This is a genomic window from Bradyrhizobium archetypum (genome assembly GCF_013114835.1).
GTDB classification, from domain to species: Bacteria; Pseudomonadota; Alphaproteobacteria; order Rhizobiales; family Xanthobacteraceae; genus Bradyrhizobium; species Bradyrhizobium archetypum.
In genome coordinates this window covers 56055-110823 of the sequence record NZ_JAAVLW010000008.1, presented here as the reverse complement: position 1 = coordinate 110823, position 54769 = coordinate 56055, and the positions used below count along the sequence as shown (strand labels likewise).

At 62.7% G+C, this 54769-nt stretch carries 56 protein-coding genes and 1 tRNA gene (1 of these 57 running past the window's edge); 33 read left to right on the top strand and 24 right to left on the bottom strand.

What is annotated here, in order from left to right; translation table 11 throughout:
• Positions 1-160: 160 nt before the first annotated feature.
• Positions 161-235 (bottom strand) — tRNA-Gly (locus HCN50_RS25850).
• A 406-nt stretch (positions 236-641) separates the two neighbouring features.
• Here HCN50_RS25850 and trxA point away from each other — a divergent pair.
• A complete protein-coding gene (trxA, locus tag HCN50_RS25845) occupies positions 642-1565 on the top strand; it encodes a thioredoxin (RefSeq protein WP_171712717.1) in 924 nt (307 codons plus the stop codon).
• 75 nt (positions 1566-1640) lie between these two features.
• Entirely contained in the window at positions 1641-2315 is a 675-nt protein-coding gene (locus HCN50_RS25840) for an LON peptidase substrate-binding domain-containing protein (RefSeq protein ID WP_171712716.1), read from the top strand.
• A 107-nt stretch (positions 2316-2422) separates the two neighbouring features.
• Here the strand turns inward: HCN50_RS25840 and HCN50_RS25835 are convergent, their stop codons facing one another.
• Positions 2423-2773: a hypothetical protein gene (locus HCN50_RS25835; protein ID WP_171712715.1), complete on the bottom strand. Its 351-nt coding sequence runs from the start codon at positions 2771-2773 to the stop codon at positions 2423-2425.
• Between the two features lie 82 nt (positions 2774-2855).
• On the opposite strand from HCN50_RS25835, the gene HCN50_RS25830 reads away from it, so the two are divergent.
• Positions 2856-3392 carry a TetR/AcrR family transcriptional regulator gene (locus tag HCN50_RS25830; protein ID WP_171712714.1) on the top strand — a complete coding sequence of 179 codons (537 nt, stop codon included), beginning with the start codon at positions 2856-2858 and terminating at the stop codon, positions 3390-3392.
• A gap of 52 nt (positions 3393-3444) precedes the next feature.
• The gene (locus tag HCN50_RS25825; RefSeq protein ID WP_171712713.1) at positions 3445-3642 is read left to right on the top strand and encodes a Trm112 family protein; all 198 of its coding nucleotides are present in this window, start codon (positions 3445-3447) and stop codon (positions 3640-3642) included.
• Positions 3643-3712: 70 nt separating this feature from the next.
• On the opposite strand, the gene HCN50_RS25820 is transcribed toward HCN50_RS25825, so the two are convergent.
• Positions 3713-4933 carry a ubiquinone biosynthesis hydroxylase gene (locus tag HCN50_RS25820; protein ID WP_171712712.1) on the bottom strand — a complete coding sequence of 407 codons (1221 nt, stop codon included), beginning with the start codon at positions 4931-4933 and terminating at the stop codon, positions 3713-3715.
• Positions 4934-5150: 217 nt separating this feature from the next.
• On the opposite strand from HCN50_RS25820, the gene tesB reads away from it, so the two are divergent.
• Positions 5151-6011: an acyl-CoA thioesterase II gene (gene tesB / locus HCN50_RS25815; protein WP_171712711.1), complete on the top strand. Its 861-nt coding sequence runs from the start codon at positions 5151-5153 to the stop codon at positions 6009-6011.
• A gap of 14 nt (positions 6012-6025) precedes the next feature.
• On the opposite strand, the gene HCN50_RS25810 is transcribed toward tesB, so the two are convergent.
• Positions 6026-6913: a DUF4339 domain-containing protein gene (locus HCN50_RS25810; protein WP_171712710.1), complete on the bottom strand. Its 888-nt coding sequence runs from the start codon at positions 6911-6913 to the stop codon at positions 6026-6028.
• Positions 6914-7172: 259 nt separating this feature from the next.
• On the opposite strand from HCN50_RS25810, the gene HCN50_RS25805 reads away from it, so the two are divergent.
• The 4 genes from HCN50_RS25805 to HCN50_RS25790 all read left to right on the top strand — a co-directional run bounded on the left by HCN50_RS25805 (position 7173) and on the right by HCN50_RS25790 (position 11047).
• Positions 7173-7511 (top strand): P-II family nitrogen regulator, encoded by a 339-nt coding sequence (locus HCN50_RS25805; RefSeq protein ID WP_028348351.1) that lies wholly within the window; start codon positions 7173-7175, stop codon positions 7509-7511.
• Between the two features lie 95 nt (positions 7512-7606).
• Positions 7607-8914 (top strand): ammonium transporter, encoded by a 1308-nt coding sequence (locus HCN50_RS25800; RefSeq protein WP_171712709.1) that lies wholly within the window; start codon positions 7607-7609, stop codon positions 8912-8914.
• A gap of 308 nt (positions 8915-9222) precedes the next feature.
• Positions 9223-9561, top strand: a complete 339-nt coding sequence (locus HCN50_RS25795; protein ID WP_008142813.1) for a P-II family nitrogen regulator — start codon at positions 9223-9225, stop codon at positions 9559-9561.
• Positions 9562-9598: 37 nt separating this feature from the next.
• Entirely contained in the window at positions 9599-11047 is a 1449-nt protein-coding gene (locus HCN50_RS25790) for an ammonium transporter (RefSeq protein WP_171712708.1), read from the top strand.
• Between the two features lie 179 nt (positions 11048-11226).
• Here the strand turns inward: HCN50_RS25790 and HCN50_RS25785 are convergent, their stop codons facing one another.
• Positions 11227-11643 carry a type II toxin-antitoxin system VapC family toxin gene (locus HCN50_RS25785; protein WP_171712707.1) on the bottom strand — a complete coding sequence of 139 codons (417 nt, stop codon included), beginning with the start codon at positions 11641-11643 and terminating at the stop codon, positions 11227-11229.
• Between the two features lie 3 nt (positions 11644-11646).
• Positions 11647-11874, bottom strand: coding sequence for an AbrB/MazE/SpoVT family DNA-binding domain-containing protein (locus HCN50_RS25780; RefSeq protein WP_171712706.1), 228 nt, complete (start codon positions 11872-11874; stop codon positions 11647-11649).
• Between the two features lie 171 nt (positions 11875-12045).
• On the opposite strand from HCN50_RS25780, the gene HCN50_RS25775 reads away from it, so the two are divergent.
• The 4 genes from HCN50_RS25775 (at position 12046) to HCN50_RS25760 (ending at position 17606) form a co-directional block, all read left to right on the top strand.
• Complete coding sequence (locus HCN50_RS25775) at positions 12046-13269, top strand: aminotransferase class I/II-fold pyridoxal phosphate-dependent enzyme (RefSeq protein WP_171712705.1); 1224 nt, start codon at positions 12046-12048, stop codon at positions 13267-13269.
• Positions 13270-13281: 12 nt separating this feature from the next.
• Positions 13282-15732, top strand: coding sequence for a DNA translocase FtsK (locus tag HCN50_RS25770; RefSeq protein WP_171712704.1), 2451 nt, complete (start codon positions 13282-13284; stop codon positions 15730-15732).
• Between the two features lie 125 nt (positions 15733-15857).
• Positions 15858-16664: an outer membrane lipoprotein carrier protein LolA gene (locus HCN50_RS25765; protein ID WP_171712703.1), complete on the top strand. Its 807-nt coding sequence runs from the start codon at positions 15858-15860 to the stop codon at positions 16662-16664.
• Between the two features lie 126 nt (positions 16665-16790).
• Positions 16791-17606, top strand: a complete 816-nt coding sequence (locus HCN50_RS25760) for an exodeoxyribonuclease III (RefSeq protein WP_171712702.1) — start codon at positions 16791-16793, stop codon at positions 17604-17606.
• Positions 17607-17735: 129 nt separating this feature from the next.
• On the opposite strand, the gene HCN50_RS25755 is transcribed toward HCN50_RS25760, so the two are convergent.
• Complete coding sequence (locus HCN50_RS25755; RefSeq protein ID WP_171712701.1) at positions 17736-18176, bottom strand: cyclic nucleotide-binding domain-containing protein; 441 nt, start codon at positions 18174-18176, stop codon at positions 17736-17738.
• A 51-nt stretch (positions 18177-18227) separates the two neighbouring features.
• On the bottom strand, positions 18228-18914 hold the full coding sequence (locus HCN50_RS25750; protein ID WP_028348340.1) for a response regulator transcription factor: 687 nt from the start codon (positions 18912-18914) through the stop codon (positions 18228-18230).
• 256 nt (positions 18915-19170) lie between these two features.
• On the opposite strand from HCN50_RS25750, the gene HCN50_RS25745 reads away from it, so the two are divergent.
• Together HCN50_RS25745 and HCN50_RS25740 are read left to right on the top strand one after the other, a co-directional pair.
• Complete coding sequence (locus tag HCN50_RS25745) at positions 19171-19740, top strand: L,D-transpeptidase family protein (RefSeq protein ID WP_171712700.1); 570 nt, start codon at positions 19171-19173, stop codon at positions 19738-19740.
• A gap of 14 nt (positions 19741-19754) precedes the next feature.
• The gene (locus HCN50_RS25740) at positions 19755-20540 is read left to right on the top strand and encodes a 2-keto-4-pentenoate hydratase (protein WP_171712883.1); all 786 of its coding nucleotides are present in this window, start codon (positions 19755-19757) and stop codon (positions 20538-20540) included.
• A gap of 53 nt (positions 20541-20593) precedes the next feature.
• Here the strand turns inward: HCN50_RS25740 and HCN50_RS25735 are convergent, their stop codons facing one another.
• Positions 20594-21271, bottom strand: a complete 678-nt coding sequence (locus HCN50_RS25735) for a YggS family pyridoxal phosphate-dependent enzyme (RefSeq protein ID WP_171712699.1) — start codon at positions 21269-21271, stop codon at positions 20594-20596.
• Positions 21272-21413: 142 nt separating this feature from the next.
• Here HCN50_RS25735 and HCN50_RS25730 point away from each other — a divergent pair, with 142 nt between their 5' ends.
• The 4 genes from HCN50_RS25730 (at position 21414) to holA (ending at position 27430) form a co-directional block, all read left to right on the top strand.
• Complete coding sequence (locus tag HCN50_RS25730) at positions 21414-23105, top strand: sensor domain-containing diguanylate cyclase (RefSeq protein WP_171712698.1); 1692 nt, start codon at positions 21414-21416, stop codon at positions 23103-23105.
• 128 nt (positions 23106-23233) lie between these two features.
• Positions 23234-25858: a leucine--tRNA ligase gene (gene leuS / locus HCN50_RS25725; RefSeq protein WP_171712697.1), complete on the top strand. Its 2625-nt coding sequence runs from the start codon at positions 23234-23236 to the stop codon at positions 25856-25858.
• Positions 25845-26396, top strand: coding sequence for an LPS assembly lipoprotein LptE (gene lptE / locus HCN50_RS25720; RefSeq protein WP_171712696.1), 552 nt, complete (start codon positions 25845-25847; stop codon positions 26394-26396). Before leuS ends, lptE begins: the two co-directional genes overlap by 14 nt.
• A gap of 5 nt (positions 26397-26401) precedes the next feature.
• Positions 26402-27430: a DNA polymerase III subunit delta gene (holA, locus tag HCN50_RS25715; RefSeq protein WP_171712695.1), complete on the top strand. Its 1029-nt coding sequence runs from the start codon at positions 26402-26404 to the stop codon at positions 27428-27430.
• Positions 27431-27543: 113 nt separating this feature from the next.
• On the opposite strand, the gene HCN50_RS25710 is transcribed toward holA, so the two are convergent.
• The 7 genes from HCN50_RS25710 to hemJ form a co-directional block, all read right to left on the bottom strand.
• Positions 27544-28425: a ParB/RepB/Spo0J family partition protein gene (locus tag HCN50_RS25710; RefSeq protein WP_171712694.1), complete on the bottom strand. Its 882-nt coding sequence runs from the start codon at positions 28423-28425 to the stop codon at positions 27544-27546.
• Between the two features lie 175 nt (positions 28426-28600).
• The gene (locus HCN50_RS25705; protein WP_171712693.1) at positions 28601-29452 is read right to left on the bottom strand and encodes a ParA family protein; all 852 of its coding nucleotides are present in this window, start codon (positions 29450-29452) and stop codon (positions 28601-28603) included.
• Positions 29449-30141, bottom strand: a complete 693-nt coding sequence (gene rsmG, locus HCN50_RS25700; RefSeq protein ID WP_171712692.1) for a 16S rRNA (guanine(527)-N(7))-methyltransferase RsmG — start codon at positions 30139-30141, stop codon at positions 29449-29451. The genes HCN50_RS25705 and rsmG overlap by 4 nt, the downstream gene beginning before the upstream one ends.
• Positions 30142-30241: 100 nt before the next feature.
• Complete coding sequence (gene mnmG / locus HCN50_RS25695; RefSeq protein WP_171712691.1) at positions 30242-32125, bottom strand: tRNA uridine-5-carboxymethylaminomethyl(34) synthesis enzyme MnmG; 1884 nt, start codon at positions 32123-32125, stop codon at positions 30242-30244.
• Positions 32126-32245: 120 nt separating this feature from the next.
• Positions 32246-33583, bottom strand: coding sequence for a tRNA uridine-5-carboxymethylaminomethyl(34) synthesis GTPase MnmE (gene mnmE / locus HCN50_RS25690; RefSeq protein ID WP_171712690.1), 1338 nt, complete (start codon positions 33581-33583; stop codon positions 32246-32248).
• A gap of 321 nt (positions 33584-33904) precedes the next feature.
• Positions 33905-35170 carry a transcription termination factor Rho gene (gene rho / locus HCN50_RS25685; protein WP_171712689.1) on the bottom strand — a complete coding sequence of 422 codons (1266 nt, stop codon included), beginning with the start codon at positions 35168-35170 and terminating at the stop codon, positions 33905-33907.
• Between the two features lie 254 nt (positions 35171-35424).
• Positions 35425-35847: a protoporphyrinogen oxidase HemJ gene (hemJ, locus tag HCN50_RS25680; RefSeq protein WP_171712688.1), complete on the bottom strand. Its 423-nt coding sequence runs from the start codon at positions 35845-35847 to the stop codon at positions 35425-35427.
• 442 nt (positions 35848-36289) lie between these two features.
• Here hemJ and HCN50_RS25675 point away from each other — a divergent pair, with 442 nt between their 5' ends.
• The 4 genes from HCN50_RS25675 to dnaQ are packed head-to-tail and all read left to right on the top strand — an operon-like array spanning position 36290 to position 39099.
• Positions 36290-37129, top strand: coding sequence for a pyruvate, water dikinase regulatory protein (locus tag HCN50_RS25675; RefSeq protein ID WP_171712687.1), 840 nt, complete (start codon positions 36290-36292; stop codon positions 37127-37129).
• 10 nt (positions 37130-37139) lie between these two features.
• Positions 37140-37748 carry a Maf family protein gene (locus HCN50_RS25670; RefSeq protein ID WP_171712686.1) on the top strand — a complete coding sequence of 203 codons (609 nt, stop codon included), beginning with the start codon at positions 37140-37142 and terminating at the stop codon, positions 37746-37748.
• Between the two features lie 18 nt (positions 37749-37766).
• Positions 37767-38366 (top strand): dephospho-CoA kinase, encoded by a 600-nt coding sequence (gene coaE, locus HCN50_RS25665; RefSeq protein WP_171712685.1) that lies wholly within the window; start codon positions 37767-37769, stop codon positions 38364-38366.
• A 31-nt stretch (positions 38367-38397) separates the two neighbouring features.
• A complete protein-coding gene (dnaQ, locus tag HCN50_RS25660; RefSeq protein ID WP_171712684.1) occupies positions 38398-39099 on the top strand; it encodes a DNA polymerase III subunit epsilon in 702 nt (233 codons plus the stop codon).
• 17 nt (positions 39100-39116) lie between these two features.
• On the opposite strand, the gene secB is transcribed toward dnaQ, so the two are convergent.
• Positions 39117-39605: a protein-export chaperone SecB gene (gene secB / locus HCN50_RS25655; protein ID WP_171712882.1), complete on the bottom strand. Its 489-nt coding sequence runs from the start codon at positions 39603-39605 to the stop codon at positions 39117-39119.
• Between the two features lie 448 nt (positions 39606-40053).
• Here secB and HCN50_RS25650 point away from each other — a divergent pair, with 448 nt between their 5' ends.
• Genes HCN50_RS25650 through HCN50_RS25640 form a run of 3 tightly spaced genes read left to right on the top strand, consistent with a single transcriptional unit; the run spans position 40054 to position 42918 of the window.
• Complete coding sequence (locus tag HCN50_RS25650) at positions 40054-40752, top strand: Tim44/TimA family putative adaptor protein (RefSeq protein ID WP_171712683.1); 699 nt, start codon at positions 40054-40056, stop codon at positions 40750-40752.
• Positions 40730-42325 (top strand): murein transglycosylase A, encoded by a 1596-nt coding sequence (gene mltA / locus HCN50_RS25645; protein WP_376700321.1) that lies wholly within the window; start codon positions 40730-40732, stop codon positions 42323-42325. Before HCN50_RS25650 ends, mltA begins: the two co-directional genes overlap by 23 nt.
• Positions 42322-42918: a Smr/MutS family protein gene (locus tag HCN50_RS25640; RefSeq protein ID WP_171712681.1), complete on the top strand. Its 597-nt coding sequence runs from the start codon at positions 42322-42324 to the stop codon at positions 42916-42918. The genes mltA and HCN50_RS25640 overlap by 4 nt, the downstream gene beginning before the upstream one ends.
• A gap of 69 nt (positions 42919-42987) precedes the next feature.
• On the opposite strand, the gene hslU is transcribed toward HCN50_RS25640, so the two are convergent.
• Genes hslU through hslV form a run of 4 tightly spaced genes read right to left on the bottom strand, consistent with a single transcriptional unit; the run spans position 42988 to position 46004 of the window.
• A complete protein-coding gene (gene hslU / locus HCN50_RS25635; RefSeq protein ID WP_171712680.1) occupies positions 42988-44289 on the bottom strand; it encodes an ATP-dependent protease ATPase subunit HslU in 1302 nt (433 codons plus the stop codon).
• Positions 44290-44343: 54 nt separating this feature from the next.
• Complete coding sequence (locus HCN50_RS25630; protein ID WP_171712679.1) at positions 44344-44955, bottom strand: DUF2585 domain-containing protein; 612 nt, start codon at positions 44953-44955, stop codon at positions 44344-44346.
• On the bottom strand, positions 44952-45437 hold the full coding sequence (locus HCN50_RS25625; protein WP_171712678.1) for a GNAT family N-acetyltransferase: 486 nt from the start codon (positions 45435-45437) through the stop codon (positions 44952-44954). Before HCN50_RS25625 ends, HCN50_RS25630 begins: the two co-directional genes overlap by 4 nt.
• A gap of 15 nt (positions 45438-45452) precedes the next feature.
• Entirely contained in the window at positions 45453-46004 is a 552-nt protein-coding gene (gene hslV / locus HCN50_RS25620) for an ATP-dependent protease subunit HslV (protein WP_171712677.1), read from the bottom strand.
• A 191-nt stretch (positions 46005-46195) separates the two neighbouring features.
• Here hslV and hisB point away from each other — a divergent pair, with 191 nt between their 5' ends.
• The 7 genes from hisB to coaA all read left to right on the top strand — a co-directional run bounded on the left by hisB (position 46196) and on the right by coaA (position 50917).
• Positions 46196-46789 carry an imidazoleglycerol-phosphate dehydratase HisB gene (gene hisB / locus HCN50_RS25615; RefSeq protein ID WP_171712676.1) on the top strand — a complete coding sequence of 198 codons (594 nt, stop codon included), beginning with the start codon at positions 46196-46198 and terminating at the stop codon, positions 46787-46789.
• A gap of 32 nt (positions 46790-46821) precedes the next feature.
• Positions 46822-47355, top strand: coding sequence for a DUF2628 domain-containing protein (locus tag HCN50_RS25610; protein ID WP_171712675.1), 534 nt, complete (start codon positions 46822-46824; stop codon positions 47353-47355).
• Positions 47352-48002: an imidazole glycerol phosphate synthase subunit HisH gene (hisH, locus tag HCN50_RS25605; RefSeq protein ID WP_171712674.1), complete on the top strand. Its 651-nt coding sequence runs from the start codon at positions 47352-47354 to the stop codon at positions 48000-48002. The genes HCN50_RS25610 and hisH overlap by 4 nt, the downstream gene beginning before the upstream one ends.
• Entirely contained in the window at positions 47990-48739 is a 750-nt protein-coding gene (gene hisA, locus HCN50_RS25600; RefSeq protein WP_171712673.1) for a 1-(5-phosphoribosyl)-5-[(5-phosphoribosylamino)methylideneamino]imidazole-4-carboxamide isomerase, read from the top strand. Before hisH ends, hisA begins: the two co-directional genes overlap by 13 nt.
• Before the next feature lie 10 nt (positions 48740-48749).
• On the top strand, positions 48750-49526 hold the full coding sequence (hisF, locus tag HCN50_RS25595; RefSeq protein ID WP_171712672.1) for an imidazole glycerol phosphate synthase subunit HisF: 777 nt from the start codon (positions 48750-48752) through the stop codon (positions 49524-49526).
• Positions 49527-49621: 95 nt separating this feature from the next.
• Positions 49622-49945: a phosphoribosyl-ATP diphosphatase gene (locus HCN50_RS25590; protein ID WP_065726142.1), complete on the top strand. Its 324-nt coding sequence runs from the start codon at positions 49622-49624 to the stop codon at positions 49943-49945.
• A 15-nt stretch (positions 49946-49960) separates the two neighbouring features.
• Positions 49961-50917 (top strand): type I pantothenate kinase, encoded by a 957-nt coding sequence (coaA, locus tag HCN50_RS25585; RefSeq protein WP_171712671.1) that lies wholly within the window; start codon positions 49961-49963, stop codon positions 50915-50917.
• A gap of 116 nt (positions 50918-51033) precedes the next feature.
• Here the strand turns inward: coaA and HCN50_RS25580 are convergent, their stop codons facing one another.
• The 3 genes from HCN50_RS25580 to purH all read right to left on the bottom strand — a co-directional run.
• Positions 51034-53268, bottom strand: a complete 2235-nt coding sequence (locus tag HCN50_RS25580; RefSeq protein ID WP_171712670.1) for a PAS domain-containing hybrid sensor histidine kinase/response regulator — start codon at positions 53266-53268, stop codon at positions 51034-51036.
• A gap of 223 nt (positions 53269-53491) precedes the next feature.
• Positions 53492-53959: a hypothetical protein gene (locus HCN50_RS25575; protein ID WP_171712669.1), complete on the bottom strand. Its 468-nt coding sequence runs from the start codon at positions 53957-53959 to the stop codon at positions 53492-53494.
• A 334-nt stretch (positions 53960-54293) separates the two neighbouring features.
• On the bottom strand, positions 54294-54769 hold the 3' portion of the coding sequence (gene purH / locus HCN50_RS25570; RefSeq protein ID WP_171712668.1) for a bifunctional phosphoribosylaminoimidazolecarboxamide formyltransferase/IMP cyclohydrolase. 1117 nt of this gene lie beyond the right edge of the window; only the last 476 of its 1593 coding nucleotides appear in the window; its start codon lies beyond the right edge, outside the window; its stop codon occupies positions 54294-54296.

The following is a 54769-nucleotide window of genomic DNA, read 5'->3' as shown; positions in this document are numbered from 1 at the left end:
ATTGCCCCGCCGGGTGATGAGACGACTCTACAATCTCTGGTCTCGGAGCTTTACACACGCCCCTCGAACGAAAAGAGAGCTGGATCACATCGGGGAATCAAACGACAACAAGGCCGCCAAAATGGCGGCCTATCGTTGGATCTGGTGCTTTGAGAAAATCTGGAGCGGGCGAAGGGGCTCGAACCCTCGACCCCGACCTTGGCAAGGTCGTGCTCTACCACTGAGCTACACCCGCATCCGAGATGGCGGCGATGGCTCGCCGTCAACGGCAGACCTATGCCAAATGCGGACCGTGAATGCAACAGTCCCAACGCAATCTAATGTCGTCCGATCGGTCCAATTTCATTAACAAATGGGCTCGAATCCGCTCGAAACGACGTCTGGACCACGGATCGGTGTTAGAAGGCGTGTTTCGGAACCCGGTTCGGGTACGCCGGCATGCTCCGGAGTGATTCCCAGCTCCAGGGGTGCGACCTGTCATGCCCGCCCCATCGCAGGCGCGCGAGGTCTGGCCGGGCGCCTCGCGACCAATTGAATTTTGTGGCCAAGCCGCCATCTAGCGGACGAGAACTTGGTTCCGGGACGTGCTAGAACGGCCCCTGTTCCCGAAAAGCATTCGCAAGACATCAGGCGAGGATACCGTGACGATAGTTGAGCAGGGCGGCGGCCCGGCACCGCAGGCAGCGTCCGATCTGATCAAGGAAACGACCACCCAGACCTTTGTGAAGGACGTCATCGAGGAATCGAAGCGCCAGCCGGTGCTGATCGACTTCTGGGCGGAATGGTGCGGTCCCTGCCGACAACTTACGCCGGTGCTCGAAAAGGCGGTTCGTGCGGCCAAGGGCAAGGTCAAGCTGGTCAAGATGAACATCGACCAGCATCCGGCGATTCCCGGCCAGATGGGCATTCAGTCGATCCCGGCCGTGATCGCCTTCGTCGACGGCCGGCCGGCCGATGGCTTCATGGGCGCGGTGCCTGAGAGCCAGATCAATGCCTTCATCGACAAGATCACCAAGGGCGTCACCGCGCCGGGCGAGCCCAATATCGCGGAGATCCTCAAAGAGGCCGAGGCCGTGTTGGCGGAAGGCGACCCCGCCGCGGCAGCCCAGATCTATGCCGAAATACTGGGTTTCGACGCTACCAATATCGCGGCGTTGGCGGGGCTTGCGAAATGCTATGTGACGACGGGCGCCCTCGAACAGGCCAAGCAGACGCTGGCGATGGTGCCGGAATCGAAGCGCAATGATGCCGCCGTCAAGGCGGTGCAAGCCTCGATCGATTTGGCCGAGCAGGCCCAAGCGGTCGGTCCAGTGACCGAGCTGGAACAGAAGGTCGCCGCAAATCCGCTCGACCATCAGGCACGATTTGACCTCGCGACAGCCCTCAATGCGCTCGGCAAGCGCAATGAGGCGACCAACCAGCTATTGGAAATCGTCAAGCGCGACCGAAAATGGAACGATGACGGCGCGCGCAAGCAACTGGTACAATTTTTCGAGGCATGGGGCGGCGCCGACGAGGCGACCGTCGAGGGACGAAAGCGGCTGTCGACGATTCTTTTCTCGTGAGGCATCGTCCCCAGGTGTGGACATGGTTTTGTGAAGAGAATACGCACCGAACCAACGAACTGACCGGGACTGCCAATGCCGATCAATGCCGAATACCGCGGACCCGGCGAGCTTCCCGAAATCATTCCGGTGTTTCCGTTGCCGGGCGCGCTGTTGCTGCCGCGCGGCCAGATGCCGCTCAATATTTTCGAGCCGCGCTATCTGGCGATGGTGGACGATGCGCTGCGCGACGGTCATCGACTGATCGGGATGATCCAGCCGGATATTTCCCACACCAGGGATGAGCAGAGGCCCGAACTGTTCCGGGTCGGCTGCGTCGGGCGCATTACGCAGCTCGCCGAATCCGGCGACGGCCGCTACATCCTCGAATTGACCGGTGTCGCCCGCTTCAAGGTGGTGGAGGAAATCGCGGCACTGACGGCGTACCGGCAATGCAAGGTGGACTTCTTTCCCTACGCCGACGATTTCGTCGCACGCAAGGGCGAAGAGGAAGTCGACCGCACGGCCCTGCTCGACGTGCTGACGGATTTTCTCAATGCCAACAACCTGAAAGTGGATTGGGAAGGCATCGAGAGCGCGCCGAACGAGGCGCTGGTCAACGCACTCGCGATGATGTCGCCCTATGGGCCGGCGGAGAAGCAGGCGATGCTGGAAGCGCCGGACCTGAAAACCCGCGCCGAGATCCTGATCGCGGTGACCGAGATGGACCTCGCCAAGAAGAGCACCAGCGGCGACACCGGGCTGCAGTAGCGCGGGATATCGTCGCCGGGCTTGCCTTCGGTGACCTATCCTCTTCCGATGAAGATTGATGAAAGCCCGTATCAAATGCGGGCATGACAGATCAGGCCCTGTCGACCTTAATACCCCGCCACCGCGAGCACGACGACGGCGCCGAGCGCTTTCCAGCCGAAGCCGCGGCCGCGCGACCACCAGGCATTGGCGGCGGCAGCAAAGGCGTAGACCGCGACGATCGTTGCAACGATCCAGTGCCGCGCGCTTTCCGATCCCATCGAAGGCGCGGCAATCAGCAGCACGCCGCCGCCGATCCAGGCCACCGTGCCGGCCTGCCACACGAGGCGGATCAGGGTCCGCAGACTCTCCGGCTGGATCGTCGCCCGGGCAAATACCTTGGTTTCCCCCAGCACGCCGTGAATCAAAGCCACCGCTATTCCGGCGACGCCGGCGCATTGCAGAATGAGATCGCGCATCGAACCAGCCTCCATACAGTACTGTATGTTCATGCGCCGCAGTCTGGTGTCTGTCAATACAGTCATGTATGGTGGAGCGAATATGAGCGATCAACTCTCCGCAAGCGACTGGGTCGACCAGGGCTTGAAGGTGCTGGCGAGCCGCGGCTTCACCGCGCTGAAGGCCGAGCCGCTGGCAAAGGCGCTGCGCGTGTCGCGCGGCAGCTTTTACTGGCATTTTGCCGATATCGCCGCGTTTCACGCGGCGGTCCTTGCGCGCTGGCACGAGGTCGCGGCTGAGCAGATCATCGCCAATGTCGAAGCGGCCTCGAAGGACGAGGACCCGCTCGCGCTGCTGCTGCGCCGCGTGTTCGGCGAGCGGCTGACGCTGGAACGGGCGGTCCGTACCTGGGCGAGCGTCGATCCCATCGCGCGTGGCGCGGTTCAGGCAATCGACCAGCGCCGGCTCAGCTATGTGGAAGGCCTTCTGGCGCAATCCGGACTGTCGGCGGAGATCGCCCGCGCCCGTGCCCAGATTCTGTACTGGGCGTTTCTCGGCTTTGCGCTTTCGGATCAGCCGTTGCCGAAGGCGCGGCAACAGGCCGTGGTCGACGAACTGGTGCGGATGTCTGCGTCATGACAGCGTCCGGCCGACTGTGCTATTGGGACCGCGCCTTAGCCGGAGACCAGCTATGAATACCCAGCCCGAACGCCTCGACAGCACCGTCGATCCGAAGCTGCTCGAAATCCTGGTGTGTCCGGTGACCAAGGGTCCGCTGGAATTCGATACCACACGCCAGGAACTGATTTCGCGCTCCGCCAAACTTGCGTACCCGATCCGCGACGGCATTCCGATCATGCTGCCGGAAGAGGCACGGAAGATCGAGTGAAGCTGGCGAATAGTGAGTAGCGAATGGGCGAATAGCAAAGACTTCTATTCGCTACTCGCTATTCGTCCCTTTACAGCGCCTCGCCCTTCAGCAAACGCGGCACTTCGCCCGACAATCCCGCCGCCTGCCGGATGAACAGACTCTTCAGCGGCGGCGCGCGATCGACGAGGCCAAGCCCGATATCGCGCAGGGTGCGCAGCAAATTCGATTCATTCGAAAACAGGAAGTTCAGTGAATTGGTGGCGAGGCCCATCGCCATGGTATCGAAGCGCCGCCAGCGCTGGTAGCGGTCGAGCACATCGGCCTGCCCGGGATCAATGCCGAGCCGGGCCGCGTCGACCACGACTTCGGCCAGCGCCGCGACATCCTTCAGGCCCATGTTGAGGCCCTGCCCGGCGATCGGATGAATGACATGCGCGGCATCGCCGACCAGCGCCAGCCGCTCGGCGACGAACGAGCGCGCGACGAAATAGCCGAGCGGAAACGCGCGCGGCTTATCGAGCGCCTTGATCTCGCCGAGGTGCAAGCCGAAACGCCTCTCAAGTTCATCGTGGAATTCGGCTTCGCCAAGCGCGGTGACGCGCGCAGCCTCGCTGCGGCTCTCGGTCCAAACGAGCGACGAGCGTTTGCCCGTTAGCGGCAGGATCGCGAACGGCCCCGCAGGGAGAAAATGCTCCTCGGCGCGGCCATGATGATCCCGCTCATGGCCGACGGTGACGACGATGCCGGATTGATCATAGTCCCAGCCATGGGTCGCAATGCCGGCGCGCTCGCGCAGCCGCGAGCGTGCGCCGTCGGCAGCGACCAAGAGACTAGCCTCGATGACATTGCCGTCCGCGAGCTTCACGGTGATGCCATCGGATCGTGAATCGTAGGTCGAAACCGCAGCGGCACGGAGATCGATGCCTTCAGCCTCGGCGCGCTCGACCAGCGCATCGATCAGGCGGCGATTCTCGACCATATGGGCAAAGGGCTCGCCAGGCTCGACGTCGCCGGCAAAGGTCAGAAATACCGGCCGGGTGGCATCTTCCAATTTGGAATCGGTGACGACCATATCGAGGATCGCTTGCGAATCGGGAGCGACCTGGTCCCAGACGCCGATCGCTTCGAACAACCGCCGGCACGCCGCCACGATCGCGGTCGCGCGCGGATCGCGGCTCGGCCGCACGGCCAAGGCTGGGTCTGCCACAATGACGGGAATATCCGCGCCAAGGCCCTGACGAAACGCCAGCGCCAGCGCCAGCCCGGCAAAGGCGCCGCCGCAGATGACAATGCTTCGCTGTGCCGCCATGCGATCCTTACCCGGTTACGCCGTCATGCTAGAGAGACTTGCTACCTGATATTAGCTGGGCGAAACAGGGCCGAGAAACAAGGATGCTTAACCAGATCGTCATTCCCGGGCGTGCGTCAGCGCGAATCCGGAATCCAGGATTTGGCCCGAGATCCCGGGTTCGATGCCCCGCATCGCCCCGGAATGACGGCATCATCGCGAACCGAAAGCGTGCCCCATGTCCAAAGGCCTAGTTGATCTCATTTCCATTCTCGATCTGGAGCCGCTGGAAGTGAACCTGTTCCGCGGCAACAGCCCGAAAACGAGCTGGCAGCGGGTGTTCGGCGGGCAAGTGATCGGGCAGGCGATGGTCGCGGCATGCCGCACCGTTGAAGGCCGACTGCCGCATTCGATTCATTGCTATTTCATCCTGCCCGGCGATCCCCAGATTCCGATCATCTACCAGGTCGAGCGGTTGCGCGACGGCAAGAGCTATTCGACGCGCCGGGTCACCGCGATTCAGCACGGCAACGCCATCTTCTCCATCATGGTGTCGTTTCACGCCGAGGAAGAAGGCGCCTTCGACCATCAGGACAAGATGCCCGACGTGCCGCCGCCGGAAAAGCTCACCGCAGAGGAAGTAGCGAAGCAGCCGATGTTCCGCGAGATGCCGGAATTCATCCGCCGCTATTACGAGTCCGATCGGCCGATCGAACTGCGCCCCGTCGAACTCGGCCGCTATTTCGGCCAGAAGATCGACGACGGACGTATCCATGTCTGGATTCGCACCGCCGCCAAATTACCCGAGGATCCGGCGCTGCACCTGTGCGCGCTGGCCTATGCGTCGGATTTCTCGCTGCTGGACGCCGTAATGGCGCGTTACGGCCGCACGCTGTTCGACAAGCGAATGATGCCGGCGAGCCTCGATCACGCGATGTGGTTTCATCGGCCGTTTCGCGCCGACGAATGGCTGCTCTACGCGCAGGACTCGCCGAGCGCGCAAAACGGCCGCGGATTGACCCGCGGCCTGATCTTCAAGCCCGACGGCACGCTGGTGGCGTCGGTGGCCCAGGAAGGCTCGGTGCGCCAGCGCAAGTGAGGGATGCGGGCGCGTCAGGCGTTCGCCAGCGTGCCGCGCTCGGCCAGCGCGAATTGCGACGCGTACCAGCGCGCGTACCAGGCCAGCATCCACGGGATCGGAATGATAAAGATGCAGGCGATCACAAACACGATGGTTCGCCACAGCACTTCCAGTCCGGACGCAGTGAAAATGACCTCACGATGCGTGCCGTCGATGTTGCGGCAGATCCAGCGCATCCAGGCCGTGACCACCCAGGCCCAGCCGACGATGGTGATGAACGACACGTACAACAGCACTTGCCAGCCGACATAGCCCAGCGCGCTGCCATTGAAGGCGATCGGAAGCGGCTCGCCGTTGGAGCTCAGGTTGGAAGCGATCCAGCGAATGACCATCCAGGACAGCACGGCCTGAGCCGGGATCGAGAGATATTGCAGGTAGTAGAGGTCGGCCGAGCCAACATAGGTAAGAATGCCGATCGCAATGAAGACGTACCAGATGTCGAGAGGCTGGCCGTCAAAGGCGAGGTTCGGCCGGCCCGGCACATAAAGTCGGGAAAAGATCCAGCGATAGAACCAGGTCGCAACCCAGGGCGCCGGAATCACCAGCACCATGCCGATAATGAACACCAGGCTGCGTCCGAGAAGCTCCCAGAGGCCGACATCGATCGACAGCGCACCGCCGCCGTAACCTGCGGCTGCCGCCGAGGGCGCGGCACCGGGCTGCGCGAAGGCAGGCGGGCCGGATCCGCCAGGTATCATCCCGGGGATTTCCCCGGCGCGCTGCCAGCCCGACATCCCCTCGGTCCAGACCAGCGTATCTGCCCCGACCATGCCGCGGGTAATGAGGTCACGAAGCTGCACCTCGGGATAAGGGCCCTGTTGCTGGCCGTTGGCTGCATAAAACCACGATCGATTCGACATTTTATTTCCTTGAGCTTTATTTCATTGACCCGTGGAAAATGGAGTAGCCGGGAGGCGGCTGGGGGTGAGACCGTATTTTGGCGGACGTTGCGGGCGCCTGTACAGTGATCGATGTCATCAGCTCGAAATGTTTTCCCTTCTACCTGCAACTTTTTTGTGCCATTTGCCCAGAAAGATGCCAGATTTGCATTGGCAGGGGACCGGTGGGCGGACAGCTTGCCGAGTGCTCAAAAAATGTCCACGGAAATGAAGGCCTGACATGAAACTCGTCGTCGCGATCATCAAACCTTTCAAGCTTGACGAGGTCCGTCAGGCGCTGACGGCCATCGGCGTCCACGGCATGACGGTGACCGAGGTCAAGGGCTATGGCCGGCAGAAGGGCCACACCGAAATCTATCGCGGCGCCGAATACGTCGTGAACTTCCTGCCCAAGCTCCGAATCGAAATCGCGGTCGCCTCCGACGTCGCGGACAAGGCGGTCGAAGTCATTACCGCGAACGCGCGTACCGGGCAGATCGGCGACGGCAAGATCTTCGTCACGCCGATCGACCACGCCCTGCGAATCCGCACCGGCGAGACCGATAGCGACGCGCTCTAAAGAGATCACTGAATAAATACGGCGCGTCGGCAACGACGCAGGAACGCGCACAGCCAAGAAACGACAACGACACGACAACAGGCCGGGGGAACTCCATGGGGGCACCATCGTATCGTGCAGCGCGGAATGCTGCGCTCATCACACTTGCAGCGAGCTTCCCGCTTGCGACGCCGGCCCTGGCCGAAACGTCCACCATCAACGCCGCCGACACCGCGTGGATGATCGTCGCCACCGCGCTGGTCCTGATGATGACGATACCGGGCCTGGCGCTGTTCTATTCGGGCATGGTGCGCAAGAAGAATGTGCTGGCGACGATGGCGCAGAGCCTCGCTGCCGTCGCGATGATCTCGATTCTCTGGGTGGCGTTCGGCTATTCGCTGGCGTTCGTGGGCGATGGCGCCTGGATCGGCACGCTCGACCGCTGGTTCCTGATCGGAATGACAATGGAGAGCGTCAATCCGGCGGCAAAGACGATTCCGGAAGCGCTGTTCATGCTCTACCAGATGACGTTTGCGATCATTACGGTGGCGCTGGTGGCCGGCGCGGTGGCAGACCGGATGCGGTTCTCGGCCTATCTGCTGTTCTCGGTCGGCTGGTTCATGTTCGTCTATGTGCCGCTCGCGCACTGGGTATGGGGCGGCGGATTCCTCGCCACCATGGGCGTGCTGGATTTCGCCGGCGGCCTCGTCGTGCATCTTTCCGCCGGCGTCGGCGGGCTGGTTGCCGCGACGGTGATGGGCCGGCGCCATGGCTTTGGCAGCGAGAACCTCGCGCCATTCGACCTGTCGCTCGCCGTGATCGGCACCGGATTGTTGTGGGTCGGCTGGTTCGGCTTCAACGGCGGCTCGGCGCTGGCCGCGAATTCGCGCGCGGTGATGGCCATCACCGCGACCCATCTGGCCGCCTGCGCCGGTGCGTTGACCTGGGCCGCGATCGAGTGGGCGACACGACGCAAGCCCTCGGTACTCGGCATGATATCAGGCGCCGTTGCTGGCCTTGGCACCATCACGCCGGCCTCGGGATTCGTAGCGCCGTGGCACGGCGTCTTGATCGGCGTCGTCGCGGGAACGCTCTGCTTCTGGGCCTGCACCTGGCTGAAGCAGCGCTTCAAGTATGACGACTCGCTCGACGTCTTCGGTGTCCACGGCGTTGGTGGATTGACCGGCACATTGCTCGCCGGCGTCTTTGCAGTGAACGCGATCGGCGGCACCGCGGGTCTGATCGAGGGCAATCCGCAGCAGGTCCTGGTCCAGCTCTATGGGATCGCCGCCACGCTGGTCTGGTCCGCCGGCATTACCTTTGTGCTGCTCAAGCTGGTGGGCGTGCTCGCGCCGCTGCGGGTCTCGCTGCAGCAGGAGCTGGAAGGCCTCGATATCTCGCAGCACGGGGAAGCACTGCAATAGGTTGCCCACCCCGCTACCGTTTTCCTGCCCTGCCGCTGAGCAGCATGTATTTCGACCTATCAGGCCTGCTCACGATTCGAGCAGGCCTGACTACGCTTTGGGCGCGACGGAATGGCGCAGGAAAGTGCAATTCCGGCAAAGGACGAAAAGGGCCGGATTCATAATCTGTTAGTGAGCGGTCCCGATCTGGCACGGCATTTGATTCTCAGGGTCCCGGCTGTGCCCGCGTAGTGAACATCTCCGCGTGGTGAACCTCAGTCGAGAACGCCCGGTCCGCTGACCCGGGCCCAAGCGGGGGACCAAGACCCATGAAAATTGTTATGGCGATCATCAAGCCATTCAAACTCGAAGAAGTCCGTGATGCCCTGACTGCCATTGGCGTCCACGGTCTCACGGTGACGGAAGTCAAAGGCTATGGCCGGCAGAAGGGCCACACCGAAATCTATCGTGGCGCCGAATACGCCGTGAGCTTCCTGCCCAAGATCAAGATCGAGGTCGCCGTTGCGTCGGACCAGGTCGACAAGACCATCGACGCCATCACCTCCGCCGCCAAGACCGGTCAGATCGGTGACGGCAAGATCTTCGTCATCAACCTCGACCATGCGGTTCGCATCCGCACCGGCGAAGCAGATGCCGCGGCCCTCTGATTTCGCGCACAAACCTTACCACTCAGGAGTAAAATCAATGACGTTTAAACGTCCCCATAGGGCGGGATTGGCGGCCCTCGCAGTCGGCCTGTTCGCCGCGACCGCTGCCTACGCCGAGCCGACCGTCAACAAGGGCGACAATGCCTGGATGCTGACGTCGACGGTTCTGGTGCTGTTGATGACCATTCCGGGCCTGGCGCTGTTCTACGGCGGCCTGGTCCGTTCCAAGAACATGCTCTCCGTGCTGATGCAGGTTTTCTACACCGTCTGCATCGTCACGCTGCTCTGGGCGCTCTACGGCTACAGCCTCGCCTTTACCGGCGGTTCCGACTTCATCGGCGGCTTCTCCAAGGCGTTCATGATGGGCGTGACCACCGATTCGAAGGCCGCGACCTTCAGCGTCGACGCCAACATCTCGGAACTGGTCTATGTCTGCTTCCAGATGACGTTCGCAGCGATCACCCCTGCCCTCATCGTCGGCGCCTTTGCCGAACGCATGAAGTTCTCGGCGATTGCGCTGTTCATTCCGCTCTGGGTCACGCTGATCTACTTCCCGATCGCGCACATGGTTTGGTACTGGCCCGGCCCGGACGCGATCCAGGATGCCGCCAAGGCGCTTGCCGCCGCGGCTGACGGTGCAGCCAAGACCGCGGCGCAAGCCAAGCTCGACGAGATCAACGCCGATGCCGGCTGGATCTTCAAGAAGGGCGCGATCGACTTCGCCGGCGGCACCGTGGTGCATATCAACGCCGGTATCGCCGGTCTGGTCGGTGCGCTCCTGATCGGCAAGCGCGTCGGCTACGGCAAGGAGCTGATGGCCCCGCACTCCCTCACCATGACCATGATCGGCGCTTCGCTGCTTTGGGTCGGTTGGTTCGGCTTCAACGCCGGATCGAACCTGGAAGCCTCCGGCGGTGCCGCGCTCGCCATGACCAACTCCTTCGTTGCAACCGCAGCGGCGGCGATGGCCTGGATGTTCGCGGAATGGATCGTCAAGGGCCATCCTTCCGTGCTCGGCGCGCTGTCGGGCGCGGTGGCCGGCCTTGTGGCGGTCACCCCGGCAGCCGGTTATGCCGGTCCGATGGGCGCAATCGTGCTCGGTCTCGTGGTCGGCGTCGTCTGCCTGTTCTTCTGCACCGTGGTGAAGAACTCGCTTGGCTATGACGACTCGCTCGACGTGTTCGGCGTCCACTGCGTCGGCGGCATCGTCGGCGCGATTGGCACCGGCATCCTGGTGAATCCGGCCCTCGGTGGTGCGGGAATCATCGACTACACCGCCGTTCCGCCGAAGGTTGCCGATTACGACTTCGCGGCGCAGATGGTCTCCCAGCTCTGGGGTGTCTGCACCACGCTGGTGTGGTCAGGCATCGGTTCGGCGATCATCTACAAGGTGGTCGACGTGGTCGTCGGTCTGCGCGTCAACGTCGAAACCGAGCGTGAAGGCCTCGACGTCACCGAGCACACCGAGCGCGCCTACAACATGTAAATTCTCCCGGATGCGATCCTCGAAGGGACGCATCCACAACTCCGGTTCGGGCACATACCCGGCAATGCCCTGACCGTTGAGGGGCTCCAGCGCAAGCTGGGGCCCCTTTCTTTTTGTGCCGGCCTCGTCGGAAAAGTGTTGCCAAGCTTTGAGCGAATGCCGGCGCGGTAGGTCTCAGGCTACGCGCCTGTCTCGCTGTTCGGTGCGATCAACGTCACGGTCGGAAAATAGGTTCGATAGCGGCGCGTATCGCGTGTCAAAAGCGGAAGCTGTTCGACCGTCGCATGAGCGCCAATAAAAAAATCCGGCAGCACGCTGCCGCGCACGCCGCCCGCGTTACGGTATTGAATGGAGGCCTTACCTGCGAGGAAGAGCGCCATTCTCGGCATCGGCGCGACGTTGATGCCCGCCTGCGACAAGGCTGCTTCAAAATCTTCGATCACCGGAAAGCGGATGGACGTTTCAGCAAAAATGACGTCATTGATCAGCAGCGGGCCTTGACGGGCGGCATCCTCCAGACGCGCAAGCGACCACTCCCACCAGCCCGGTGTTTGTATGAAGATATCCAGCAGAACGTTGGAATCTACCAGCGTCACACGCTAGTCCCCACGCGTGATCGCCATGATCTCATCGGTGGAAAGGCCCGGGCCGACGATACCAACCAGTTTGGCAAAACGGCTGGACTCGCTTGTATCGGCTTTTTCGATCACGATGCTGCCGTCCGCGGCGCATCGGAACTCGACCTTGCTTCCCGGAACGATCCCAAGATGCTCACGAACAGGCTTGGGAATGGTCACTTGGCCCTTGCTCGTAACTGTCGTTGCCATGACCGACCCTCCGGAAGTAATACCAATTCAAAATATGGTAATACCTCGCAAAATGTCCAGAGCGGCCGATGGTTAATCGCGTCTTAACCTCGCCGTATCTATGGTGGTTTGATGGGTTTGTGGGGCTTGCTTAAGCCCCTGACCGCTTTTGAAAGTGCTGGCGTTTCAGATATGGCAATGACCGCCTCTTCCGGCGTGGCGCAGGGCGCCGGCAACGTACCTGCCGGTCAGGCCGAGCGCTCGCCCTTCCTGCGTACGACCGAGCTGCTGGCGCCTTATCAGCCGGCCAAGCCGTTGATTACGCTGTCGTTAGGCGAGCCGCAGCACCCGGTGCCCGATTTCGTCGGGCCGGTCCTGGCGAAACACATTGCCGAATTCGGACGCTATCCGCTGGCCAAGGGGATCGAGCCGTTCCGGCGCGCGGCCGCCAACTGGCTTTCGACCCGGTTCCAGCTCCCCCGCCCGATCGATCCCGAGAGTGAAATCCTGGTGCTGAATGGCAGCCGGGAGGGGCTGTTTTTCGCGGCGATCATGGCTGCCCGTTACGTTGGTCCGCGCAAGGGCAGGCCCGCGATCCTGATGCCGAATCCGTTTTATCCGGCCTATGGCGCGGGCGCTCGCGCCGCCGGTTGCGAACAGATCTACCTGCCGACCACGCTCGCCAACGGATTCCTGCCGGACCTCGACGCGCTCGATGAGGCGACGCTGGCCCGGACCGTTGCGATGTTCATTGCCTCGCCCGCCAATCCGCAAGGCGCGGTCGCCTCGCGCGACTACTTCACGCGGCTGAAGAAACTCGCCGACCAATACGGCTTCATGATCCTGAGCGACGAGTGCTATTCGGAAATCTACACCAGGCAGGCGCCGGGCAGCGCACTGGAATGCGCCGGGCCCGACTTCGCCAAAGTCGTTGCGTTCCAATCGCTGTCCAAGCGCTCGAACCTGCCGGGCATGCGCGTCGGCTTTGCCGCCGGCGACCGAAAGTTTCTCGCGGCCTTTCATGAGCTTCGCAACGTCGCGGCGCCGCAAGTGCCAGTGCCGCTGCAGCACGTCGCCGTCGCCGCCTATAGTGACGAGATCCATGTCGAAGAAAACCGTCGCCTGTATCGCATCAAGTTCGATCTCGCCGACCAGATCCTCGGCAGCCGCTACGGCTATGTGCGGCCCGCCGGCGGCTTTTGTGTCTGGCTCGACGTATCCGAGCGTGGCGGCGACGAGGCGGCGGCGGTGAGACTCTATCGCGATGCGGGTGTCCGCGTGATCCCAGGAAGCTACCTGTCGCGGCTGCAGCCCGACGGCTTCAATCCCGGCGCGGGTTACATCCGTCTTGCGCTTGTGTCCGACAGTGAATCAACGGCCGAGGCATTGCACCGGCTGGTCGAAATTCTGGATTAATCGCAGGGCCCGATGAGCATGCCAGCGATCGAACGTGTCATTCCCCTGGTCGGCCATCTGCCGGTCTCGATCCGCGAGGCGCTGGCGCGGCGCCTGCGCGAGCTTGCCGGCCTCGGCCTGATCGCACTGTCCGGCGTGGCGGCGGCGGCGCTGATGACGTGGTCGGTGCAGGACCCGAGTCTCAGTCACGCGACCTCGCGCCCGATCCGCAACCTGCTCGGCTACCCCGGCGCGATCGGCGCCGATCTGTTGATGCAGATTCTCGGCCTCGGCGCGATCATGCTGATCCTGCCGGTCGCGGTGTGGGGCTGGCGCATGCTGACCCATCGGAACTTCGACCGCGAGGCGCTGCGCCTTGGATGCTGGATTCTGTGCACCGTGATCGCGGCAGGCTTTGCAAGCTGCTGGCCGCACGGTGGCGCGTGGGCGCTGCCGACCGGCCTTGGCGGCGTCGTCGGCGACGCACTGGTGCGTGCGCCCGCTGTGGTATTCGGTCCGGCCGGCTTCACCTATCGCCTCGTGCTTGGCATCATCCTCTTTACGGCGATGTGCGCGGCTTTTCTGTTTGCCTGCGGCTGGGGCGCGCGCCCGAAAGAAGAGCTGACGCCGATCGAAGATGATGACGCGCCGTTCGTTGAAGAAGAAGAAGACCGCAGCTCGGTGTCGCTGGGATGGGTTTACCACGCCCTGATGAGCGCAAAGGCCCGGCTCGGATGGCTGATGAGTGCGGCCTACCGATCGCTGGTGTCCAGTTCGTCATCCTCTCGCACAGGCTCGTTCGAGCGTCAGGAGCCCAGCCTGAGCGGCCGCGCCGCGCCGGCACTGGCCCCGCAGGACGAAGAATTCGACGACGAGGAGGAAGAAGAGGAGGACGAGGAGGAGGAGGTCCCGGCCGCCCGCGCTCCGCGCAAGAAGCCCGCGCCGCGCCCGTCTTCCCGCAAATCCGAAAAGTTTGAATTGCCCGCGGTCTCGATGCTGACGGCGCCCAAGGCGTCCGACCGGCAGCCGCTCAGCAAGGCCGAGCTGGAGGCCAATTCGCGCACGCTGGAAGGCGTGCTCGGCGATTTCGGCGTCCGCGGCGAGATCGTCAAAGCCAACCCGGGACCGGTCGTCACGCTGTACGAACTCGAACCGGCGCCCGGCATCAAGTCCTCACGCGTCATCGGCCTGGCCGACGACATCGCCCGCTCGATGAGCGCGCTGTCGGCCCGCGTTGCCGTGGTCGCCGGCCGCAACGCCATCGGCATCGAGCTGCCGAACGCGCATCGCGAGAAAGTATATTTGCGCGAATTGCTGACCGCGAAAGACAGCAACGAATCGGTCGCCAAACTTCCGCTCTGCCTTGGCAAGACCATCGGCGGCGATCCCGTCATCATCGACCTGGCGCGCACCCCGCATATGCTGATCGCCGGCACCACCGGCTCCGGCAAATCGGTCGCCATCAACACCATGATCTTGAGCCTGGTCTACCGGCTGCGGCCGGATCAGTGCCGCCTGATCATGGTCGATCCCAAGATGCTCGAACTCTCGGTCTATGACGGCATCCCGCATCTGCTGACGCCGGTCGTGACCGATCCGAAGAAGGCGGTGGTCGCGCTGAAATGGGCCGTACGCGAGATGGAAGAGCGCTACAAGAAAATGGCCAAGCTCGGTGTGCGCAACATCGACGGCTACAACCAGCGTCTCCTCGAAGCCAAGAACAAGGGCGAAGACCTGACGCGCACGGTGCATACCGGTTTCGACAAGGAGACCGGCAAGGCGATCTACGAGGAGGAAAAGCTCGACCTCGAACCGCTGCCCTATATCGTCATCATCGTCGACGAAATGGCCGATCTGATGATGGTGGCCGGCAAGGACATCGAAGGCGCGGTGCAGCGCCTGGCGCAGATGGCGCGCGCCGCGGGACTGCACGTGATCCTCGCCACGCAACGTCCTTCGGTCGACGTCATCACCGGCACCATCAAGGCGAACTTCCCGACCCGCATTGCATTCCAGGTCACATCAAAAATTGACAGCCGCACCATTCTCGGCGAGATGGGCGCCGAGCAACTGCTCGGCCAGGGCGACATGCTCTATATGGCCGGCGGTGGTCGCATCAGCCGCGTGCACGGTCCCTTTGCCTCCGACGAGGAAGTCGAGAAGGTCGTGCGTCATCTCAAGACGCAAGGCGCGCCCGAATATCTGGAAGCGGTCACCGCGGAGGAACCGAGCGAAGAAGACGGCGCGGTATTCGATTCAACCGGCATGGGCGGGGATGGTGGCGGCGACCTGTTCGCGCAGGCGGTTGCGATCGTCAAACGCGACCGCAAGGCCTCAACTTCGTATATTCAACGGCGGCTGCAGATCGGCTACAACCGCGCCGCGTCGCTGATGGAGCGGATGGAACTCGAAGGTATCGTCGGCCAGGCGAATCATGCCGGCAAGCGCGAAATTCTGGTCCCGGAAGAAGAGGGCGGATTCTAGACACCGGCGCTGAGCGGGATTTGTCGCAACGAATTTCACGGAAAAACGATATCTCCTTTGCTCGAAAGCACGATAAACTGGCCCGGCAGCGGGACGCTTCATCGAATAGAGATCCGAAATATCTGATGACACAACAACCCACCCATCGCGGGCTGCGCTCCGGACTGGCCCTTTTGATTGCCACTGCCATCGCAGGCCTCGCGACGCCGGCTCTCTCGCAGAACGTTCCGGTTCCCAAACCTGCCCCAAAGGCCCGCGACGGTGGCGTGCAGATGAGCGCGCAGGAAAAAGGCCCGGCCACCACCGGCGCCACCCAGGCGCCGCCGAACCCGGTGATCCCCGACCCGCACCGCAATGTCCCGGCGAATGTGTTTGCGACCTTCGATGCCAACCAGAAGGCGCAGGCTGCGCGGGTGAGTTCCTATCTGTCCTCGCTGCAGACGCTGGTCGGAAATTTCGTCCAGGTCGGTCCTGATGGCAGCAAGACCAAGGGTGATTTCTATATCCAGAAGCCCGGCAAGGTGCGCTTTGAATATGACGACCCCAGCCCAATCGCGATCATCGCCGATGGCTCGGCGCTGGCCGTCCGCGATCGCAAGCTCGCGACCCAGGACATCTATCCGCTGTCGCAAACGCCGCTGCGTTTCCTGTTGTCGGACCGGATCGATCTGTTGAAGGACACCAATGTCGTCAACGTCACGGCCGATGACGTCTACATCAGCGTCACCATCGAGGAGAAGCAGGCCCTGATCGGCACCAGCCGGCTGATGCTGATGGTCGGCGTCAAGGACGGCCAGCTTAAGCAATGGACCGTGACCGACCCGCAGGGCTACGATACCACGGTCGCGGTCTACAATCTGGACTCTTCCAAGAAAGTCGATCCGGGCCTGTTCAAGATCGACTTCACCAACTACGTCACGCCGGCAAACTGACCGGACCACGTTCTGCGGAGCCGTAGGGCAGGCAAAGCCACCGGGTCGCGCAAATGCGCGCCCGATGATTCCGCCTGTGGACAAAGCGCGCGACGTCATCATGAACCGTGGTAAGACACGGCTCCCATGCGCCTTTCCCTGACAACCTGGAACATCAATTCAGTGCGCCTGCGCATCGACATCGTCGCTAAATTCCTCAAATCGGCGCGGCCGGACGTATTGTGCCTGCAGGAAACCAAATGCATCGACGACGCCTTTCCGCTGAAGCGCTTCAAGCGGCTCGGCTATGAACATGTCGCGCTGAACGGGCAGAAGGGTTACCACGGCGTTGCCATCGTCTCGCGATTGCCGTTCGAGACCACCGATATCAGAACCTTCTGCGACAAGATCGATTCGCGTCACATCTCGGTGGCGTTCGGCGAAAAGGCGCAGCTTGCGAAGCCACTGGTGCTACACAATTTCTACGTTCCGGCCGGCGGCGACATTCCGGATCCCGTGCTCAATCCGAAGTTCGATCACAAGCTGAAATTTCTCGACGAGATGAAGGCGTGCGAGCCGCTGCATCCGCGCGGCGACGACCGGCACATCCTGGTCGGCGACCTCAACGTCGCGCCGCACGAGAACGACGTGTGGTCGCACAGGCAGCTCCTGAAAGTCGTCTCGCACACGCCGATCGAATGTGAGAAGCTGCTGGCCGCGCAGGCCCATGGTGAATGGTTCGACGTCGCGCGCGAACGAATCCCGCTGTCGGAAAAGGTCTATACGTGGTGGAGCTACCGCGCCGCCGACTGGACCGTGGGCAACCGTGGCCGGCGCCTCGATCACATCTGGGTCTCGCGCGCACTGAAGGACGCGGTCATCGATTTCAGGATCACGCGCGACGCCCGCGGCTGGGAGCGTCCGTCCGACCATGTGCCGGTCACGGTGACGCTGGAAGTGTAGGGGACCGCGCCAGGCCCGCTGGGTCCTCATCCTGAGGAGTGGCGTCTTCGCCGCGTCGCGAAGGATGCAGGCCCATCTGTGGCTCATGGTTCGAGACGACACCGGCGCGCCTCCTCATCATGAGGATCATCAAATATTCAACTTGGCGCCGGCAATCAGGATATCACTGGTGAGCTGGCTGGTACGGGTAGCGAGCTCGTCGCGCAGGCGGCGCGCCGCGGCGGGATCGCTTTCGAGCACGCGTTGAAACAGGCTGCGCGCCACCCGGATGACTGACGAATGATCAAGCGCAACCGCACTCGACGGCCGCTTCATCGCGACGATCAGCGCCAATTCACCGATCAAGGCACCGGGGCCAGCAACGACTTCGGCCCCACGGTCCTCGACCCGGAACGTACCGCGCTGAACGATATAGCCTGCATCCGCATCGTCGCCCGCATTGAACAGATAATCGCCAGGCGAGAAATCGCGCTGCTCCGAACCAATCGCCAACATACGCAGTGCCGCCGTCCCCAACAGTCGTAATGTCGGGACCCGCTCGAGCAGGGCTACATCATCTTCGATCGACATGAACCGTTGACCGGGATGCGCGAAACTTACCAATCGTGGCCGCGAATCCTATCACGGCACCAGCTTGTAACCACCGGCTTCCGTCACCAGGATTTCCGGATTGGCCGCGTCCTTCTCGATCTTCTGCCTGAGACGGTAGATGTGGGTTTCCAGCGTGTGAGTCGTGACGCCTGAATTGTAGCCCCACACCTCCTGCAGCAGCGTCTCCCGCGACACTGGCAATTGGCCGGCGCGATACAGGAAGCGCAGGATCGCGGTTTCCTTTTCGGTCAGCCGCACCTTCCTGGCGTTGGCGGCGGTCAGCATCTTGGAGCCCGGGCGGAAGCTGTAAGGACCGACGGAAAAGACCGCATCCTCGCTGGCCTCGTGCTGACGGAGCTGCGCCCTGATCCGGGCGAGCAGGACAGCGAACCGGAACGGCTTTGCGACATAGTCGTTGGCGCCCGATTCAAGTCCCAGAATGGTGTCCGAATCGGTGTCGTGGCCGGTCAGCATGATGATCGGCGCCTTGAAGCCGCCCTTGCGCAGGCTGCGCACCACTTCCCTGCCGTCGGTGTCCGGCAAGCCGACATCCATGAGCACCAGATCGGGGGAGTTGGCTTTGGCGGCACTGGCGCCTTTGGCGCCGGTATCGACTGCGGAAGCTTCGAACTCCTCGTGCAGCGATAGTTGCTCAACCAGCGTGTCGCGCAGATCGGTATCATCATCCACGATCAGGATCTTGCGGGCATTGGGCATAGGATACGATCCTCTTGAGGCAGGCGGCGGACACCAGTGGAAGCGTCTCAAGCCGGGTCTTGGTCGATGACAACCTGATTCGCGAGTAAACCGGGTCGTCAGGCACTGATTCGCACTGAGGTAAGAAATTGTTACAGTTTCACAAGTCGAACCGCAGTCTATCCCAAATTTGAGGCACGTTTGGATGAATGTCCTGTAATGACGCCAAATCGGGCAATTGCGGCCGCGCAGGCAATCCCGGGATTCGGGCACCGGTATGGAAAACAAAGCTGTTTCAATCACTTATCCGACAGCTATGCGTGATCGTCCACTTGCGGCAATTTGGGTCCGAAGAGCGGCCGGCGACCCGCGCCGGGGTTGGCTGACAGCGGATGGCTGGACCGTTCCGGTGGCACTTGGTCGTGGCGGCATCCTTGCCAACAAGCGGGAGGGAGACGGCGGCACCCCGAGAGGCACGTATCACCCGCTGCGATTGTGGTGGCGCGCCGACCGTCATCCGCGCCCGCGGACCTATCTCCCGGTCCGACCGATCCGACCGGAAGACGCCTGGTGCGAAGACCCGCAGGACCGTCATTACAATCAACCCATCCGTCTGGTCCGGGATCAGCCCGGCGACCGGCTGACGCGCGAGGATCACCTCTACGATTTCATCGTCGAAATCGATCACAACAGTGCGCCGCGCATCTCCGGCCGCGGCAGCGCGGTGTTCCTGCATCTGGCGCGCTCAGACTTCTCGCCAACGGCGGGATGCGTTTCGATGACGAAAGCTTCGATGCTGCGGCTGTTGCGGCGGATGGGTCCGCACACCAGAATCATGATCCGCTGATGGGAATCGAAACAATGCTCGACAAGAACGCGATAGCAGCCGCGTCAAAAACCCTGCACGACCATTGGCGCGCCGGCACCAAGCTTGCCGCGCTTGGCGAGTCGCTGCGGCCGCGCGACCGCATTGAGGCCTACGCGATCCAGGCGGAAATCGAAAGATACTCGTCCGACAGTTTATTTGGCTGGAAGATCGCGGCGACCAGCGAAGCCGGGCAAATGCACATCAATGTCGACGGCCCCATGGCCGGGCGCATTCTGGCAGAGACCGTGATTCCGGATGGCGGCACGGCATCAATGGCCGGCAACGAAATGCGCGTCGCCGAACCCGAATTCGCCTTTCGCATGCGCGTCGATCTGCCGGCGCGCTCGACGCCCTATGCGATGCAGCAGGTTCTTGACGCCGTCGACACGCTGCATCCGGCGATCGAAATCCCGGACTCGCGGTTTGCCGATTTCGTCAGCGCCGGAGAAGCTCAGCTCATCGCCGACAATGCCTGCGCGCATCTGTTCGTGCTGGGACCTGCCGCAACGGCGGACTGGCGCTCGTTGGATCTCGTCGCGGAGCGGCCGGTCATCACGATGCGCGGGCAGCAATTTGTCGGTCACGGCAAAAATGTGCTGGGCGATCCCCGGATAGCGCTGACCTGGCTCGCCAATGAACTGCGCCTGCTTGGCGTGACGCTGAAGGCGGGGCAGATCGTCACAACGGGTACTTGTCACCCACCGCTGCCGATTCAATCGGGCGATTTCTGCGCCGCTGATTTCGGTTCGCTCGGAAAGGTGTCGGTGGGGTTTGAGTAAGCCTCATTCGCAGCCGACGTCGTCCCGCGTTCGCAGGAACGATAGCCTACCGCTTACCGTGCCCCGAAAATTGCGGACCCCACGCGCACATGCGTCGCGCCGAGCAGGATCGCGACCGCGAAATCGGCGCTCATGCCCATCGACAAATTTTTCAAGCCATTGCGCGCGGCGATTTTGGCCGTTAGCGCGAAATGCGGCGCCGGCGCCTGGTTGACCGGCGGAATGCACATCAGGCCGGAAATGACGAGACCATATTTGTCGCGGCAGCTCGCGATGAAGGCGTCGGCCTCGCCGGGCGCCACGCCGGCCTTCTGCGGCTCTTCGCCGGTGTTGATCTGAACGAACAGTTCCGGCCGTTTATTCTGCGAATTGATTTCCTTGGCCAGCGCTTCGCAGATGCTGGGACGGTCGACGGAATGGATGGCGTCGAACAGCGCCACCGCTTCCTTTGCCTTGTTGGATTGCAGTGGTCCGATCAGGTGTAACGCAATTCCGGGACGAGCCGCAATCAGCGCCGGCCATTTCGCCTTGGCCTCCTGCACGCGATTTTCGCCGAACGCACGCTGTCCGGCATCGATGACGGGTGAAATGGCCGCGGCGTCGAACGTCTTCGACACCGCGATCAGCGTCACCGATGCGCGCTCGCGGCGCGCTTCCTTGCACGCGCGCGCGATGTCTTGCTCCACCTGGGCCAGACCGTTTGGTAAAGACTTGGTTAGCGGCGTCGCCATCGCTTTCGTGTCGTATCCTGTTCTTCTGAATTCTCTTGGCTGAATTCCTGGCCGAAGATTCTATGGCATTTCCTCGAATTTTACCAAGTTCGGGAAAGGCTTTTTGAAACCTTCGCTCTACCTTGCGCCGCGGGGGGCAGGGATGTCTGGCGTTAGTTTCAGCCGCAATCGGGTCAAACTCAAGAAGCTTCTGGGAATCCGGGCGCGGCTTGCGATGCTGGCCGTGATGCTGGTGGCCCCCTTGATGCTGGAGCGCGTCCGTTCGCTTGAGGACGCGCGCGCCAAGCAGATCGCGATGGCTTCCGAAGAATACGCCAATATCACCCATCACAGCGCCGAGACCCAGCGTGAGGTGATCTCCTCCGTCGAGACCATGTTGAAATCGGCCGCCTATATCCGCGCCTCCAGCGGCATCGGGCGCAGTTGCGAGATCCTGCGCGCCAGCCTGCCCGCCAACCTGCCCTGGATCCGCAGCATCATGCTCGTGAGCAAGGAAGGTGTGGTGCAGTGTTCCACACTGAACATTCAGGTCGGCCTCAACATCGGCGATCGCGAGTATTTCAGGAAGGCGCAACAAAACCGTGATTTCGTTTTCAGCGACTATCTGTTCGGCAGGGTCAGCAATCGGCCGATCATGATGGCGGCGTATCCGGTATCGGCGATCAATCCGGAGGAAGACTCGGTTGCGGTCGCCGGCATCAATCTCGACTGGCTGTCGAAGATCATGGCCAACTTCAGCGGTCGGCCCGGCATTTCAGCGCTCCTGATCGATAGCACCGGCGTCGTGCTGGCCGCACCGCCCGACCAGGCCAGCATGATCGGCCAGCCGCTCGACAACGTGCCGCTGTTGTCAGCCATCACCTACAAGGCGCTGAGCTCCAACTCCGATACAGGTTCGCTCTCGTTCACCGCCACCGATGGCTCGAAGCGCGCCATCAGTTTCGCGCGCATTCCCGGAACGCAATCGCGCCTGGTCGTCAGCGTCGACGAAGCCAAGGTGACGGCGGTGATCAATGGCGAGATCCGCACCGCCTATCTTCAATTGGGATTGGTCTGCCTGTTCGTGCTGCTCGGAGCATTGATCGGCGCCGAGAAGCTGATCATTAATCCGATCGAGGTCATGGCCGGCATGGCCAAGCGGTTCGGCGAAGGCGACTGGTCGGCCCGCGTCTCGCGCAGGCGGCTGCCCTCGGAGTTCATGCCACTTGCGCGCGCCTTCAACGCGATGGCGGCCCAGCTCAGCCGCCGCGAGCGCGAGCTTGTCGCCACCAATGATCGCCTCACCGTAATGGCGTCGATCGACATGCTGTCAGGTCTCGCCAATCGCCGCGGCTTCCGGAGCCGGCTGGATTTCGAGTGGATGAAGGCGCAGCAGTATCCGTGCGAGCTGTCGCTCCTGATGATCGACGTCGATCACTTCAAGCTCTACAACGACACCTATGGCCACCCCGAGGGCGACGCCTGTCTCACCCGGATCGGTGAGGCGCTGGCCGGCATCGCCGGCGACAATTTGGGCTTTGCCGGCCGCTATGGCGGCGAGGAGTTCTGCCTGTTGTTGCCGAACACCAGCGCGCAGAAGGCGCTCGAGATCGGCGAAACGGTACGCGCCAGCGTTCAGGGCCTTGGCCTGCCCCACATCACGTCCAGCTACGGAATTGTTACCGTCAGCGTCGGCGTCGCCGCGACGCTTCCGAACGACGCCCAAACCCCCGGCGAGCTGATCGAAGCCGCGGACGCCGCCCTCTACGCCGCCAAGCACCGCGGCCGCAACACCGTGGTCGAGCACGGATTCGCCAAGCCGGTGGACGAGACGGGCATGGCGATGGCGGGGTGAGCGGACGCCACACCTTTGGCCAAATGGCCGTTCCTACTATCCCACGCCGTTGACCCCGCAGCCGCTTTTGTGGCCTAGTCCGCCGTCCTCTGGACGGGACCCGAATCCACAAATAGCTCTGCGATTTCATGACCTCCGAACGCTACAACGCCCGTGAATCCGAGCCGCGCTGGCAACGCCAGTGGGACGAAAAGGCGATTTTCGCCTCGAAGAACGACGATTCCAGGCCGAAATATTACGTGCTCGAGATGTTCCCCTACCCGTCCGGGCGCATCCATATCGGACATGTCAGGAACTATACGCTTGGCGACGTGCTGGCGCGGTTCATGCGCGCCAAGGGCTTCAACGTTCTGCACCCGATGGGTTGGGACGCGTTCGGGTTGCCGGCGGAGAATGCCGCGATCGAGCGCAAGGTCGCGCCCAAGGCCTGGACCTACGACAACATCGCCGCGATGAAGAAGCAGTTGCGGTCGATCGGGCTGTCGCTCGACTGGTCACGCGAGTTCGCGACCTGCGACCCCAGCTATTACAAGCATCAGCAAAAGATGTTTCTCGACTTCCTGCGCGCAGGCTTAGCCGAACGCGAGAAGCGCAAGATCAACTGGGACCCGGTCGACATGACCGTGCTCGCCAACGAGCAGGTGATCGACGGCCGCGGCTGGCGCTCCGGCGCTCTCGTCGAGCAGCGCGAGATGAACCAGTGGGTCTTCAAGATCACGAAGTACTCGCAGGAGCTCCTGGACGCGTTGAATGGGCTGGACCGCTGGCCCGACAAGGTCCGGCTGATGCAGCGCAACTGGATCGGCCGCTCCGAGGGCCTCTTGGTCCGCTTTGCGCTGGATTCCGCGACGACGCCGGCGGGCGAATCCGAGTTGAAGATTTTCACGACACGGCCCGACACGCTGTTCGGCGCCAAGTTCATGGCGATCTCGGCGGATCATCCGCTGGCGCAAGCCGCCGCCGCCAAGAACCCTGATCTCGCCGAGTTCATCGCCGAGGTGAAGCGGATCGGCACCGCGCAGGAAATCATCGATACCGCCGAGAAACAGGGCTTTGACACCGGCATCAAAGCGCTCCATCCGTTCGACCCGAACTGGAAGCTGCCGGTCTATGTCGCGAATTTCGTGCTGATGGAGTACGGCACCGGCGCCATCTTCGGCTGTCCGGCGCATGACCAGCGCGACCTCGACTTCGTCAACAAGTACAATCTAGGCAACACGCCGGTAGTCTGCCCCGAAGGTCAGGACCCGAAGACGTTCGTCATCACTGACACCGCCTATGACGGCGACGGCCGCATGATCAATTCGCGCTTCCTTGACGGCATGACCATCGATCAGGCCAAGGAGGAAGTCGCCAAGCGGCTGGAGACGGAAGTTCGCGGCAACGCGCCGGTCGGCGAACGGCAGGTGAATTTCCGCCTGCGCGACTGGGGCATTTCGCGCCAGCGCTATTGGGGCTGCCCGATCCCGGTGATCCATTGCGAAAAGTGCGACGTCGTGCCGGTGCCGGACGACCAATTGCCGGTGACCCTGCCCGACGACGCGACCTTTGACAGGCCGGGCAATGCGCTCGACCATCATCCGACCTGGAAGCACGTCACCTGTCCGAAATGCGGCGGCAAGGCCCAGCGCGAGACCGACACCATGGATACCTTCGTGGATTCGTCCTGGTATTTTGCGCGTTTCACCGATCCCTGGAACGAGAAGGCGCCGACAACGCCGGACGTTGCCAACCGCATGATGCCGATCGACCAATATATCGGCGGCGTCGAGCACGCGATCCTGCACCTGCTCTACAGCCGCTTCTTCACCCGCGCGATGAAAGCGACCGGCCATATCAGCATGGACGAGCCGTTCGCCGGCATGTTCACGCAGGGCATGGTGGTGCACGAGACCTATCAGAAGGCCGACGGCAGCTACGTGACGCCGGCCGAAGTGAAGGTCGAGGTCATCGGCGGCGAGCGGCGCGCGACGATGATCGAAGGCGGCGAGGAGGTGTCGATCGGCGCGATCGAGAAGATGTCGAAGTCGAAGAAGAACACCGTCGACCCCGACGACATCATCGCGACCTACGGCGCCGACGTCGCGCGCTGGTTCATGCTGTCGGACTCTCCGCCCGATCGCGACGTGATCTGGAGCGACGAACGGGTGCAGGGCGCGGCGCGCTTCGTGCAGCGGCTGTGGCGGCTGGTAAACGAATCGGCCGGAATCGCCAAGCAGGCCCCTGCCGACCGCCCGGCCTCCTTCGGCGCCGATGCGCTCGCCCTGCGCAAGGCCGCCCATGGCGCGCTGGACAAGGTATCGTCCGGCATCGAGCGGCTGCATTTCAATGTCTGCCTTGCCCACATCCGGGAATTCACCAACGCGCTCGCGGAGGTGCTGGGCCGCGAGGTCAAGCCAGCGCCGGATTTGGCCTGGTCGGTCCGGGAGGCCGTCATCATTCTGGTTCAACTATTCTCCCCGATGATGCCGCATCTGGCCGAGGAGTGCTGGCAGATTCTGGGGCAGTCCGGGCTGATTTCGGAAGCCAACTGGCCCCAAATCGAACGCGATTTGCTGGTTGAAGACACCGTGACGCTGGTGGTCCAGGTCAACGGCAAGAAGCGGGGTGATGTCACCGTGCCACGGGGCGCCCAAAATCCGGAAATTGAGGCTGCCGTTTTGGCGCTCGATGCGGTAAAACTCGCCCTCGGCGGCAAGGCCGTCCGCAAGGTAATCGTTGTTCCCATGAGGATCGTGAATGTCGTTGGCTAGGACCCGGATCGCCGTCCGGCTCATCGCCGTCGCCGCCCTGGCGGCGCTCACGGCCGGCTGTTTCCAGCCAATGTACGCAGAGCGTAACGACGGCAAGCCCGGCCTGCGCGAAAAGCTGATGGGCGTGGAAATCCCGCCGGTCGAGAAGAACAACGCCTCACGCGAAGCTCGCATCCAGGTGGAGATCCGCAACGCGTTGGCGTTCAAGCTCTACGGCAACGCCACCGGCATGCCGCCGACCCACCGGCTGGTGCTGCGCTTCAATACCACGCGCTCCTCGCTGATGATTGATCAGGCGACCGCGCTGCCGACGAGCGAAAACTACGGCATCGACGCGCAGTACAATCTGATCGACCTCGCCACCAACAAATCGGTCATGACCGGGACCACCTTCTCTCGGGTGTCCTATGACATTCCGGGCAATCTGCAGCGCTTCGCCCGCGCCCGCGCCTTCCGCGACGCCGAGGATCGCGCCGCCAACGAAATCGCGGAAAACATCCAGACCCGCCTGGCGTCCTACTTCTACGCCGGCACCTGATTCCGTTGGTCGCGCTCCGCGGAAAAGACATCGACGCTTTTCTCGCCCGGCCCGATCCCGGCCGCCCCATCATTCTGCTTTACGGTCCCGATGCCGGCCTGGTGCGCGAGCGCGCCGACGCACTTGTGGCGTCCGCCGTCGACGATCCCAACGATCCGTTTTCGCTGGTGCGGCTGGATGGCGACGAGCTGGCGGCCGAACCCTCACGGCTGGTCGATGAGGCCATGACGATCCCGATGTTTGGCGGCCGCCGCGCCATTCGCGTGCGCGCCGGCTCGCGCAGTTTTGCCAGCGGCGTCGATACGCTGGCAGACACACCGGTGAAGGATTGCCGCATCGTGATTGAGGCCGGCGAGCTGCGGCCGGAATCGCCGCTGCGCAAAGCCTGCGAGCGCGCCAAGACCGCGGTCGCTATCGCCTGCTATCCCGATACCGAGCGCGATCTTGCCAGACTGATCGACGAAGAACTACGGACGTCCAATTTGCGGATCGGCTCGGACGCACGGGCGGTGCTGATGTCGTTGCTCGGCGGCGACCGCCAGGCCTCCCGCAACGAGCTGCGCAAGCTCGCGCTTTATTCGCACGGCAAGGGCGAGATCGCGCTCGACGACGTCATGACCGTCGTGTCGGATGCGTCCGAACTGAAGCTCGACCCGATCGTGGATGGCGCCTTTGCCGGCAAGCCCGATCTGGTCGAAAGCGAATTTGCCAAGGCGATGGTCGCCGGCACCTATCCCGGTGTGATCATTTCCGCCGCGCAGCGCCAGGCTGCTTGGCTGCACAAATCGGCGCTCGCGGTCGCCGAAGGCACGCCGGTCTCGACCCTGTTGGAAAGCGGCTATCCGCGCCTGCATTTCTCGCGCAAGGGCGCCGTCGAAATCGCATTGCGCAATTTCAGCGCTGCGCGGCTGGCCGGGATCATCGATCAACTCGGGACGGCGGCGCTGGACATGCGCAAGCAGGCCTCGCTGGCGTCAGCGATTGCGCTGCGGACGTTACTATCGATCGCGGCGAACGCGAAGCGAAGGGGATAAGGGAAAGTATTTCGGATCGTCATTGCGAGCAAAGCAAAGCAACCCATTTCACCGCAAGCAGATGGATGGATTGCTTCACCGCTGTCGCTGCTCGCAATGACACGAAGATGCCGTCAAGTCCCCTTCTCCAGCCGCCGCATCACCTCATCGAGCTGTTCGAGATTGCGATAGCTGACCTGGACAGTGCCACCGGGATCCCGGTGGTTGACGGCTACGGTGAGACCGAGCGCGTCGCTGACGCGCTTCTCCAACGCGATCGTGTCGGGATCTTTGGTCTTGCCGCCGCCCCTTGCCTTCTGCGGCTTGCGCTCCGGCACGCCCTCTTCATGCGCCAGCGCCTCGGCCTGGCGTACGTTGAGGCCTTGCTCGACGATGCGCTTCGCCGCCGCCAGCGGATCGGGCACCCCGATCAGGGCGCGAGCGTGACCTGCGGACAATTCGCCGCTCTTGATATAGGCCTGCACCTCCGCCGGCAGCTTTGTCAGCCGCATCATGTTGGCGACATGGCTGCGGCTCTTGCCGACTTCCCTGGCGATTTCTTCCTGGCTGCGTTTGAATTCATCGGCCAGCGCGTGATAGCCCTGCGCCTCTTCCATCGCGTTGAGGTCTTCGCGCTGAACGTTCTCGATAATCATGATCTCGAGTGCGTCGCTGTCGCTGACATCGATGGGGACGATCGGCACCTCGTGCAGGCTGGCGAGCTGCGCGGCGCGCCAGCGGCGTTCGCCGGCGATGATCTCGTAGCGATCCTGGGCGCCCTTCACCGGACGGACCACGATCGGCTGGATCACACCGTGCTGCTTGACCGAGCTGGCGAGCTCGCCGAGTTCGTTATCGGAGAAGGTCCGGCGCGGGTTGCGCGGATTCGGTTTTAAGAATTCGATCGGCACCTTGCGCTGATTGCGCGGCCGTTCGACATGCGCGGTCTCGCCACCGACATCACCGATCAGACTTGCGAGGCCACGGCCCAACCGCGAACCCGTTTTGTCGGCCATCGCCAACTCCTTAGACTGCACTCGACTACTCCGAAACAGAATTTTATTGACCTCGTCGTCATTCCGGGCGCGTCGTCAGACGCGAACCCGGAATCTCGAGATGAGATTCGCTTCGCCATCTCGAGATTCCGGTTCAATCCGCTCGCGCGGATTGTCCGGAATGACACCGCAGAAACTAATGCGTCCGCAGATCGCGCTCGCGCTGGATCACTTCGGTCGCGAGCTTCAGATAGGCTTCGCTGCCGACGCATTTGAGATCGTAGACGAGCACCGGCTTGCCGTAGGACGGCGCCTCGGAGATGCGCACGTTGCGCGGGATCATGGTGTCGTAGACCTTGCCGCCCATGAACTGTCTGACGTCGGCGACCACCTGGTTCGACAGATTGTTGCGGGAGTCGAACATGGTCAGCACGATGCCGTGGATCGACAGGTTTGGATTGAGCGTCGAGCGCACCTGCTCTACCGTTTGCAGCAATTGCGACAGACCTTCGAGCGCGAAGAACTCGCACTGCAGCGGCACCAGGATCGCGTCCGATGCCGCCATCGCGTTGACGGTGAGAAGGTTGAGCGACGGCGGACAATCGATCAGCACATAGGTGTAGTCCGTATCCGGCGCGGCGTTCTTGTTCAGCGCCGCGATCGCATCGCGCAGCCGGAACGCACGGCCGGGCGTCGTGCCGAGCTCGAGCTCGAGGCCCGAGAGATCCATGGTCGAGGAGGCGATGTGGAGCCGCGGCACGGCGGTAGCCACCACCGCATCGCGCAGCGGCGCTTCGCCGATCAGCACGTCGTAGGTCGAGCAGCTACGGTTGCGGCGATCGATGCCGAGACCTGTCGAGGCGTTGCCCTGCGGATCGAGATCGACGATCAGCACGCGCTCGCCAATCGCCGCGAGTGCGGTACCTAAATTGATCGCCGTGGTTGTCTTGCCGACGCCACCCTTCTGATTGGCCAGCGACAGGATACGCGGATGAGGCGGCGGTGTGGGATCCCTATCTTCCTGATATATCTGGTCTAATTCGCTCATGCCCGATCGCCATGTGTGATCGCGGAGTGATCGCGCCGCTCGATCCGATCGAGTTCGACGATCCAGCCGTGCCCGCCCGTCCGGCTGGAATGGAGTCGCGGTTCAATATTCCAATATTTAGTGGCTTCAGTCAATTCAGCCTCTACATCTTGGCCCTTGAGAAATAACGCCTTAGCGCCGTTTCTTACAAATGGTTCCGCGAAACCGACAAGCTGATGTAATGGAGCCAACGCCCGTGCAGTGACGCAATCGACGCTGCTACCGATTCTATCCACAATATCCCCGATTCCTGCCAAATGCACGGTCGCAGCCGCTGAAGTTATGCGCACTGCCTCCCGCAGGAAGGCCGCTTTCTTGGCGTTGCGCTCGACCAAATGAACGTTGGCGTCCGGCATTCCCGCTAATGCGCAGGCCAACACGACCCCTGGAAAGCCGCCGCCACTCCCGAGATCGACCCAGATTTTTGCCGACGGCGCCAAGTCAAGAAGCTGCAGCGAATCGGCGACGTGTCGCGTCCAGAGATTGGGAAGCGTGGAGGGCGCAACGAGATTGGTCTTGGCCTGCCACGCCAAGAGGAGAGCGACATAGCGATCGAGCCGCCCCACCGTCTGAGGTGAGACAGGCGTGAGCGCGAGCGCCTCCGCCTTGTCCGTGGCCGAGGGAAGACTGGCCGGTTGGATTTTGCTCATGTCTGATGGTTGCTCGCTAAGGGTCGGCCATTGGACGAGCGGGTCCCCACGCCCGGCCGCAACGATGCACGCCCTGACCGTTTCACGTGAAACAGATTCTTTACGCTGTCGCTCGCGAATTCTTCCGCCGCGCCTCGCGACGCAGATGGGCCGCCAAAATACCCAGCGCCGCCGGCGTCAAACCGTCGAGTCGACCCGCATGCCCAACCGTCCGTGGCTGTGCCGCCTGGAGTTTCGCACGCGCCTCGTTCGAAAGCCCGGGCACGTCGGCATAATTGATACCGGTCAAGACGAGACCCTCGTCCCGCCGGAAGGCATCGACGTCGGCGATCTGGCGCTTGAGGTAGACATCGTATTTTGCGTCGATCTCGAGATGCACGGCGATAGACGGATCGATGCCTGACAGCTCCGGCCAGATACCCCGCAGGGTCGCCCACTCGATTTCCGGATAGGCCAGCAACTCAAACGCCGAGCGGCGCTGGCCGTCCCGGTTGAGAGCCAGCCCGTGCTTGGCCGCTTCGTTGGGAGTCAGGGTCAGCGACCTGGCCAACGCCTTGGCATTTTCCAACGCAGCCATCTTGGCGCGATGCCGTTGCGAACGCGCCTCCCCTACGCAGCCCAAGGCGATGCCTTTGTCGGTCAGGCGCTGGTCGGCATTGTCGGCTCGAAGCGTCAGACGATATTCAGCCCGCGAGGTGAACATCCGATACGGCTCGGTGATCCCGCGGGTCACCAGATCGTCGATCATCACTCCGAGATAGCCATCCGCCCGATCGAATATGATCGGGTCGGCGCCGCTCGCCGCCAGTGCCGCATTAAGGCCAGCGACGATCCCCTGCGCCGCTGCCTCTTCATATCCAGTGGTGCCATTGATCTGCCCGGCCAGGAAGAGGCCGGGCATACGCTTGGTCTGCAGGGTCGGCTCAAGCTCGCGGGGGTCGACATGGTCGTATTCGATGGCATAGCCGGGCCGCAGCATCTTGACCCGCTCAAGTCCGGGAATGCTCGCCAGGATCGCGAGCTGAACTTCCTCCGGCAGCGAGGTCGAGATGCCATTGGGATAGACCGTGCGGTCGTCGAGGCCCTCCGGCTCCAGGAAGATCTGGTGGCCGTCGCGATCGCCAAACTTGACGATCTTGTCTTCGATCGAGGGACAGTAGCGCGGACCGCTGCTCTTGATCTGACCGGAATACATCGGCGAGCGATGCACATTGGCCCGGATCACCTGATGGGTCGCCGGCGTCGTCCGGGTAATCCCGCACTGGATTTGCGGCGTCGTAATCCGGTCGGTCATGACCGAGAAGGGCTCGGGCGGTTCGTCTCCGGGCTGCATTTCGACTGCCGACCAGTCGATGGTCGTGCCGTCGAGCCGCGGTGGCGTACCGGTCTTCAGTCGACCGAGCGTAAAGCCCGCCCGCTCAAACGAAGCCGAAAGTCCCATCGCCGGAGCCTCGCCGACCCGGCCGGCGGGCCAGTTCTTTTCGCCGAGATGGATCAGACCCCGCAGGAAGGTCCCGGTGGTGACAACCACTGCGCCGGCCCTCAACTCACGGCCATCCCCCAGACGAATTCCGGTGACACGGCCGCTTGAGACGAACAGCTCATCCGCCTCGCCCTCGATGACGCTGAGATTGGTGGTCTCGCGGATCGCGGCCTGCATGGCGGCGGCATAAAGCTTGCGGTCGGCCTGCGCGCGCGGACCGCGGACCGCCGGACCCTTGCGGCGATTCAGCATCCGAAACTGAATGCCTCCGGCATCGGCCACCCGGGCCATCAGACCATCCAGGGCGTCGACCTCGCGAACCAGATGGCCCTTCCCGAGACCGCCGATAGCGGGATTGCAGGACATCGCTCCCACCGTCGCAAAACGGTGGGTCACCAGTGCCGTCCTGGCACCCATGCGTGCAGCGGCGCTCGCCGCCTCGCAGCCGGCATGGCCGCCACCGATGACGATGACGTCGAAGGAGTTAGCCTGGAAAATCATGGCGCGACTTCTATCCCGGAGTTGGAAAACCGGGAAGCAGAAGTTTGCTTAGCAATTGTTTCACGTGAAACGCTCGGACTAGCCGAGGCTTGTTTCACGTGAAACACAGGTAAGAGAAGGTTACTTACCTACACAGAACTCGCGGAAAATGACGTCGAGTATATCCTCGACATCGACCCGCCCGAGTAGCCTTCCCAAAGAGTAAGCCGCGGCACGCAACTCTTCCGCCGCCAGCTCCTCGCCGTTCCCAACGATCTCGACACAGCGCCGCAGCGACGCCGCCGTTTCCTGCAACAGCTTTCGCTGCCGCGCCCGGCCGATCAGACCACCCTCATCGCTGCCGAAGTAGACTTGCGCAAACTCGACCATCGCCGCGATCAGTACCGATAGCCCGTCTCCGCGGGTAGCCGATATCCGGAAAACCCGGCCGCTGGACGACTCGGCCAATGGCCGATCCGTCGTGTCGAGATCGATCTTATTGCGTACCAGCCAGACCGGCGCGGCCGCCTCGCCCTCACCTTCGCGCACAACACCCGACGCGTCCGTCAGCCACAACACGAGGTCGGCGTCCGCCGCCCGGGCGCGGGCACGTCGAACACCCTCCTGCTCCACGGGATCATCAGTCTCGCGAATGCCCGCGGTATCGATCACGGTTACCGGATAGCCCTCGAGATCGAGCTGCACCTCGATGACGTCGCGCGTGGTGCCAGCATGCGGCGACACGATCGCGACTTCACGACGCGCGAGCTGATTCATCAGCGTCGACTTGCCGACGTTCGGCGGCCCTGCGATCGCAACAACGAGACCGTCGCGAAGGCGTTCACTCCGCCCCTGCTCTGCCAGAACCTCCTCGATCTCCGTTAGCAACGCTTTGACCTTCGCCAATGCCGGCGCGATCAATTCTTCCGGCACGTCGCCCTCGTCCGAGAAATCGATCCCGGCCTCGATCAAGGCTGAAGCCTCGATAATACGGGCCCGCCAGTCCCGCGCCTTGTCTCCGAGCAGTCCCTTCAACTGGCGCAGCGCCTGGCGCCGCTGTCGATCGGTGTCGGCATGAATGAGATCGTCGAGAGCTTCGGCTTCGGTAAGATCGAGCTTGCCGTTCTCGAAAGCGCGCCGGGTGAATTCACCGGGCTCGGCCGGGCGAACATTATCGAATTTAGACAGTGCCGCGAACAAGGCGGCCAGCACCGCACGCCCGCCGTGGACGTGGAATTCCACGATGTCTTCGCCTGTCGCACTGGCCGGACCAGGAAACCACAACACCACGGCATCGTCGATCGGCCGCTGGCTGATATCGCGGAGCAGAGCCCGTGTGGCGATCCGCGGCGGTGGCAATCTGCCGGCCAGCGCCGTCACCACGTTCCCGGCCTGCGGACCCGAGGCGCGCACCAAGGCAATCGCGCTCGGTGGCCGGCCTGACGATAAAGCAAAGATTGTCTGGTCCCGCGGGTGCATGGCCTATTTGTGCGGGAGGGGCTGAAAAGGCAACGCGATTCAGCGGTGAACAAAAAAGCAAGGGGTCGGCCGGTCCGTCACGACGGACGATCTCCTACCCGGACACAAAGTAACCGGCGTGCACCAAGTTCGGGCTCACTCTACTTTGCATGGGGTTGTTTTCGCGATTTTTGTGTCCAGGCGTCCCCGGAGGAAACAAACCGCCTAAGAGTCAACTACTTATATGGTTAATCAATCGACAACATCGGGCCTCCGACCTCTGCGCATAAAAAAGGCGCCCCGCGGCTACGAGGCGCCCTCCCCCAAGCCCGGTATCCCGGCTCAGGTATTCATCGAGTCGAAGAACTCGGCGTTGTTCTTGGTGTTGCGGAGCTTATCGAGCAGGAAGTCGATTGCATCCATCGTGCCCATCGGATTCAGGATCCGCCGCAGCACATACATCTTCTTCAGAAGCTGCGGATCAGTGATCAGCTCTTCCTTGCGGGTGCCGGAGCGCGAGATATCGATCGCCGGGAAAGTCCGCTTGTCCGAGACCTTGCGGTCGAGGATCAGTTCGGAGTTACCGGTGCCCTTGAATTCTTCGAAGATGACTTCGTCCATACGGCTGCCGGTATCGACCAGCGCCGTCGCGATGATGGTGAGCGAACCGCCCTCCTCGATGTTGCGCGCGGCACCGAAGAAACGCTTCGGCCGCTGCAGCGCGTTGGCGTCGACACCGCCGGTCAGCACCTTGCCCGATGACGGCACCACGGTGTTGTAGGCGCGGCCCAGACGCGTGATCGAGTCCAGGAGGATCACGACGTCGCGGCCGTGCTCGACCAGGCGCTTGGCTTTCTCGATCACCATCTCGGCGACCTGGACGTGACGCACCGCCGGCTCGTCGAAGGTGGACGACACCACCTCGCCCTTCACCGAGCGCTGCATATCCGTGACTTCTTCCGGACGCTCGTCGATCAGGAGAACAATCAGGTAGCATTCGGGATGATTGGCGGTGATGGAGTGCGCGATGTTCTGCATCAGCACCGTCTTGCCGGTGCGTGGCGGCGCCACGATCAAAGCGCGCTGGCCTTTGCCGATGGGCGCGACGATATCGATCACCCGTGCGGAAAGGTCCTTTCGCGTGGGATCTTCGAGCTCAAGGCGGAAGCGCTGATCCGGAAACAGCGGCGTCAAATTGTCGAAATTGACTTTGTGCTTGGACTTTTCCGGATCTTCGAAATTGAGCGTGTTGACTTTCAGCAGCGCGAAATAGCGTTCGCCTTCTTTCGGGCTGCGGATGTGGCCTTCGATGGTGTCGCCGGTGCGCAGGCCGAAACGGCGGATCTGCGACGGCGAGACGTAGATGTCGTCGGGGCCGGGCAGGTAGTTGGCATCGGGCGAGCGAAGGAAGCCGAACCCGTCGGAGAGAACCTCGACGACGCCTTCACCGATAATGTCGATTTCCGAAATCGCGAGTTGCTTGAGAATTGCGAACATCAGCTCCTGCTTGCGCATCGTGCTGGCATTTTCGACCCCGCTCTCTTCGGCGAACGTTACAAGCTCGGCCGGCGTTTTCGATTTGAGGTCTTGGAGTTTCATTTCCCGCATTGGGGTGGTCCTGTGGAGTGTCTTTAGAAGGGATGCGAGGTAGCTTTAAGAAAAAGCGGCCACGAAAAGGGAAGGTCCGCAGGTCTAAGCAAGGAAAGCGCCGGTGAGGCTTCAAACCTGATGCGGCGGCCGGTCCAATGAAGGAACCGGAACGCAGCCACATCCGCCTGCGTGGGGTGGGATTTCGATAATATAGAAAATCGCCCGCTGCTTCGCAAGCTGGTGAGAAACCGGCCCTTCCAGGAAAAGTGGGGCTAGAATGGCTTCACGATCACCAGGACGACGATGAAGATCATTAGTATGGTTGGTACCTCATTGATAATACGATAGAATTTCTGGCTTCGGGTGTTGCGGTCGGCGGCGAAATCCTTGACCCAGCGGACAAAAAAACCGTGGATACCCGACAGGACGAGCACCAGCGTCAGTTTGGCGTGAAACCAGGGCGACGTGTACCAATGTCCGCTCCAGGCCATATAGATCCCGGCCAGCCAGGTGACGATCATCGCGGGGTTGATGATCATCTTTAACAATCGCCATTCCATCACCTTGAAGGTCTCGGATTGCTTGGATCCGACCTCGGCTTCGCAATGATAGACGAACAGTCGCGGCAGATAGAGCATGCCGGCCATCCATGAGATGACGGCGATCACGTGCAGCGCCTTGATCCACTCATACATTGTAGTCGGGCCTTGTCTCGGAACATTCCGATCCTCGCCGCGTCGAAGAAGCTTCGCCCGCGTGGGACGCAAGACATATCCGCAAAGCTCCGCTTCTCTAAACTAATAATTTTAGAATCTTAGGTTTGAGTCTAAGTGGCAGTGATTTGGACTCACACAAAATCTTCCCGCTTTTTTACGCGCCTTGTTCACATCTCCCATCGATTCCGGCCGAACGTCGGTTCATCGGGATAACGCCACGCCTATCAATCGCTTGCGATAGTTCGTAATCAGCTTATCAAGAGACAAATCCACATCTTCTCACTATCATTGCCGCCAGGCGGTGGACTTGTCCTCGCAAGACGCCCTGTGAAGAAACCAAGGGTTTTCCCGCAGGCGGCGGCGCGGGGCCTGGCATCTCGGTTAAGCTCCACAGGATTCACAGGATTACACAGGGGTTCTGGTGCCCACGACCGGCAACTATTTTCATCTGCATCTGGTCTCGGACTCGACCGGTGAAACACTGATTACGGTGGCGCGCGCGGTGGCTGCGCAATATGCCAACGTGACGGCGGTCGAACATGTCTATCCGCTGGTGCGCAGCCAGAAGCAGCTCGACCGCGTGCTCGACGAGATCGAGGAGGCGCCGGGCATCGTGCTCTTTACGCTTCTGGAAAAGGATCTGGTCGGCCGGCTCGAAGCCAAATGCAAGGACATCAACATCCCGAGCCTCTCGATCATCGGGCCGGTGATGCAATTGTTCGAGGCCTATCTCGGCGCGGCAACGACGGGCAGGGTGGGGGCCCAGCACGTCCTGAACGCGGAATATTTCAAACGCATCGATGCGCTGAACTACACCATGATGCATGACGACGGGCAGCACGTCGAAGGTCTGGAAGACGCCGACGTCGTCTTGGTCGGCGTATCCCGCACCTCGAAGACGCCGACCTCGATCTATCTTGCCAACCGCGGCATCCGTACCGCCAACGTGCCGCTGGTGCCGGGCATTCCGCTGCCGCACCAGCTCGAGACATTGAAGAAGCCGCTGGTGGTTAGCCTCCATGCAACGCCGGAGCGGCTGATCCAGGTCCGGCAAAATCGATTGCTGAGCATGGGCGCCGATACCCCCAATGACGACTACATCGATCGGCAGGCGGTGGCCGATGAAGTCGCCTATGCCAGGAAACTGAGTGCCAAATTCAGTTGGGCGCAGCTCGACGTGACCCGCCGCTCGATCGAGGAAACCGCCGCGGCCGTGCTGAAATTGTTCACCGATCGTCAGCGGCAGCGGCTTGCAGAATGACGCCGCCGCGATGACCATCTGGCGTGGACAACATGCGCTGATTCTCGCCTCGCAGAGCCGCGCGAGGCAGCTGCTGCTTGCCAACGCCGGCATTCAGATCGAGGCGATACCTGCCGACATAGATGAGCGCGCGGTGCAAAACAACTCCGGCCTTTCTGCGCCGGGCGAGATTGCGGAACTCCTGGCGCGCGAGAAGGCGACATTCGTATCGGCGCGACATCCGGGCCGCTACGTCGTCGGTGCCGACCAGACCCTGGCGCTTGGAAGCAAGCTGTTCAGCAAACCTTCGGGCCACGCGCAGGCCGCCAAGCAATTGCGCCTGCTCGCCGGCAACAGCCATCAACTGCACTCCGCCGTTGCCGTTGCCCGCGACGGCAAGATAATGTTTGCCGATGTCAGCATTGCCACAATGACCATGCGCGGCTTGGGCGATAGCGAGATCGAAGCCTATCTGGATCAGGCCGGGGAGGCGGTTACCACCAGCGTCGGTGCCTATCAGTTCGAAGGGCTTGGCGCGCATCTGTTCGAACGGATCGACGGCGACCACTTCACGATTCTCGGCCTGCCGCTGCTGCCGCTACTGGCATTCCTGCGCGGCGAGGGGCTGCTCAATGTCTAGAACGGGAATGGCGATCTGATGCGGATTCTCGGACTGACCGGCTCGATTGGGATGGGAAAATCCACCACTGCAAAGCTGTTCGCCGAGGCGGGCGTGCCGGTGTATGATGCCGATGCCGCCGTCCACAAAATCTATGAAGGCGAGGCGGCGCCCGCGATCGAAGCGGCGTTTCCCGGGACCACCGTCAACGGCAAGGTCGATCGCGCCAAATTGTCCGCCAAGGTGGTGCACGATCCCGCCGCCATCAAGCAGCTCGAGCAGATCGTTCACCCGATGCTCGGCGCCTCGCGGCAGAAATTCCTCGCTGATGCCGAACGATCCGGCGCGCCGGTGGTGGTGATGGATATCCCGCTTTTGTTCGAGACCGGCGGCGAGAAGCGCGTCGATGCCGTCGTCGTCGTCAGCACTGATGCGGCAACCCAGCGCGAGCGTATTCTGGCGCGCGGCACCATGACCAATGAGGCGCTCGACGCCATTCTGGCGCGGCAATTGCCCGATGCCGAAAAGCGCAAACGCGCCGATTTCGTAGTGGATACGTCGCATGGGCTGGACCCGGTGCGCGCGCAGATCAGCGACATTCTGGCTGAGGTCGTTAAGATGCCGCAACGGCGGACCTGATTCGCCGCTGCTTCAGATTCCGTAAGAGTCCATGCGCGAAATCGTCCTCGATACCGAAACCACAGGCCTCGATCCGCTGCGCGGCGACCGCCTGGTCGAGATCGGCTGCATCGAGATCTTCAACCGCATGCCGACCGGACAGACGTTTCATCGCTACATCAATCCCGAGCGCGACATGCCGGCGGAAGCCTTCGCCGTGCATGGCCTGTCCACCGAGTTCCTCGCCAGCAAGCCGTTGTTCACGGAGGTGGTCGAGGAGTTCCTTGAGTTCATCGGCGATGCGCCGCTGGTGATCCACAACGCCTCGTTCGACATCAGCTTCATCAATGCCGAGCTGGACCGCATCAAGCGGCAGCCGATTTCGCGCGAGCGGCTGATCGATACGCTGTTGCTGGCGCGGCGCAAGCATCCCGGCGTCTCGAACCGGCTAGATGATCTCTGCTCGCGCTATGCGATCGACAATTCCCGCCGGACCAAGCACGGCGCGCTGCTCGACGCCGAGCTATTGGCAGAAGTCTATATCGACCTGATCGGGGCGCGGCAGTCGCAACTGATCCTGGCGTCGGAAACCCGCGTGACGATCACCAGCGGGATCGGCGAAACGCCACGCCGCCAGCGCGAGGTTCCATTGGCGCCGCGAATCACCGACGCGGACCGCGAGGCCCATCGCGCCTTCATCGCCACTTTGGGCGACAAGCCGATCTGGAACGATTTTCTGCCGGCTGCGGTTTAGCGGCTGATCGCTGGGCTTTAGCTTGGCTTGGCACCGGATGCAGCCTGTGCCGCAGCCTGCCGCTCCATGTTTTGACGGTACAAACCGACGAAATCGACCGGATCCAGCATCAAGGGTGGGAAGCCGCCGTCGCGCACCGCGGTCGCGATGATCTCGCGCGCGAACGGGAACAACAGCCGCGGGCATTCAATCATCACCAGCGGGTGCAGGTTTTCCTTGGGCACATTGACGATGCGGAACACGCCCGCATAGGCCAGTTCGAAGCTGAACATTACTTTACCGGCGCCTTCAGCCTTGCCCTCGATCGAGAGCGTCACCTCGAACTCGTTTTCCGAGAGATTATTGGCGGAAACGTTGATCTGGATGTTGATATTCGGCTGCTGCTGTTGCGGCGCGAGCGAGGAGGGAGCGTTCGGATTCTCGAACGACAGATCCTTGGTGTATTGGGCCAGCACATTGAGCTGGGGAGGGGCCTGTTCGGGAGGCGCGCCGTTGCCGTTCGTCATGAAACTCTCTCCTGAAGCGCGCGCGAGCGCGGGCCCTTGTTCGTCTGAATTCGCCCGATGGACGAAAATCTCTCTTCCGGGCGAGTGGCTATCATAGCCCCGGCTCATTCCACAAGGACGACGGCCCGACGGCAGGCAGGCGGACACCGCCAATTGTGACGGATACGCCTAATACGGCCCTGCCGGTCGCCGAAGGCGTATCCTAAATAATTGAATATGCGTGATTTCCGGACGCGATCGGGTTTCCCCTCACCGCCAAAACGCGCTACAATCGACCCGCGCCAAAACGCGCCATTGGCCGGGCGCAGTTTCATGCCTACATGCTGCAGTCTCAATCGATGATGTAATCTTTGCCGTTCTCAGGGAAACTCGGACAAGAGCTTGTCACCCCGGGAACGCTCGACAGCCGGGCCCGTTGCCGGCGCTAGAACCAGAAAGCGAATACGACGTGGACATCTACACCATCATCTTCCTGGCGCTGGCGGTCTTTATCTTCCTGCGCCTGCGCAGCGTCCTCGGACAGCGCACCGGCAGCGAACGGCCGTATGACCGAGCCGCGCCTAATGTCGCGCAGCGCACGCAGGACAATAACGTCGTTCCGATGCCGGGCACCGTGATTGATCAGACGCCGCTGGCGCCGAACGCCGACATATCGATGGCCGATCGCTGGAAGGGCATTGCCGAACCGGGCACGCCGCTGGCCGCCGGCCTGGATGCCATCGCCGCCCAGGACTCCTCGTTCGATCCCCGGCATTTCCTTTCCGGCGCTCGCAGCGCCTACGAAATGATCGTGCTGGCATTTGCCAATGGGGACCGCCGCGCGCTGAAGGATCTGCTGTCGACCGAGGTCTATGACAGCTTCGAGGCCGTGATCAGGGATCGCGAGAAGCATGAGCAGAAGACCGAAACGCGATTTGTTTCGATCGACAAGGCCGAGCTGGTGAACGCCGAATCCCGCGACCGTGCGGCGCAACTGACGGTTCGTTTCGTGTCGCAGATGATCTCGGTCACCCGTGACAAGACCGGCGCTATCGTCGATGGCAATCCCGACAAGGTCGCCGATATCACCGATGTCTGGACATTCGCCCGCGATACGAACTCTCGCGATCCGAACTGGAAGTTGGTTGGCACTGGAAGCGCGGCCTGAGACGCAGAACCTTTTGACGCTCGCGTTCGGCGCGATCGCTTTGACGTTGTCGCTCGCGCCGATGGATGCGCAGGCACGCCAGGCGCGTCCGCACAACCAGACACAGCCGTCGCCAGCACGCCACCTTCCATATCCAGATCTCGAATTGCCGTTTCAGATCAGCGGCGGCCAGTATGCACCGGTCGCCTGGTCCGAGATCGCGGGCTGGAGCGAGGACGACCATCTCGCAGCCTACACGACATTTCGCGTAAGCTGCAGGCCGATAGCGGCGCTGCAAAAGCCGCCTGCCGAGCCGAAGGCGCTTGGCACGTCGCTGCGCGATCCCTGCCGTATCGCCAGGGGCCTCGAACTATCCGATGGTGCGAAGGCCAGGGCTTTCTTCGAGGAGCACTTTCTTCCGTTGCGGATTTCGCGGCTTGGCGAAGGCGAGGGTTTTGTCACCGGTTATTACGAGCCCATCGTCGACGGTTCACGGACGGAGAACGAGGTCTACAAGGTGCCGGTTTATCGCCGGCCGTCGAACCTGTTCGTTCGCGGCACCACGCAGGCCTCGGCCGGCTTGCCCAACAAGGGCCAGGTGTTTCGCAAGATCGGCCGCCGCAAGCTGGTGCCCTATTACGATCGCGCCGAGATCGAGGATGGCGCAATTGCCGGCCGCGGCCTCGAAATCTGTTACCTGAAGGAACAGACCGATCTTTTGTTCTCGCAGATCCAGGGGTCGGCGCGGGTCAGCCTCGACGACGGCTCGACCCTTCGCATCAATTACGATGCGCATAACGGCTATCCCTATACAGCGGTCGGCCGCATCCTGATCGAGCGCAACATCATCCCCAAGGATCAGATGTCGATGCAGAGGATCCGGGAATGGATGGAGCAGAATCCGAATGAGGCCGACGAGCTGCGGCGGCAGAACAAGTCCTATGTCTTCTTTCGCGAGGTGCAGCTTTCCGACAAGGATGAAGCGGTCGGCGCCCAGGGCGTGCCGCTGACGCCGGGCCGGTCGATCGCGGTCGACAAGGCGCTGCATGTCTATGGCACGCCGTTCTTCATCGAAGGCGAGCTGCCGATCGAATCAGAGCAATCGAAGACGCCGTTCCGCCGGCTGATGATCGCGCAGGACACCGGCTCCGCGATCGTCGGGCCGGCGCGCGCCGATCTTTATTTTGGCGCCGGCGCCGACGCCGGCAAAGTTTCCGGCCGCCTTCGTCACAATGCCCGCTTCGTTATGCTGGTGCCGAAGAGTCTCGATCCGGTCGCGCGTGGCCGCAAGATGCCGGTGCCTGACGAACGGCCGTCGGAGAAGATCGCAAAACTGTTTCCGCAAACCGATCCGTCGAAGGATTCGCCAAAGGAACAAAAGAATGCCGCGAAGGCGCCTGAGGTTACCACGGCCACCAATACCAAGCCCGTACCGCAGGCGGTGACGGCGCCTACAGCCGGACCCTCGCAGGCTCGTGCTGTCCAGGCCGCCGTGGCAAAGCCGGTGCCGCTTCCTGAGCCGCGGCCGAAGCTTGAAGCTGCTACGGTAAAGCCGTATCCGCGTCAGTTGCGCCGTTATCGCCATCGTCAATGAAACGCCGGCCGTCGAATTTGATTCCCGAATTGCCAGAGCCGCCGCGCCGAAAGCGCGGCCTGAGCGAAGAAGAGCGCGCGCTGTGGGAGAGCGTCGCCAAGCAGGTCAAGCCGTTGCGCAAGCGGCACCGCGCCTCGAAGCTGTCGACGGCTCCGGCGGAAGCGGAGCGCAAGACCGCGCCAAAATCCGCTGCTTCGCCGCGGCCTGTCGCGCCGGTGCGAAGCATTGTGCCCTCAAAACCCGAACCACCGCCGCTGGCCCCGATCGGTCGCCGTGAGCGATCGCATCTGTCGCGCGGCCGGAAAGAGATCGATGCCCGGCTCGACCTGCATGGCATGACGCAGCCGCGCGCACATCGCGCATTGCTTGGCTTCCTGCAGCGCGCCCATCATGACGGGCTGACCTTCGTGCTCATCATCACCGGCAAGGGCAGGGTGGGAGGCGAATCCGAACGCGGCGTTCTGCGACGTCAGGTGCCGCAATGGCTTGGCCTGCCGGAATTCCGCGCGCTGGTGGTCGGCTTCGAGGAGGCCCATGTCGGCCATGGCGGCGAGGGCGCGCTCTATGTTCGTGTCAGGCGCGCGCGTCACTAAGGTCTATCAGAACGGCCGCATGATGCGGACGGCCTATGGGTCCCACGCATTCGCGGAGGCGATGCAAGTCTACAGAATAAACCGGCTCAGATCCGAGTTCTTGGCGAGATCGCCAATGTGCTTCTGCACGTAGTCGGCATCGACCTTGATGGTCTCGCCATGACGGTCCGGCGCGGCGAACGAAATCTCGTCCAGCACGCGCTCCATCACCGTCTGTAACCGCCGCGCGCCGATATTCTCCACCGCCGAATTGACGGCGACCGCAATGTCCGCCAGTGCATCGATGGCGTCGGCGGTGATATCGAGCGTCACGCCTTCGGTGTGCATCAGCGCGACATATTGCTTGATCAGCGACGCCTCCGGCTCGGTCAGGATGCGACGCATGTCGTCGCGGGTCAGCGCTTCCAGCTCGACGCGGATCGGCAGGCGCCCCTGCAACTCCGGTAACAGGTCCGAAGGCTTGGCGATATGAAACGCGCCGGAGGCGATGAACAGGATATGGTCGGTCTTGACCGCGCCGTGCTTAGTCGTGACCGTGGTGCCCTCGATCAGCGGCAGCAGGTCGCGCTGCACGCCTTCGCGCGACACATCTCCACCGAGGCGGTTTTCGCGCACGCAGATCTTGTCGATCTCATCGAGGAACACGATGCCGTTGTTCTCGACCGCGGCGATCGCCTCCAGCACGAGCTGGTCGTTATCGAGCAGCTTGTCCGACTCCTCATTGATGAGGATTTCGTGCGAGCCTTCCACCGTCAGACGACGGGTCTTGGTCCGGCCTCCAAGCTTGCCAAAGATATCGCCGATCGAAATCGCGCCCATCTGTGCGCCGGGCATTCCCGGGATTTCGAACATCGGCATGCCGCCGGAGGACTGCGTCTCAATCTCGATTTCCTTGTCGTTCAGCTCCCCGGCGCGCAGTTTCCTGCGGAAGGAATCCCGGGTGGCCGGGCTGGACGCTGGTCCGACCAGCGCGTCGAGCACGCGTTCTTCGGCGGCAAGCTGCGCGCGGGCCCGCACGTCCTTGCGCTTGCGCTCGCGCACCTGAACAATCGCGACCTCGACGAGATCGCGGATGATCTGCTCGACGTCGCGGCCGACATAACCGACTTCGGTGAACTTGGTGGCTTCGACCTTGATGAACGGCGCGCCGGCCAGTTTCGCCAGCCGCCGCGCAATCTCGGTCTTGCCGACGCCGGTCGGCCCGATCATCAGGATGTTTTTCGGCAGCACTTCCTCGCGGAGCGAGCCGGTGAGCTGCAGCCGCCGCCAGCGATTGCGAAGCGCGATTGACACCGCGCGCTTGGCGTCGGTCTGGCCGACGATGAAGCGGTCAAGTTCGGAGACGATTTCACGGGGAGAAAAGTCGGTCATATGTCCTAGGTAGGCGTCCAATGTTGTGAGAACAAGCCGTGGATGAGGGCCAACTCAAATGATCGGTGGCCCACCCTGCCATAGCTTGATCGTTTCGAAGGGGTGAATCAGCATGATGATGTTGAGCGTCAGATTGTCGCGAATGTGGAGCGCCAACACCAGTTCGAACAGGAGCGCGAGCGCCACGGTGATGCTTACCGGCAGCTTTTTCGCCAGCAGGAAGCCGCCGATCATCGCAACTGAGTCGGAGATCGAGTTGACGATGGTATCGCCGAAATAATCCAGGGAGATCGTGCCGGCGCGATAGCGGTTGATGATCCAATCGGAATTTTCCACCAGTTCCCAGCCGCCTTCCACCAGCAAGGCAAGGATCAGTCGGCCCTGCCAGGCGAGCCGAGGGAACGCGAGGAACGTAGCGCCATAGAACAGGATGCCATGCAGGATGTGCGACAGCGTGTACCAGTCGGCGATGTGCTGCGAGTTTTCCGAACTCTGCACCACGCCGTGCCAGAGCTTGACATAGCCGCAGGCGCAGATCGGCAGGCGTCCCATTCCGTAGAGAATCGCGGCTTGGGCTGCGAGGATCCCGGCGGCGATCGACAGCCATTGCCAGCCTGAAAGGGTGCGGATAATCGGCGCCTTGTCAATGCTGCTGGTCGAGGTCATGCGTTACGGACCATCAAGAGGGCGGGGCCATCAGGTGTATCGACTATGCGAACTTTAGCAAAGCCCGCCTTCTCGTAGGCACGAATGGCTCTCGTGTTGGCCGGATCGGGATCGGTGACGATGCGCGGCGCGCCATTTCGCAAGCGTGCGTCGGCGAAGGTGCGAATGAGTGCCGAGCCATGGCCGCGCTCGATCATGCCGGGTTCGCCGATGAACAGGTCGATGCCGCTTGTGCCGTGCGGATGCTCGCCGAAGCCCGAATTCCACGCGGTCAGGGCGTAACACTGCAGATAGGCAAAATCGCTGCTTGCTGACGAGACGATGAACTGGTCCATTGCCGGTTCGTGCAGATCGCCGCTGACCAGGTCAAATTGTTCGGCCGGATCGCCCCACCATTGCACGACATGCGGCTCCGCCAGCCAGCGACGGACCAGCGGCAGATCGGCTGATGTCATCGGACGGAACGCATATTCCGGCGCCATGACCGGCGGCTCCTCTCAGAGCGTCTCGATCGTGACGTTACGGTTGGTGTAGACACAGATATCAGCGGCGATATCGAGCGCACGGCGCACGATTGTCTCGGCATCCTTGTCGGTATCGACAAGCGCGCGGGCGGCCGCCAGCGCGTAGTTGCCACCGGAGCCGATCGCCATCACGCCCGCTTCCGGCTCCAGCACGTCGCCGGTGCCGGTCAAAACCAGCGACACGTCCTTGTCGGCAACGATCATCATCGCCTCCAGGCGGCGCAGGTAGCGGTCGGTCCGCCAGTCCTTGGCAAGCTCGACCGCCGCCCGGGTCAATTGCCCCGGATACTGCTCGAGTTTGCTCTCCAGCCGCTCGAACAGGGTGAAGGCATCAGCGGTGGCGCCGGCAAAGCCGCCGATCACGTCGCCCTTGCCGATTTTTCGGACCTTTTTGGCGTTGGCCTTGATGACGGTCTGGCCGATCGAGACCTGGCCGTCACCGCCGATCACCACCTTGCCGCCCTTGCGAACCGTCAAAATCGTCGTGCCGTGCCAGATCGGCCGGTTATTCTCAGATGCGTGCATGAAGTGCCCTCGTTCCCGCCAGATTTAGGGGCTGATGGGTGGGGTTACAATCGCGGGATTCTACGCCGATTTTGCTCACCATAGGCGCAAGTTCGGCCCTTTCGGGGGCCATCCCGCAGTAGCGAAGGCGACATCGGCCTGTTAAAAGGGCCGCGTTTTCGGCCCCCAAGCGGCCAAAGGGATCAGTTTTCATGCGCACAGCGTCCATCAAGCGCAAGACCAAGGAAACCGACATCGAGGTCGCGGTAAACCTCGACGGCACGGGCGTGTCGAAGATATCGACCGGCATCGGCTTTTTTGACCATATGCTCGATCTCCTGGCCCGACATTCCCGCATCGACATCACCGTGAAAGCGGATGGCGACCTCCATGTCGACCACCATCACACCACCGAGGACGTTGGCATCGCGCTGGGACAGGCCGTGAAGCAGGCGCTCGGCAACATGGCGGGCATCACCCGCTATGCCTCGATCCACATGCCGATGGACGAGACGCTGTCGCGCGTCGTGATCGACATTTCGGGCCGCCCAGTTTTGGTGTTCAAGGTCGCATTCCCGCGCGACAAGGTCGGGCAGTTCGACACCGAGCTGGTGCGCGAATGGTTCAACGCCTTCACCATCAACGCCGGCGTGACTTTGCACGTCGAGACCTTATATGGCGAGAACAGCCATCATATCGCCGAATCCTGTTTCAAGGGTCTGGCGAGGGCGCTCCGTGCCGCGGTTGCGATCGATCCGCGCGCGGCGGACGAAGTGCCTTCCACCAAGGGTCAGCTCGGCGGCTGACCATCGTTCGTGTCTCGCGGCGGAGAGCTACGATGCGGGTCTATACAGTGCATGCCCCCGTGGGTGACGGCGCCGATCTGGCCGCGGCCGATAAATTCGTCTTCGTTCGTGACGGCTTCCATTTCTGGGCCGCGGTTGCGAGCGTGATTTGGCTCCTCTGGCACCGGCTGTGGCTGGCCTTGGTCGGCTGGATCATTTTCATAACTGCGGTCCAGTTCGGGATGTCGGCGCTGGGCGCCAGCCGCGGCACCATGTTCGTCGTCGACGTCCTGATCGCCATTCTGATGGGGCTGGAAGCGGCCAGCTTGCGGCGCTGGACGCTGTCTCGGCGCAACTGGCGCCAGCTGGACGTCGTGGTTGCCGACGACCAGGAAGCGGCCGAGCGCCGCTTCTTCGAGCGCTGGGCCGCCAAACAGCGTGGCTTCGCCAATGACCAATATGCGGTCGATCGCGGCGCGCCGCCGCCGACCCGCAACATTACGGGCCAGTCGTTCTCCAAACCGCCGCCGCCATTGCCGCAGGGCGGCATCATCGGCCTGTTTCCGGAGCCGGGAGGGCCGCGATGACCGTTGCGATTGTCGATTACGGCTCGGGCAATCTTCACTCGGCGGCAAAGGCCTTCGAGCGGGCCGCGCGAAGCATGGAAGATCCACAGAAGGTGATGGTGACGCGCGATCCGGATATGGTGTTTCGTGCCGATCGCATCGTGTTGCCCGGCGTCGGAGCTTTCGCCGATTGCCGCCGGGGCCTTGATGCGGTGGACGGCATGCTGGACGCGATGGCGGAAGCCGTGCGCGTCAAGGCGCGGCCGTTCTTCGGCATCTGCGTCGGCATGCAGTTGATGGCGACGCGCGGCAAGGAGCATGTGGTAACCGAGGGCTTCAACTGGATCGAAGGCGACGTCGAGAAGATCTCGCCGCGCGAGGAAAACCTGAAGATCCCGCACATGGGCTGGAACACGCTCGACCTACTGCGCGAGCACCCGGTGCTGGAGGGTTTGCCACTCGGGCCGAACGGCCGCCATGCCTACTTCGTGCACTCCTATCACCTCAACGCTTCGAATGAGGCGGATGTGCTGGCGCGCGCCGATTACGGTGGGCCGGTGACGGCGGTCGTGAGCAAGGACACCGCGATCGGCACGCAATTTCACCCCGAGAAGAGCCAGCGTTTCGGGTTGGCCCTGATCTCGAACTTTTTGAAATGGAAGCCGTGATCCTCTTTCCTGCGGTCGACCTGAAAGACGGCCAGTGCGTGCGCCTCGAGCAGGGCGACATGGCACGCGCGACCGTGTTCAATCTTGATCCCGCGGCGCAGGCGCGATCCTTTGCCGAGCAGGGATTCGAATATCTCCATGTTGTCGATCTCGACGGCGCCTTTGCCGGCAAGCCGATGAACGCGCGCGCGGTTGAAGCGATGCTGAAAGCCGTCACCATGCCGGTGCAGCTCGGCGGCGGCATTCGCGATCTCAAAACCGTGGAAGCCTGGCTCGCCAAGGGCATTGCCCGCGTCATCATCGGCACCGCGGCGGTGCGCGATCCGGAGCTGGTGAAGAACGCGGCGAAAAAATTTCCCGGCCGCGTCGCCGTCGGTCTCGATGCGCGCGACGGCAACGTCGCCGTCGAAGGCTGGGCCGAAACCTCGCAGGTATCAGCGCTCGAAATCGCGCAGCGTTTCGAGGACGCCGGCGTCGCCGCGATCATCTTTACCGATATTGCGCGCGACGGCCTGCTCAAGGGCCTCAACCTCGATGCGACGATTGCGCTGGCCGAGCGCATTTCGATCCCCGTGATCGCTTCCGGTGGCCTCGCCTCGATCGAGGACGTCAAGGCGCTGCTCGAGCCGCGCGCCAAAAAGCTCGCCGGCGCCATTGCCGGCCGCGCGCTGTATGATGGCCGGCTCGATCCGGCTGCCGCCTTGGCGTTGATCCGCACCGCGCGCGCTGCGGTCTAGGAGATTTGCGATGTTCAAGGTCCGCGTCATTCCGTGTCTCGACGTCAAGGACGGCCGGGTGGTCAAGGGCGTCAATTTCGTCGACCTGCGCGACGCCGGCGATCCCGTCGAGGCCGCGATCGCGTATGACGCCGCCGGCGCCGATGAATTGTGCTTCCTCGATATCACGGCGACCCACGAAAACCGCGGCATCATGCTGGACGTGGTACGGCGTACGGCGGAAGCCTGTTTCATGCCGCTAACGGTCGGCGGCGGGGTCCGCACTATCGAGGACATCAAGACGCTGCTGCGCTCCGGCGCCGACAAGGTCTCGATCAATTCGGCCGCCGTCTCCAACCGCGAATTCGTCAAGCAGGCGGCCGAAAAATTCGGCGAGCAGTGCATCGTTGTCGCGATCGACGCCAAGCGGGTCAAGCGCGCCGGCGGCTCGGACCGCTGGGAGATATTCACCCATGGCGGCCGCAACCCCACCGGGATCGACGCCATCGAATACGCGCAGGAAGTGGTGTCGCTCGGCGCCGGCGAGATCCTCTTGACCTCGATGGACCGCGACGGCACCCGGCAGGGGTTCGACCTGCCGCTGACGCGGGCCATCGCCGACAGTGTTCCCGTACCGGTCATTGCCTCCGGCGGCGTCGGCAATCTCGACCACCTCGTCGACGGCATCCGCCAGGGCCACGCCACCGCGGTGTTGGCCGCCTCGATATTCCATTTCGGCGAATTTACCATACGCCAAGCCAAGGAGCACATGGTGCGGGCTGGCTTGCCGATGCGGCTCGATCCCTGACGACTCCCCGTCACAAAAGTGCTAAGTCCTGACTTAAGTCCTGCCTTGGGACGGCGTCGCGGCCTTTGGCCGGGCGCGAGCGTTGAGTTCGGTTGATGTCGCGTTTCACGATCCACGATCTGGCCGCCACCATCGATGCACGGGCCGCATCGGGGGGAGAGGCGTCGTACACCCGCAAATTGCTCGACAGGGGTGCCGAGCACTGCGCCAAGAAGCTGGGCGAAGAGGCGGTCGAGACCGTGATCGCGGCGGTCGAGGACGACCGCGGCCACCTGATTGCCGAGAGCGCCGACCTGCTGTTTCATTTGCTGGTGCTTCTGAAGGCGCGCGGCGTGAAGCTTGAAGAGGTCGAGGCCGCGCTGGCGCAGCGGACGTCGATGTCCGGGCTCGAGGAGAAGGCGTCGCGCAAGCGCGACTGACCGAGAGGGCAACGCATGGATATCCGGGCTCCCGACCAGCAATACAACCCTTACCGCATCTTCACCCGCGAGCAGTGGGCGCGGCTGCGCGACGACACGCCGATGACGCTGGAGCCGGGCGAATTCGAGCGGCTGCGTTCGATGCATGACCGCCTCGACCTGCAGGAGGTCGAGGACATCTACCTGCCGTTGTCGCGGCTGTTGTCGATCTATGTTGATGCGACCGATCGGCTTTTCCGGGCGCAGCGCCAGTTTCTCGGCATCCGCGATCGCAAGGTGCCCTACATCATCGGCGTCGCCGGCTCGGTCGCCGCAGGCAAGTCAACCACCGCGCGCGTGCTGCAGGCGCTGCTCGCACGCTGGTCGCCGCGGCCCAAGGTCGACCTGGTGACGACCGACGGTTTCCTGTTTCCCAATGCCGTGCTCGAGCGGCAGGGAATGATGCAGAAAAAGGGCTTTCCCGAGAGCTACGACCTGCCGATGCTGCTGTCGTTCCTCTCCGACATCAAGGCCGGGCGCCGGCCGGTGCGTGCGCCAGTCTATTCGCATCTGGTCTACGACATCGTGCCGAACGAGTGGATCGAGGTCGACCGCCCCGATATTCTGATCGTCGAGGGCGTCAACGTGCTGCAGACCGGCCGCCTGCCGCGCGACGGCAAGGCAGTGCCTGTCGTGTCCGACTTCTTTGACTTCTCCGTCTATATCGATGCCGAGGAGTCGGTGCTGCGCGAATGGTATGTGCGGCGCTTTCTTGCGCTCAGGGACACCGCGTTCCACGATCCCAAATCCTACTTCCATCGCTATGCAGTGCTCTCCGACGAGGAAGCGACGGCGACTGCGATCGCGATCTGGGAGCGCACCAACCTCGCCAATCTCGAGGACAACATCCTGCCGACCCGTCCGCGCGCAACGCTGATCCTGAAAAAGCGTGCCGATCATCTCGTCGAGACGGTGGCGCTGCGGCGGCTGTAGGATCGTAGTGGCGGGTGGGCAAAGGCGCACTTGCGCCGGGCCCACCATCTCCTATCCGATCGATGACTAACATGGTGGGCACGCTTCGCGTTGCGCACCCTACAATCCTTAATGCGTCACGCCGCAATGTGCCGTGCCGCGATCACCCCGGCGAGTGCGTCGGCGAGTTTCTCGCGATCAAGCGGCTTGATCAAAAATCCGTCCATGCCGGCTTCGAAGCAGGCGTAACGGTCTTCCACCAGCGTATTGGCGGTGAGCGCGAGGATCGGCGTCCGGCTGCCCGGCTCGCCGGCCTCGAGCGAGCGCATCCGCTTGGTGGTTTCGATGCCGTCGAGCTGCGGCATCTGGATGTCCATCAGGACGAGATCATAAGGGCTGCCGGCGGATTTCGCTGACAGCCAGGATTCCAGCGCCTCGGCGCCGTTGGTGGTGATGACGGCGTGATGGCCGAGCCGGCCGAGCAGCGAGCGGATCAGGAGCGCATTGATCTGATTGTCCTCGGCAACCAGGATTGACAGGCCCTTGGCTGCCGGCGCGGCGGGCGTTCCGTTGGCGTCGATCGCCGGCTCCAGGCTCGGCGCGGCCACTTCCGGCGCGGCCGTCAGGCGGGCCGCGAGCGAAGCCGCGCGCAGCGGCTTGACCAGATAGCCGGTGAGGGCGGAAGTGGCGGACGGCTGCATTTCGTGCCGCGTCGCCGGCGTGAACATCACGATGCGCTGGGTGGCGTGAAGGCGCGCGGCTTCGCCGAGCCGTTCAATATCGGCAAGCCCCAGCGCGTGATCGATCAGCACGGCATGCCAGGGGCGCTCGGGCAGCAGCGCCTCGGCGACATCGGCCTCGGATATCATGCAGGTCTGGCCGCCCCAGCGCTGCAGCCGACGCGCGGTCAGCGAAGCCTCGATGCTCGCGGGCGAGACCAGCATGATCGACTGACCAGAGAGATCCGGCATGGTGAACGAAGTCTGTTCGCCCTCGGCGGCGACGAGCGGGATCGACACTTGGAAGGTCGAGCCAACGCCCGGCTGGCTCTCTAGCGTGATGCGGCCGCCCATCCGCTTGACGATGCGGTCGGAGATGCTCAGCCCGAGCCCGGTGCCGCCATAACTGCGGGCGATCTTGTCGTCGGCCTGCTCGAACTCGCGGAAGATCCGCTCGCGCGCCTCGGGCGCGATGCCGATGCCGGTGTCGCGCACCAGGAAACTGATTTCATTCGGCCAGATGCCGGGCTCGACGATCAGGGCGACGCCGCCGTTCGAGGTGAACTTGATCGCATTGCCGGCGAGATTAAGCAGCACCTGCCGCAACCGCGCCGCGTCGCCGATCACGTGCGCCGGGAGCCGCTCGTCGACATAGGCGGCCACCTCGATTTTCTTGGCTTCCGCCCGCGGCGCCAGCAATTCGGTGATGTCCTCGATCAGGCCCGACAGCGCAAACGGGCGATGTTCGAGGTCGATCTTGCCGGCCTCGATCTTGGAATAATCCAAGAGCTCTTCGATCAATGCGAGCAGCGCGTCGCCGGAGGTCTTTACCGCCTTGACATAGGTCGCCTGTTCCGGCGTCAGCGGCGTGTCCATCAGCAGGCTGCTCATGCCGATGATGCCGTTGAGCGGCGTGCGGATTTCGTGGCTTGCCATTGCGAGGAAGCGCGACTTGGCGCGGCTCGCCGCGTCCGCCTGATCGCGGGCCTCGGTCAGCGCGCGCTCGCTTTCGGTGCGATCGGTGACGTCGCGGCCGACGCTTTGCATTTCCGCCGGTCCTCCGGCGTCGTTGCGGACGAGACCCTCGCGCCACGCGATCCAGCGCGGGCCGAGCGGTCCTTCGATCAGCTGGTCGTGAACGCGGGTGCCGTTCGGTTCGAGCGCGGTGTCGCCCTGTTCGAGCACGGAAAGCTCGAAACGGCTGCCGATCAGCGCCTCGCGGCGCATTTGCGCGAGCTCGCAATAGGCGTCGTTGACAAAGGTGATGCGGCCCTCGGCGTCGCGCAGCACGATGAGATCGCCCTGCGATTCGAACAGGCGGCGGGCGCGCTGCTCGGCTTCTTGCAATTCCCAGTTCCGATCGGCCAGCGCCTCATTATGCAGCGCGACCTTGCGCATCTTCTTGCGCAGCAGGCGGAACCGGACGCTGAACGTCGCGAGCGCGACGCAGGCAATCGCAAACAGGAAGGCGACGCCGATCGCAAAGTTGTGCGGGTCATAGCCGGAATTTTCCGCTCGGCTACCGGTAATGAATCCGTAGGCGGCGCCGAACACGATCGAGAAGACCATGAACGAGCGGAGCACGAAGGTCAGCCAGGGATGCCGGCGACCGAAACGGCGAAAGCGAAGCTTGATCCGGAAAGTCCGTCCCATCCCAATAACCCTGAGCTTGCTGCCTGAATTGAACCGGCCTGCTTCGCCGCCTCTCTGAGGCAGACGATGCGTCGCCGACGTTGCAAAGTGCTTGAGGGTCCCAGCGCGTAACAGTCGCGATGAGAACAGGGTGAACGAAGGTTTAATCGAGCATGGTCCGGACCCGGAGGGCCGCGTTCGCGCAAAGCGGAAACCGGTTTTCCGGCGAGACCATGCTCCAAACCTAAAGCGACGCCGCGTCGACGCGGTGGCGCTCGCCGCGGGCGCCGACGATCAGGGCGGCGGCGTCGAACGGCGAAAAGCTCTTCGAGGATACGAAGATGCGGTAGTCGGCCGGCCCATCCCGCGACAGATAGATGACGGGATCTGACGCGGATGGACGGCGCGAGATCGCGACCAGTCGCGGCGGTGCGATGCTCTCGCAGGCGCCGGCTTCGGACGTATCGATGTCGTCGATCACGGTGAAGTCGGCCGCTTCGGCGTTATCGGAAATCTGGACCCGAACCGTCGCGCGGGCGGGATCGTTGGTGAAGCTGACGTGGCGGTGCGCCTGCCAGGAGAGCGCGGCGATTTGGACAGTCGTGCCTGCGATCTCGATACAGGGCCGCGGACCGCCCAAGAGCTCGCCCCGCGCGAACAGGGCAACAATCGCCAACGGAATCACCGAAGCCAGGATCTTCAAACGCAACATGACACGCTACTCGCTCACCATAAGCCCGCAACATGGGGCTTGTGGTTGGCAGAGAGTAAAGGAAACTGGTTACCGCCACGTTGACGCCGGTTGTTGTTTGTGACGTCGGCATCCTTGGTGCGAGCGGCGCGAAATAATCCACGGAGCCGCGCGGAGATAGATGGATTGCTTCGCTGCACTCGCAATGACGCGAAGTCCTGACGCCACACACGATTGTCATCCCCGCCTTCACTCGTGGAGCTTCGGCGGACGAATTGCGGGCGACAACAACTGTGTATGGTTGCGCGTTCTCGCGACGTGAACTGCCCGACGTCTTAAATCCGTTTGGCGTCGCTCAATGCCGGAAATGCCTGACGCCGGTGAACACCATGGCGATGCCATGGTCGTCGGCGGCCTTGATCACTTCATCGTCGCGCAGGGAGCCGCCGGGCTGGATTACTGCAGTGGCGCCGGCTTCGATGCAGGCCAGCATGCCGTCGGCAAAGGGGAAGAACGCATCGGACGCAACGACGGAGCCCTTGGTCAGCGGTTCGGCGAGCTTGAGTTCAGCCGCGGCATCCTGCGCCTTGCGGGCGGCGATGCGCGCGGAATCGACCCGGCTCATCTGGCCGGCGCCGATACCGACGGTCGCAAGGTCCTTGGCGTAAATGATGGTGTTCGACTTGACGTGCTTGGCGACGCGGAAGGCGAATTTGAGATCGCGCAGTTCGGCGTCGGTCGGCGCACGCTTGGTCGCGACCTTGATGTCCATATCCTCGACCACGGCATTGTCGCGGCTTTGCACCAAGAGGCCGCCGGCAACCGTCTTGG

What these genes read in the sequence shown, in the direction of transcription:
- HCN50_RS25840 (WP_171712716.1), top strand. Translation starts at nt 1,641, where the DNA reads ATGCCGATCAATGCCGAATACCGCGGACCCGGCGAGCTTCCCGAAATC.
- HCN50_RS25835 (WP_171712715.1), bottom strand. Translation starts at nt 2,773, where the DNA reads ATGCGCGATCTCATTCTGCAATGCGCCGGCGTCGCCGGAATAGCGGTG.
- HCN50_RS25830 (WP_171712714.1), top strand. Translation starts at nt 2,856, where the DNA reads ATGAGCGATCAACTCTCCGCAAGCGACTGGGTCGACCAGGGCTTGAAG.
- HCN50_RS25825 (WP_171712713.1), top strand. Translation starts at nt 3,445, where the DNA reads ATGAATACCCAGCCCGAACGCCTCGACAGCACCGTCGATCCGAAGCTG.
- HCN50_RS25820 (WP_171712712.1), bottom strand. Translation starts at nt 4,933, where the DNA reads ATGGCGGCACAGCGAAGCATTGTCATCTGCGGCGGCGCCTTTGCCGGG.
- tesB (WP_171712711.1), top strand. Translation starts at nt 5,151, where the DNA reads ATGTCCAAAGGCCTAGTTGATCTCATTTCCATTCTCGATCTGGAGCCG.
- HCN50_RS25810 (WP_171712710.1), bottom strand. Translation starts at nt 6,913, where the DNA reads ATGTCGAATCGATCGTGGTTTTATGCAGCCAACGGCCAGCAACAGGGC.
- HCN50_RS25805 (WP_028348351.1), top strand. Translation starts at nt 7,173, where the DNA reads ATGAAACTCGTCGTCGCGATCATCAAACCTTTCAAGCTTGACGAGGTC.
- HCN50_RS25800 (WP_171712709.1), top strand. Translation starts at nt 7,607, where the DNA reads ATGGGGGCACCATCGTATCGTGCAGCGCGGAATGCTGCGCTCATCACA.
- HCN50_RS25795 (WP_008142813.1), top strand. Translation starts at nt 9,223, where the DNA reads ATGAAAATTGTTATGGCGATCATCAAGCCATTCAAACTCGAAGAAGTC.
- HCN50_RS25790 (WP_171712708.1), top strand. Translation starts at nt 9,599, where the DNA reads ATGACGTTTAAACGTCCCCATAGGGCGGGATTGGCGGCCCTCGCAGTC.
- HCN50_RS25780 (WP_171712706.1), bottom strand. Translation starts at nt 11,874, where the DNA reads ATGGCAACGACAGTTACGAGCAAGGGCCAAGTGACCATTCCCAAGCCT.
- HCN50_RS25775 (WP_171712705.1), top strand. Translation starts at nt 12,046, where the DNA reads ATGGCAATGACCGCCTCTTCCGGCGTGGCGCAGGGCGCCGGCAACGTA.
- HCN50_RS25770 (WP_171712704.1), top strand. Translation starts at nt 13,282, where the DNA reads ATGAGCATGCCAGCGATCGAACGTGTCATTCCCCTGGTCGGCCATCTG.
- HCN50_RS25765 (WP_171712703.1), top strand. Translation starts at nt 15,858, where the DNA reads ATGACACAACAACCCACCCATCGCGGGCTGCGCTCCGGACTGGCCCTT.
- HCN50_RS25760 (WP_171712702.1), top strand. Translation starts at nt 16,791, where the DNA reads ATGCGCCTTTCCCTGACAACCTGGAACATCAATTCAGTGCGCCTGCGC.
- HCN50_RS25755 (WP_171712701.1), bottom strand. Translation starts at nt 18,176, where the DNA reads ATGTCGATCGAAGATGATGTAGCCCTGCTCGAGCGGGTCCCGACATTA.
- HCN50_RS25750 (WP_028348340.1), bottom strand. Translation starts at nt 18,914, where the DNA reads ATGCCCAATGCCCGCAAGATCCTGATCGTGGATGATGATACCGATCTG.
- HCN50_RS25745 (WP_171712700.1), top strand. Translation starts at nt 19,171, where the DNA reads ATGGAAAACAAAGCTGTTTCAATCACTTATCCGACAGCTATGCGTGAT.
- HCN50_RS25740 (WP_171712883.1), top strand. Translation starts at nt 19,755, where the DNA reads ATGCTCGACAAGAACGCGATAGCAGCCGCGTCAAAAACCCTGCACGAC.
- HCN50_RS25735 (WP_171712699.1), bottom strand. Translation starts at nt 21,271, where the DNA reads ATGGCGACGCCGCTAACCAAGTCTTTACCAAACGGTCTGGCCCAGGTG.
- HCN50_RS25730 (WP_171712698.1), top strand. Translation starts at nt 21,414, where the DNA reads ATGTCTGGCGTTAGTTTCAGCCGCAATCGGGTCAAACTCAAGAAGCTT.
- leuS (WP_171712697.1), top strand. Translation starts at nt 23,234, where the DNA reads ATGACCTCCGAACGCTACAACGCCCGTGAATCCGAGCCGCGCTGGCAA.
- lptE (WP_171712696.1), top strand. Translation starts at nt 25,845, where the DNA reads ATGTCGTTGGCTAGGACCCGGATCGCCGTCCGGCTCATCGCCGTCGCC.
- HCN50_RS25710 (WP_171712694.1), bottom strand. Translation starts at nt 28,425, where the DNA reads ATGGCCGACAAAACGGGTTCGCGGTTGGGCCGTGGCCTCGCAAGTCTG.
- HCN50_RS25705 (WP_171712693.1), bottom strand. Translation starts at nt 29,452, where the DNA reads ATGAGCGAATTAGACCAGATATATCAGGAAGATAGGGATCCCACACCG.
- rsmG (WP_171712692.1), bottom strand. Translation starts at nt 30,141, where the DNA reads ATGAGCAAAATCCAACCGGCCAGTCTTCCCTCGGCCACGGACAAGGCG.
- mnmG (WP_171712691.1), bottom strand. Translation starts at nt 32,125, where the DNA reads ATGATTTTCCAGGCTAACTCCTTCGACGTCATCGTCATCGGTGGCGGC.
- mnmE (WP_171712690.1), bottom strand. Translation starts at nt 33,583, where the DNA reads ATGCACCCGCGGGACCAGACAATCTTTGCTTTATCGTCAGGCCGGCCA.
- rho (WP_171712689.1), bottom strand. Translation starts at nt 35,170, where the DNA reads ATGCGGGAAATGAAACTCCAAGACCTCAAATCGAAAACGCCGGCCGAG.
- hemJ (WP_171712688.1), bottom strand. Translation starts at nt 35,847, where the DNA reads ATGTATGAGTGGATCAAGGCGCTGCACGTGATCGCCGTCATCTCATGG.
- HCN50_RS25670 (WP_171712686.1), top strand. Translation starts at nt 37,140, where the DNA reads ATGACCATCTGGCGTGGACAACATGCGCTGATTCTCGCCTCGCAGAGC.
- coaE (WP_171712685.1), top strand. Translation starts at nt 37,767, where the DNA reads ATGCGGATTCTCGGACTGACCGGCTCGATTGGGATGGGAAAATCCACC.
- dnaQ (WP_171712684.1), top strand. Translation starts at nt 38,398, where the DNA reads ATGCGCGAAATCGTCCTCGATACCGAAACCACAGGCCTCGATCCGCTG.
- secB (WP_171712882.1), bottom strand. Translation starts at nt 39,605, where the DNA reads ATGACGAACGGCAACGGCGCGCCTCCCGAACAGGCCCCTCCCCAGCTC.
- HCN50_RS25640 (WP_171712681.1), top strand. Translation starts at nt 42,322, where the DNA reads ATGAAACGCCGGCCGTCGAATTTGATTCCCGAATTGCCAGAGCCGCCG.
- hslU (WP_171712680.1), bottom strand. Translation starts at nt 44,289, where the DNA reads ATGACCGACTTTTCTCCCCGTGAAATCGTCTCCGAACTTGACCGCTTC.
- HCN50_RS25630 (WP_171712679.1), bottom strand. Translation starts at nt 44,955, where the DNA reads ATGACCTCGACCAGCAGCATTGACAAGGCGCCGATTATCCGCACCCTT.
- HCN50_RS25625 (WP_171712678.1), bottom strand. Translation starts at nt 45,437, where the DNA reads ATGGCGCCGGAATATGCGTTCCGTCCGATGACATCAGCCGATCTGCCG.
- hslV (WP_171712677.1), bottom strand. Translation starts at nt 46,004, where the DNA reads ATGCACGCATCTGAGAATAACCGGCCGATCTGGCACGGCACGACGATT.
- hisB (WP_171712676.1), top strand. Translation starts at nt 46,196, where the DNA reads ATGCGCACAGCGTCCATCAAGCGCAAGACCAAGGAAACCGACATCGAG.
- HCN50_RS25610 (WP_171712675.1), top strand. Translation starts at nt 46,822, where the DNA reads ATGCGGGTCTATACAGTGCATGCCCCCGTGGGTGACGGCGCCGATCTG.
- hisH (WP_171712674.1), top strand. Translation starts at nt 47,352, where the DNA reads ATGACCGTTGCGATTGTCGATTACGGCTCGGGCAATCTTCACTCGGCG.
- hisA (WP_171712673.1), top strand. Translation starts at nt 47,990, where the DNA reads ATGGAAGCCGTGATCCTCTTTCCTGCGGTCGACCTGAAAGACGGCCAG.
- hisF (WP_171712672.1), top strand. Translation starts at nt 48,750, where the DNA reads ATGTTCAAGGTCCGCGTCATTCCGTGTCTCGACGTCAAGGACGGCCGG.
- HCN50_RS25590 (WP_065726142.1), top strand. Translation starts at nt 49,622, where the DNA reads ATGTCGCGTTTCACGATCCACGATCTGGCCGCCACCATCGATGCACGG.
- coaA (WP_171712671.1), top strand. Translation starts at nt 49,961, where the DNA reads ATGGATATCCGGGCTCCCGACCAGCAATACAACCCTTACCGCATCTTC.
- HCN50_RS25580 (WP_171712670.1), bottom strand. Translation starts at nt 53,268, where the DNA reads ATGGGACGGACTTTCCGGATCAAGCTTCGCTTTCGCCGTTTCGGTCGC.
- HCN50_RS25575 (WP_171712669.1), bottom strand. Translation starts at nt 53,959, where the DNA reads ATGTTGCGTTTGAAGATCCTGGCTTCGGTGATTCCGTTGGCGATTGTT.